This is a genomic window from Streptomyces sp. NPDC088124 (assembly GCF_040685895.1).
Classification (GTDB): Bacteria; Actinomycetota; Actinomycetes; order Streptomycetales; family Streptomycetaceae; genus Streptomyces.
This window is the reverse complement of the sequence record NZ_JBFBJB010000023.1, coordinates 1-57,671: the sequence shown is the minus strand read 5'-3', so window position 1 is coordinate 57,671 and position 57,671 is coordinate 1. Positions and strand designations below refer to the sequence as shown.

At 71.9% G+C, this 57,671-nt stretch carries 49 protein-coding genes and 2 pseudogenes (1 of these 51 running past the window's edge); 25 read left to right on the top strand and 26 right to left on the bottom strand.

The window, feature by feature from the left end; all coding sequences use genetic code 11:
• A protein-coding gene (locus AB0P17_RS20280) for a TerD family protein (RefSeq protein WP_365812800.1) crosses the window boundary here: on the top strand, window positions 1-674 show its 3' portion. Its footprint begins 226 nt before the window's first position; 674 of the gene's 900 nt are visible here — the last part of the coding sequence; its start codon lies beyond the left edge, outside the window; the stop codon is at window positions 672-674.
• Between the two features lie 69 nt (window positions 675-743).
• Here the strand turns inward: AB0P17_RS20280 and AB0P17_RS20275 are convergent, their stop codons facing one another.
• The 6 genes from AB0P17_RS20275 to AB0P17_RS20250 form a co-directional block, all read right to left on the bottom strand.
• The gene (locus AB0P17_RS20275) at window positions 744-1,481 is read right to left on the bottom strand and encodes a Tellurium resistance (RefSeq protein WP_365812799.1); all 738 of its coding nucleotides are present in this window, start codon (window positions 1,479-1,481) and stop codon (window positions 744-746) included.
• Between the two features lie 186 nt (window positions 1,482-1,667).
• A complete protein-coding gene (locus AB0P17_RS20270; protein WP_365812797.1) occupies window positions 1,668-2,807 on the bottom strand; it encodes a DUF475 domain-containing protein in 1,140 nt (379 codons plus the stop codon).
• Window positions 2,808-2,858: 51 nt separating this feature from the next.
• A complete protein-coding gene (locus AB0P17_RS20265) occupies window positions 2,859-3,434 on the bottom strand; it encodes a TerD family protein (protein ID WP_365812795.1) in 576 nt (191 codons plus the stop codon).
• Between the two features lie 230 nt (window positions 3,435-3,664).
• Window positions 3,665-4,240, bottom strand: coding sequence for a TerD family protein (locus AB0P17_RS20260; RefSeq protein ID WP_365812794.1), 576 nt, complete (start codon window positions 4,238-4,240; stop codon window positions 3,665-3,667).
• Between the two features lie 104 nt (window positions 4,241-4,344).
• Window positions 4,345-4,821: a peroxiredoxin gene (locus tag AB0P17_RS20255; protein ID WP_365812792.1), complete on the bottom strand. Its 477-nt coding sequence runs from the start codon at window positions 4,819-4,821 to the stop codon at window positions 4,345-4,347.
• A gap of 212 nt (window positions 4,822-5,033) precedes the next feature.
• Window positions 5,034-5,471, bottom strand: coding sequence for a DUF3052 domain-containing protein (locus AB0P17_RS20250; protein ID WP_365812790.1), 438 nt, complete (start codon window positions 5,469-5,471; stop codon window positions 5,034-5,036).
• A 500-nt stretch (window positions 5,472-5,971) separates the two neighbouring features.
• Here AB0P17_RS20250 and aceE point away from each other — a divergent pair, with 500 nt between their 5' ends.
• Window positions 5,972-8,704, top strand: coding sequence for a pyruvate dehydrogenase (acetyl-transferring), homodimeric type (gene aceE / locus AB0P17_RS20245; RefSeq protein ID WP_365812788.1), 2,733 nt, complete (start codon window positions 5,972-5,974; stop codon window positions 8,702-8,704).
• Between the two features lie 122 nt (window positions 8,705-8,826).
• On the opposite strand, the gene AB0P17_RS20240 is transcribed toward aceE, so the two are convergent.
• Window positions 8,827-9,306: a peptidase inhibitor family I36 protein gene (locus AB0P17_RS20240; protein ID WP_365812786.1), complete on the bottom strand. Its 480-nt coding sequence runs from the start codon at window positions 9,304-9,306 to the stop codon at window positions 8,827-8,829.
• A 251-nt stretch (window positions 9,307-9,557) separates the two neighbouring features.
• A complete protein-coding gene (locus tag AB0P17_RS20235) occupies window positions 9,558-11,165 on the bottom strand; it encodes an MFS transporter (RefSeq protein WP_365812784.1) in 1,608 nt (535 codons plus the stop codon).
• A 122-nt stretch (window positions 11,166-11,287) separates the two neighbouring features.
• Between AB0P17_RS20235 and AB0P17_RS20230 the strand changes: the two genes are divergently transcribed.
• The 7 genes from AB0P17_RS20230 (at window position 11,288) to AB0P17_RS20200 (ending at window position 19,424) form a co-directional block, all read left to right on the top strand.
• Entirely contained in the window at window positions 11,288-11,911 is a 624-nt protein-coding gene (locus AB0P17_RS20230; RefSeq protein ID WP_365812782.1) for a TetR family transcriptional regulator, read from the top strand.
• Window positions 11,912-12,272: 361 nt separating this feature from the next.
• Window positions 12,273-13,493 (top strand): alpha/beta hydrolase, encoded by a 1,221-nt coding sequence (locus AB0P17_RS20225; protein ID WP_365812780.1) that lies wholly within the window; start codon window positions 12,273-12,275, stop codon window positions 13,491-13,493.
• A 118-nt stretch (window positions 13,494-13,611) separates the two neighbouring features.
• Window positions 13,612-14,523, top strand: coding sequence for a DUF4429 domain-containing protein (locus AB0P17_RS20220; RefSeq protein WP_365812778.1), 912 nt, complete (start codon window positions 13,612-13,614; stop codon window positions 14,521-14,523).
• A 265-nt stretch (window positions 14,524-14,788) separates the two neighbouring features.
• A complete protein-coding gene (locus AB0P17_RS20215) occupies window positions 14,789-16,264 on the top strand; it encodes a sensor histidine kinase (protein WP_365812777.1) in 1,476 nt (491 codons plus the stop codon).
• Window positions 16,261-16,944: a response regulator transcription factor gene (locus AB0P17_RS20210; RefSeq protein WP_365812776.1), complete on the top strand. Its 684-nt coding sequence runs from the start codon at window positions 16,261-16,263 to the stop codon at window positions 16,942-16,944. Before AB0P17_RS20215 ends, AB0P17_RS20210 begins: the two co-directional genes overlap by 4 nt.
• A gap of 207 nt (window positions 16,945-17,151) precedes the next feature.
• Window positions 17,152-18,222, top strand: a complete 1,071-nt coding sequence (locus AB0P17_RS20205) for an alpha/beta hydrolase (protein ID WP_365812774.1) — start codon at window positions 17,152-17,154, stop codon at window positions 18,220-18,222.
• Window positions 18,219-19,424 (top strand): acyltransferase, encoded by a 1,206-nt coding sequence (locus tag AB0P17_RS20200; RefSeq protein WP_365812773.1) that lies wholly within the window; start codon window positions 18,219-18,221, stop codon window positions 19,422-19,424. Before AB0P17_RS20205 ends, AB0P17_RS20200 begins: the two co-directional genes overlap by 4 nt.
• An 11-nt stretch (window positions 19,425-19,435) precedes the next feature.
• Here the strand turns inward: AB0P17_RS20200 and AB0P17_RS20195 are convergent, their stop codons facing one another.
• A complete protein-coding gene (locus AB0P17_RS20195) occupies window positions 19,436-20,476 on the bottom strand; it encodes an aldo/keto reductase (RefSeq protein ID WP_365812772.1) in 1,041 nt (346 codons plus the stop codon).
• A complete protein-coding gene (locus AB0P17_RS20190; protein ID WP_365812770.1) occupies window positions 20,473-20,946 on the bottom strand; it encodes a MerR family transcriptional regulator in 474 nt (157 codons plus the stop codon). The genes AB0P17_RS20195 and AB0P17_RS20190 overlap by 4 nt, the downstream gene beginning before the upstream one ends.
• Window positions 20,947-21,032: 86 nt before the next feature.
• Between AB0P17_RS20190 and AB0P17_RS20185 the strand changes: the two genes are divergently transcribed.
• Together AB0P17_RS20185 and AB0P17_RS20180 are read left to right on the top strand one after the other, a co-directional pair.
• The gene (locus AB0P17_RS20185; RefSeq protein WP_365812768.1) at window positions 21,033-21,563 is read left to right on the top strand and encodes a GNAT family N-acetyltransferase; all 531 of its coding nucleotides are present in this window, start codon (window positions 21,033-21,035) and stop codon (window positions 21,561-21,563) included.
• 10 nt (window positions 21,564-21,573) lie between these two features.
• On the top strand, window positions 21,574-22,392 hold the full coding sequence (locus AB0P17_RS20180; protein ID WP_365812766.1) for a serine hydrolase domain-containing protein: 819 nt from the start codon (window positions 21,574-21,576) through the stop codon (window positions 22,390-22,392).
• Window positions 22,393-22,452: 60 nt separating this feature from the next.
• On the opposite strand, the gene AB0P17_RS20175 is transcribed toward AB0P17_RS20180, so the two are convergent.
• Window positions 22,453-23,160 carry a pirin family protein gene (locus AB0P17_RS20175; protein WP_365812764.1) on the bottom strand — a complete coding sequence of 236 codons (708 nt, stop codon included), beginning with the start codon at window positions 23,158-23,160 and terminating at the stop codon, window positions 22,453-22,455.
• A gap of 57 nt (window positions 23,161-23,217) precedes the next feature.
• Between AB0P17_RS20175 and AB0P17_RS20170 the strand changes: the two genes are divergently transcribed.
• From AB0P17_RS20170 to fabF, 5 genes are all read left to right on the top strand, one after another.
• Entirely contained in the window at window positions 23,218-24,399 is a 1,182-nt protein-coding gene (locus AB0P17_RS20170; protein ID WP_365812762.1) for a helix-turn-helix domain-containing protein, read from the top strand.
• Window positions 24,400-24,488: 89 nt separating this feature from the next.
• A complete protein-coding gene (locus AB0P17_RS20165; protein ID WP_365812934.1) occupies window positions 24,489-25,445 on the top strand; it encodes an ACP S-malonyltransferase in 957 nt (318 codons plus the stop codon).
• 12 nt (window positions 25,446-25,457) lie between these two features.
• Window positions 25,458-26,474, top strand: coding sequence for a ketoacyl-ACP synthase III (locus AB0P17_RS20160; RefSeq protein ID WP_365812760.1), 1,017 nt, complete (start codon window positions 25,458-25,460; stop codon window positions 26,472-26,474).
• Between the two features lie 87 nt (window positions 26,475-26,561).
• Window positions 26,562-26,813: an acyl carrier protein gene (locus AB0P17_RS20155; RefSeq protein WP_365812758.1), complete on the top strand. Its 252-nt coding sequence runs from the start codon at window positions 26,562-26,564 to the stop codon at window positions 26,811-26,813.
• A gap of 119 nt (window positions 26,814-26,932) precedes the next feature.
• Window positions 26,933-28,195 carry a beta-ketoacyl-ACP synthase II gene (gene fabF, locus AB0P17_RS20150; protein WP_365812756.1) on the top strand — a complete coding sequence of 421 codons (1,263 nt, stop codon included), beginning with the start codon at window positions 26,933-26,935 and terminating at the stop codon, window positions 28,193-28,195.
• 69 nt (window positions 28,196-28,264) lie between these two features.
• Here fabF and AB0P17_RS20145 read toward each other — a convergent pair whose 3' ends face one another.
• On the bottom strand, window positions 28,265-29,149 hold the full coding sequence (locus AB0P17_RS20145; protein WP_365812754.1) for an NAD(P)-dependent oxidoreductase: 885 nt from the start codon (window positions 29,147-29,149) through the stop codon (window positions 28,265-28,267).
• Window positions 29,150-29,194: 45 nt separating this feature from the next.
• Window positions 29,195-29,689, bottom strand: coding sequence for a DUF3145 domain-containing protein (locus tag AB0P17_RS20140; protein WP_365812752.1), 495 nt, complete (start codon window positions 29,687-29,689; stop codon window positions 29,195-29,197).
• A gap of 257 nt (window positions 29,690-29,946) precedes the next feature.
• On the opposite strand from AB0P17_RS20140, the gene AB0P17_RS20135 reads away from it, so the two are divergent.
• Entirely contained in the window at window positions 29,947-30,900 is a 954-nt protein-coding gene (locus AB0P17_RS20135) for an SGNH/GDSL hydrolase family protein (RefSeq protein ID WP_365812750.1), read from the top strand.
• Window positions 30,901-30,919: 19 nt separating this feature from the next.
• Entirely contained in the window at window positions 30,920-31,924 is a 1,005-nt protein-coding gene (locus tag AB0P17_RS20130; RefSeq protein WP_365812932.1) for an aldose epimerase family protein, read from the top strand.
• Between the two features lie 97 nt (window positions 31,925-32,021).
• Here AB0P17_RS20130 and AB0P17_RS20125 read toward each other — a convergent pair whose 3' ends face one another.
• The gene (locus AB0P17_RS20125) at window positions 32,022-34,502 is read right to left on the bottom strand and encodes a glycoside hydrolase family 3 C-terminal domain-containing protein (protein WP_365812748.1); all 2,481 of its coding nucleotides are present in this window, start codon (window positions 34,500-34,502) and stop codon (window positions 32,022-32,024) included.
• Between the two features lie 114 nt (window positions 34,503-34,616).
• Between AB0P17_RS20125 and AB0P17_RS20120 the strand changes: the two genes are divergently transcribed.
• Window positions 34,617-35,186: a TetR/AcrR family transcriptional regulator gene (locus AB0P17_RS20120; RefSeq protein WP_365812746.1), complete on the top strand. Its 570-nt coding sequence runs from the start codon at window positions 34,617-34,619 to the stop codon at window positions 35,184-35,186.
• A gap of 134 nt (window positions 35,187-35,320) precedes the next feature.
• Window positions 35,321-36,691, top strand: a complete 1,371-nt coding sequence (locus tag AB0P17_RS20115) for a pyroglutamyl peptidase (RefSeq protein ID WP_365812744.1) — start codon at window positions 35,321-35,323, stop codon at window positions 36,689-36,691.
• 37 nt (window positions 36,692-36,728) lie between these two features.
• Here the strand turns inward: AB0P17_RS20115 and AB0P17_RS20110 are convergent, their stop codons facing one another.
• Window positions 36,729-37,565, bottom strand: a complete 837-nt coding sequence (locus AB0P17_RS20110) for an EI24 domain-containing protein (protein WP_365812742.1) — start codon at window positions 37,563-37,565, stop codon at window positions 36,729-36,731.
• 120 nt (window positions 37,566-37,685) lie between these two features.
• Here AB0P17_RS20110 and AB0P17_RS20105 point away from each other — a divergent pair, with 120 nt between their 5' ends.
• Window positions 37,686-40,292, top strand: coding sequence for a M14 family zinc carboxypeptidase (locus AB0P17_RS20105; protein WP_365812740.1), 2,607 nt, complete (start codon window positions 37,686-37,688; stop codon window positions 40,290-40,292).
• A gap of 151 nt (window positions 40,293-40,443) precedes the next feature.
• Here AB0P17_RS20105 and AB0P17_RS20100 read toward each other — a convergent pair whose 3' ends face one another.
• From AB0P17_RS20100 to AB0P17_RS20075, 6 genes and pseudogenes are all read right to left on the bottom strand, one after another.
• On the bottom strand, window positions 40,444-41,931 hold the full coding sequence (locus AB0P17_RS20100; RefSeq protein WP_365812737.1) for a family 43 glycosylhydrolase: 1,488 nt from the start codon (window positions 41,929-41,931) through the stop codon (window positions 40,444-40,446).
• A gap of 14 nt (window positions 41,932-41,945) precedes the next feature.
• The gene (locus AB0P17_RS20095) at window positions 41,946-42,920 is read right to left on the bottom strand and encodes an arabinan endo-1,5-alpha-L-arabinosidase (RefSeq protein ID WP_365812930.1); all 975 of its coding nucleotides are present in this window, start codon (window positions 42,918-42,920) and stop codon (window positions 41,946-41,948) included.
• 309 nt (window positions 42,921-43,229) lie between these two features.
• Window positions 43,230-44,735, bottom strand: coding sequence for an alpha-N-arabinofuranosidase (locus tag AB0P17_RS20090; RefSeq protein WP_365812735.1), 1,506 nt, complete (start codon window positions 44,733-44,735; stop codon window positions 43,230-43,232).
• 207 nt (window positions 44,736-44,942) lie between these two features.
• Window positions 44,943-45,122, bottom strand: a pseudogene (locus tag AB0P17_RS20085) (carbohydrate ABC transporter permease); the annotation flags it as partial.
• 274 nt (window positions 45,123-45,396) lie between these two features.
• A pseudogene (locus AB0P17_RS20080) lies at window positions 45,397-45,570 on the bottom strand (ABC transporter substrate-binding protein); the annotation flags it as partial.
• Window positions 45,571-45,808: 238 nt separating this feature from the next.
• Window positions 45,809-46,831, bottom strand: coding sequence for an NADP-dependent oxidoreductase (locus AB0P17_RS20075; protein WP_365812929.1), 1,023 nt, complete (start codon window positions 46,829-46,831; stop codon window positions 45,809-45,811).
• Between the two features lie 139 nt (window positions 46,832-46,970).
• Here AB0P17_RS20075 and AB0P17_RS20070 point away from each other — a divergent pair, with 139 nt between their 5' ends.
• Window positions 46,971-47,408, top strand: coding sequence for a MarR family transcriptional regulator (locus tag AB0P17_RS20070; protein WP_365812733.1), 438 nt, complete (start codon window positions 46,971-46,973; stop codon window positions 47,406-47,408).
• Window positions 47,409-47,461: 53 nt separating this feature from the next.
• On the opposite strand, the gene AB0P17_RS20065 is transcribed toward AB0P17_RS20070, so the two are convergent.
• On the bottom strand, window positions 47,462-48,475 hold the full coding sequence (locus tag AB0P17_RS20065; RefSeq protein WP_365812731.1) for a hypothetical protein: 1,014 nt from the start codon (window positions 48,473-48,475) through the stop codon (window positions 47,462-47,464).
• 101 nt (window positions 48,476-48,576) lie between these two features.
• Here AB0P17_RS20065 and AB0P17_RS20060 point away from each other — a divergent pair, with 101 nt between their 5' ends.
• From AB0P17_RS20060 to AB0P17_RS20050, 3 genes are all read left to right on the top strand, one after another.
• Window positions 48,577-49,137, top strand: a complete 561-nt coding sequence (locus tag AB0P17_RS20060; protein ID WP_365812729.1) for a hypothetical protein — start codon at window positions 48,577-48,579, stop codon at window positions 49,135-49,137.
• 197 nt (window positions 49,138-49,334) lie between these two features.
• Window positions 49,335-50,378 (top strand): rod shape-determining protein, encoded by a 1,044-nt coding sequence (locus AB0P17_RS20055; protein ID WP_365812727.1) that lies wholly within the window; start codon window positions 49,335-49,337, stop codon window positions 50,376-50,378.
• Window positions 50,375-51,925 (top strand): GAF domain-containing protein, encoded by a 1,551-nt coding sequence (locus tag AB0P17_RS20050; RefSeq protein WP_365812927.1) that lies wholly within the window; start codon window positions 50,375-50,377, stop codon window positions 51,923-51,925. The genes AB0P17_RS20055 and AB0P17_RS20050 overlap by 4 nt, the downstream gene beginning before the upstream one ends.
• 106 nt (window positions 51,926-52,031) lie before the next feature.
• Here the strand turns inward: AB0P17_RS20050 and AB0P17_RS20045 are convergent, their stop codons facing one another.
• The 4 genes from AB0P17_RS20045 to AB0P17_RS20030 all read right to left on the bottom strand — a co-directional run.
• Window positions 52,032-52,847, bottom strand: a complete 816-nt coding sequence (locus tag AB0P17_RS20045) for an SAM-dependent methyltransferase (protein WP_365812725.1) — start codon at window positions 52,845-52,847, stop codon at window positions 52,032-52,034.
• 216 nt (window positions 52,848-53,063) lie between these two features.
• On the bottom strand, window positions 53,064-54,932 hold the full coding sequence (locus AB0P17_RS20040) for a right-handed parallel beta-helix repeat-containing protein (RefSeq protein ID WP_365812724.1): 1,869 nt from the start codon (window positions 54,930-54,932) through the stop codon (window positions 53,064-53,066).
• A 147-nt stretch (window positions 54,933-55,079) separates the two neighbouring features.
• Window positions 55,080-55,766 carry a hypothetical protein gene (locus AB0P17_RS20035; RefSeq protein ID WP_365812722.1) on the bottom strand — a complete coding sequence of 229 codons (687 nt, stop codon included), beginning with the start codon at window positions 55,764-55,766 and terminating at the stop codon, window positions 55,080-55,082.
• 54 nt (window positions 55,767-55,820) lie between these two features.
• Window positions 55,821-57,671: S8 family serine peptidase (locus tag AB0P17_RS20030; RefSeq protein ID WP_365812720.1), on the bottom strand; the 1,851-nt coding region annotated here is incomplete at its 5' end.

The following is a 57,671-nucleotide window of genomic DNA, read 5'->3' as shown; positions in this document are numbered from 1 at the left end:
GGCTGACCGACTCCGTCGAGGCGGATCTCGCCGCGCTCGACCCTTCGGTCGAGCAGGTCATGCTGGCCGCCTCCTCGGACGGCGCGAGCTTCCAGCACGTGAGCGATCTGCGGATCATGCTGTACGACGCGGGCGCGGCCGACGGGGAGCCGCTGGCCGTCTTCGACGTGCAGCCGGAGACCGGCGAGGAGACCGCGATCATCTGCGGCGAGCTGTACCGGCGCGGGGACGGCTGGAAGTTCCGTGCCGTGGGGCAGGGATATCCGACCGGGCTGATCGGGCTCGCCACCGCGTTCGGCATCTCCGTCGACGACACGGAGGAGGCCGCCGGGGCGGACGGTCCCGAGGAGGGCGCGGCCACCGCGGACGACGACGCCACGGTGTTCCACGGCGGTCCGGACGCCACGTCCCACCCCGGGGGCCGTCCGGTGGGCGGGACCGCGGTCACGCAGCCCGCTGCCCAGCTCCCGCCGCCCCCGGCGGGGCCTCCCGGGTACGGCTACCCGCAGCCCGCCCTGCCCACGACCCAGCCGCCGTACGGCTATCCGCAGCCCGTCGCGGCGCCGGGGCCCCAGCCCGCGTACGGCTATCCGCAGCCGGCCCCCGCCGCGGCGCCCGCCCCGGACCCGCACTTCCGGCTGCCCCCGATGGGCCCGCAGTTCGCCCGCCAGTAGCCCGCGCGCCGGTGGTGCGCCCCGGCGTACGGGGCCGCACCGGCCGTTGCGACCCCTCAAGGCCGGCTCTCAGGTCTTCGCCTTGTAGCCGCGGCCCCACTGGAGGCCCCAGCCGTACAGCCGGTCCAGCTCGGCCTGGAAGCCGTACACGTACTTCACCTCGCGGCGGACGACCAGGTCGCCCTTGACGTTCTGCAGCGAGAACACCGCGCAGGACCTCGCCTGCGGCTCGTCGTCGTCGAGGTCGATCTCGATCCGCGGGCCGTTGCTCGGGTAGAGCGTCACATGCGCGTGCGTTCGGTTGAACGCGGGCGTCTGGTCGTAGATGTACACGAAGAACAGCAGGCGCTTGATCTCGTCGCGGTTGTCGAGGTTGACGTACACGGTCTCCCCCGAGCCCGCGCCGAACCGGTCGTCGCCGCTGAGCTTCACGTACGGCGGGTCGTTCAGGTCCCCGAGGAAGTTGCCGAGGGGCTGTACGACGCCTTTGCTGCCGTCCTTCAGCTCGTACATGCAGCCGAGGTCCAGGTCGACGTTGACCACGCCCTGCGTGTGGGCCTGGACGACCTCGGGCTTGAAGAGCTTGAGCGGGTTGCCCAGGATCTTGCCGCTCTGGCGTGAGCGCCCCCCGATGTCGGAGGTGCGCATCTGCCAGGAGAGGTTGACCCGGAGGTTCCCGGTCGCCGCGCCCTGCTTGGAGAGCGAGATCGTCGGGCGCCGCTTGGTCAGTTCGATGGAGTTGGACGCGCTGCCCGAATCGAATTGCGATGCCCTTTGCCCTTGCCACAGGTTGTCCCAGAAGGCCATGCCCCCCACCCCGCTCCTGTCATCTGCTCGTCGTCTGCTTGCCAACGAATGGTCATATCGGCACGGAACAACGGGGCGGCCGGTAGGCTCCCGCCTTCTGGCCGCCCCGTTCACAGGGTTCCCTGGATCCGCTCCGTGTCACACCCCTGAGCACCGGCTCACGAGAGGGCTCACCGGAGCATGCGCTCAGACCTGGAGCGCCGTCTTGTCCCCGTCGGGGTCCTTGTCGCCGCCTTCCGCTTCGAGCGCCTTGTTACGGCGCACGGAGGACCAGAAGGAGGCGGCGATGAGAATCACGCCGACCAGACCCGTGACGATCTCGTTGATGGAGTGCTGGATGGTGATGAGCAGGATCGCGGCCAGCGCACCGATCGCATAGTGTGCGCCGTGCTCCAGGTAGACATAGTCGTCCAGCGTTCCCTGGCGGACCAGGTACACCGTCAGCGAGCGGACGTACATCGCGCCGATGCCGAGACCCAGCGCCATCCAGAAGATGTGGTTCGTGATGGCGAAGGCACCGATCACGCCGTCGAAGGAGAAGGACGCGTCCAGGACCTCCAGGTAGAGGAAGAGGAAGAACGCCGCCTTGCCGGCCAGGCCGACCGCGGAGACCTGCTTGCCCTCGGCCTTGGCCTTCTCCTCCTCTTCCTGCTCGCGCTCCTCCTCCTCTTCGAGCTTGTCCTCGAAGTAGCCCGAGAGACCGCCCACGACGAGGTACGTGATCAGACCGGCGATCCCCGCCAGCAGCACGGTGGCCGACTTGTCCGCGTACCCGGTGCTGGTGTGCGCGTTGGTCGCGAAGGTCATCGCCGTGACCAGCAGGACGATCAGCGCGACGCAGACCGACAGCATGTCGACCTTGCCGAGCTTGGCCAGCGGGCGCTCCAGCCAGCCGAGCCACTTGATGTCCCGGTCCTCGAAGATGAAGTCCAGGAAGATCATCAGCAGGAACATGCCACCGAAGGCGGCGATCGCCGGGTGGGCGTCGGTGACCAGGTCCTCGTAACGACCGGGGTCGTCCATCGCCAGTTGGACGGCCTCGATCGGCCCGACCTTGGCGCTGATGGCGACGATCACGACGGGGAAGACCAGTCGCATACCGAACACGGCGATGAGGATGCCGATGGTGAGGAAGATCTTCTGCCAGAAGGCATTCATCTTCTTCAGGATCCCGGCGTTGACGACCGCGTTGTCGAAGGAGAGCGAGATCTCAAGGATGGAGAGGATCAGTACGATCCCGAACGCCTCCCACCCCCACTGCCAGGCCGCGAAGGCCAGGCCGATCGCCGTGATGGCGAACGACCAGCCGAAGGTTTTCAGGATCACTGCCTACCCCATCTGGTGATTAACGGGTTTTCCCCCGCGCAGCGTACTGCTTTACGAAACGTTGACCCCAAAGTCTAGAGCGATGCCCCTGAGGCCCGACGCGTACCCCTGACCAACTGCACGGAACTTCCACTCACCGCCATAGCGGTACAGCTCGCCGAAGATCATCGCGGTCTCCGTGGAGGCGTCCTCGCTGAGGTCGTAGCGTGCGAGTTCCTGGCCGTCGGCCTGGTTGACGACCCGGATGAAGGCATTGGCGACCTGGCCGAAGGTCTGGCCCCGGTTGTCGGCGTCATGGATCGAGACCGGAAAAACGATCTTGTCGCAATGGGCCGGGACCTGGGAGAGATCGACGATCAGCGATTCGTCGTCGCCCTCGCCCTCACCCGTCAGATTGTCGCCGGTGTGCTGGACCGAGCCTTCGGGGCTCGTCAGGTTGTTGTAGAAGATGAAGAACTCGTCGCCGAGCACCCGTCCTGACTGGCAGAGCAGTGCGCTGGCGTCGAGGTCGAAATCGGCTCCGGTGGTGGAACGTGCGTCCCAGCCGAGCCCGACCAACACCTGGGTGAGGTTGGGTGCGGCTTTGGAGAGGGAGACATTGCCTCCCTTGGCGAGTGTGACGCCCATGATGGTGAGTCCTCCCCGAGGTGGTGTTCGTGCCGTCTGACAGGCGGGACGCGCCTGACGTCCTGCCCGCTCCGTTCCCGATACATGCGATTCGTACCCGTACCGAGATCATGCCGTTCCCGCCCGTGCTCGCGCACCTACTCCGCGGGACCGGTACGAACCCGGGACGCGTCCGGCGCCGCACAGAAATGTGCGGCGCCGGAGACGGGGCCTGGTGAACGACGAACGGCTCAGACGTTGACGCCGAAGTCCTGGGCGATGCCGCGCAGACCGGAGGCGTACCCCTGGCCGATGGCGCGGAACTTCCACTCCGCGCCGTTGCGGTACAGCTCGCCGAAGACCATCGCGGTCTCCGTCGAGGCGTCCTCGCTCAGGTCGTACCGCGCCAGCTCGTTGTTGTCGGCCTGGTTGACCACGCGGATGAACGCGTTGCGGACCTGGCCGAAGGACTGCTGGCGGCTCTCCGCCTCGTAGATCGAGACAGGGAAGACGATCTTCTCGACGTCGGCGGGGACCGTGGCCAGATTGACCTTGATCGCCTCGTCGTCGCCCTCGCCCTCGCCGGTGAGGTTGTCCCCGGTGTGCTCGACGGAGCCGTCGGGGCTCTTCAGGTTGTTGAAGAAGATGAAGTTGCCGTCGACGGCGACCTTGCCCTCGGCGTTCGTCAGCAGGGCGCTGGCGTCGAGGTCGAAGTCGGCTCCGGTGGTGGAACGTGCGTCCCAGCCCAGACCCACGGTGACCGCGGTCAGGTTGGGCGCGGCCTTGGTCAGCGAGACGTTTCCGCCCTTGCTGAGGCTGACTCCCACGAGTCCTCCCTATGTTTGAAGCGTTGGCATCCGATCAACGACTGGATCCTAGTGACCGGTTCCCGGCCATCGTGCGATTTCGACGGCCGGTATCGGATGTCGCGTCAGAGCGACGCGAGCGCCTTGACGTACTCGCCGAGGTCCCGGGCGTCGGGCAGCGCGTTGACGACGGTCCAGCGCACGATGCCCTCCTTGTCGATGATGAAGGTGCCGCGTACGGCGCACCCCTTCTCCTCGTCGAAGACGCCGTAGGCGCGCGAGACCTCGCCGTGCGGCCAGAAGTCCGACAGCAGCGGGTACTCCAGGCCCTCCTGCTCGGCGAAGACGCGCAGGGTGTGGGCGGAGTCGTTGGAGACGGCGAGCAGCTGGGTGTCGTCGTTGACGAACGTGGGCAGCTCGTCGCGCAGGGCGCAGAGCTCGCCCGTGCACACGCCGGTGAAGGCGAAGGGGTAGAAGAGCAGCACCACGTTCTTGGCGCCGCCGGCCGCGTCGGCCTTGCGGTAGTCGGACAGCCGCACGGTCCGCCCGTGGTTGTCCTTCAGCTCGAAGTCCGGGGCAGGGGTGCCGACCTCGATCGCCATGGATGCACGTCCTTTCGAAGGGCTCGGCGGATCGGTCCTGACGCCAGGGGCGGCGTCAGGACCACGCGCCTGTGTGCCCCCGAGCCTACGCAAGGGCCCCCCGCCGATGAGATCGGCGGGGGGCCTTCCACGCTGCTCCGCCGGGGCGGGCGGCTCCTCCGGGGGCCGCGTGCGCGCCCGGGCGGCGCCAAGGGGTGACGAGCGCCGGCTCGTCAGCGCTTGCTCTTGGCCGCCTTGGGCGTGACAAGCCGGCTGCCGGTCCAGTCCTTGCCCGCGTTGACGCTCCTGGTCTGGGACAGGCCCGCGGTCTGGGCCGCCTCGTTGACGTCGCTCGGTTCGACGTAGCCGTCACGGCCGGTCTTCGGCGTCAGCAGCCAGATCACGCCGCCGTCCTCGATCAGACCGATGGCGTCCACCAGCGCGTCCGTAAGGTCGCCGTCCTCGTCCCGGAACCACAGGACGACGGCGTCGGCCACGTCGTCGTAGTCCTCGTCGACAAGGTCCTGGCCGGTGATGGCCTCGATGGACTCGCGGAGATCCTGGTCGACGTCGTCGTCGTAGCCGATCTCCTGGACCACCTGTCCGGGCTCGAACCCAAGCCGTACGGCAAGGTTGGTCCGCTCCTCCGCGTGGTCCGCGGTCGCGCTCACGGATTGCCTCCTGATCATGTTTCGATTAAACGCTTCGGGCCGCGCGCGTACGCGGGGCATTGGCCGTAGTCCACACGGGCGGGGCGGATCGCGCAAGTACCCGGCCGCCGAGACCGCCGAAACGGTGACGTTCCGGGCGCCTTCGTCGCATCTCCCGTCACTTCGACCCCACCGTGCGTGACCCGGGCCACGCGTTTCCTCCTTCTTTGCCATGGTATGCCGTTTCGGTGCGCCAATCCGGCCCGAACGACCGAACGGAACGCTTGGACGGGATGGGCGTAAGGTTGCGATTTGATCGTCGCGGGAACCGGCCCCGAGCGGCCCCGCAGCCAGGAATTTCCTGGAGAATTGGGGTTACCGCTCGGTAGAGATGACGTTTCCGTCGTCGCGGTAGCACGATGGATGCGGCGTACGTACCCCCGCGCAGCAGTATCCCGACCGCGTGCACCGCATCGTCCGTGTGCAGGGCACGACACGACCGACCAAAGCGAAGGACAAGCGTGGCTTCCGGATCCGATCGCAATCCGATCATCATTGGCGGCCTTCCCAGCCAGGTCCCGGACTTCGATCCCGAAGAGACCCAGGAGTGGCTCGACTCACTCGACGCCGCCGTCGACGAGCGAGGCCGTGAGCGTGCCCGGTATCTGATGCTCCGGCTGATCGAGCGGGCGCGCGAGAAGCGCGTGGCCGTACCCGAGATGCGCAGTACGGACTACGTCAACACCATCGCCACCAAGGACGAGCCGTTCTTCCCCGGCAACGAGGAGATCGAGCGCAAGATCCTCAACGCGACCCGCTGGAACGCCGCGGTCATGGTCTCGCGCGCCCAGCGCCCGGGGATCGGGGTCGGCGGCCACATCGCCACCTTCGCCTCCTCCGCCTCCCTGTACGACGTGGGCTTCAACCACTTCTTCCGCGGCAAGGACGGCGGCGACGGCGGCGACCAGATCTTCTTCCAGGGCCATGCCTCCCCCGGCATCTACGCCCGCGCCTTCCTGCTGGACCGCCTCAGCGAGAGCCGGCTCGACGCGTTCCGCCAGGAGAAGTCGAAGGCGCCGTACGGGCTGTCCAGCTATCCGCACCCGCGTCTGATGCCGGACTTCTGGGAGTTCCCCACCGTCTCGATGGGGCTCGGCCCGCTCGGCGCGATCTACCAGGCCCGGATGAACCGCTATATGGCGGCGCGCGGGATCGCCGACACCTCCGCCTCCCATGTGTGGGCCTATCTCGGCGACGGCGAGATGGACGAGCCCGAATCGCTGGGCCAGCTCTCCATCGCCGCCCGTGAGGGCCTGGACAACCTGACCTTCGTCGTGAACTGCAACCTCCAGCGCCTGGACGGTCCGGTACGCGGCAACGGCAAGATCATCCAGGAGCTGGAGTCGCAGTTCCGCGGGGCCGGCTGGAACGTCATCAAGCTGGTCTGGGACCGCTCGTGGGACCCGCTGCTGGCGCAGGACCGCGACGGTGTGCTGGTCAACCGGCTGAACACCACACCGGACGGGCAGTTCCAGACGTACGCTACCGAGACCGGCGCGTACATCCGCGACCACTTCTTCGGCGACGACCAGCGGCTGCGCGCCATGGTCGAGAACATGACCGACGACCAGATCCTGCACCTCGGACGCGGCGGCCACGACCACCGGAAGGTGTACGCGGCGTACGCGGCGGCCAAGGCGCACCAGGGCCAGCCGACGGTGATCCTCGCGCAGACCGTCAAGGGCTGGACGCTCGGACCGAACTTCGAGGGCCGCAACGCGACCCACCAGATGAAGAAGCTCACCGTCGCGGACCTCAAGGGCTTCCGGGACCGGCTGCACCTGCCGATCACGGACCGGCAACTGGAGGACGGGCTGCCGCCCTACTACCACCCGGGCAGGGACTCGGAGGAGATCCAGTACATGCACGACCGGCGCAAGTCGCTGGGCGGGTACGTACCGACCCGGGTCGTCCGGGCGAAGCCGCTGACGCTCCCCGGCGACAAGACCTACGCGGCGGTGCGGAAGGGCTCCGGACAGCAGTCGATCGCCACCACCATGGCGTTCGTCCGGCTGCTCAAGGACCTGATGCGGGACAAGGAGATCGGCAGGCGCTTCGTGCTGATCGCGCCCGACGAGTACCGCACGTTCGGGATGGACTCGTTCTTCCCGAGCGCCAAGATCTACAACCCGATGGGCCAGCAGTACGAGTCCGTCGACCGTGAGCTGCTGCTCGCGTACAAGGAGTCGCCGACCGGGCAGCTGCTGCACGACGGTATCTCCGAGGCGGGGTGCACGGCGTCGCTGATCGCGGCGGGCTCCGCGTACGCCACGCACGGCGAGCCGCTGATCCCGGTGTACGTCTTCTACTCGATGTTCGGTTTCCAGCGGACCGGTGACCAGTTCTGGCAGATGGCCGACCAGCTCGCACGCGGTTTCGTACTGGGCGCGACCGCCGGCCGTACGACGCTGACCGGCGAGGGGCTCCAGCACGCCGACGGCCACTCGCATCTGCTGGCCTCGACCAACCCGGGCTGTGTCGCCTACGACCCGGCGTTCGGCTTCGAGATCGCGCACATCGTGCGGGACGGTCTGCGCAGGATGTACGGGCCCGAGAGCGAGGACATCTTCTACTACCTCACGGTCTACAACGAGCCGGTCCGGCACCCCGCCGAGCCCGCCGACGTGGACGTCGACGGCATCCTCAAGGGCATCCACCGCTACCGGCCGGCCGAGCGGGGCGAGATCCCGGCGCAGATCATGGCGTCCGGTGTGGCCGTGCCGTGGGCGGTCGAGGCACAGCGGATCCTCGCCGAGGAGTGGAACGTCAGGGCGGACGTCTGGTCGGCGACGTCCTGGAACGAGCTGCGCCGTGAGGCCGTCGAGGTGGAGCGGCACAACCTGCTGCACCCGGAGGAGGAGCAGCGCGTCCCGTACGTGACGCGGAAGCTCTCCGGCGCGCGGGGCCCGTTCGTGGCGGTCTCGGACTGGATGCGCTCCGTGCCGGACCAGATCGCGCGCTGGGTGCCCGGTACGTACCAGTCGCTGGGCGCGGACGGTTTCGGCTTCGCGGACACGCGCGGCGCGGCCCGTCGTTTCTTCCACATCGACGCGGAGTCGATCGTGCTCGGGGTGCTGACCGAGCTGGCCAGGGAGGGCAAGGTGGACCGGTCCGCGCTGAAGCAGGCGGTGGACCGCTACCAGCTCCTGGACGCGTCGGCGGCGGACCCGGGGGCGGCGGGCGGCGACGCCTGACCGCGGGGAGTACCGCGGGCGCTGCCGCGGAGGATCAACAGGCCGCGGAAGATCAGCAGTACGTCGTGAGGGCGGCGGTGCCGGAACGGTGCCGCCGCCCTCCGGCGTACGGTGCCGGCCGGTCATCGCTCCCAGATCTTGAAGGCCCTCACCCGGTACGGGGAGCTGGGCAGCCAGGTGCCGGTGCCGGGGTACGTCTCGAACTCGCCGGTTTCCCCGCAGGTGGCGGACTGGTACGTGGTCACGGGGCGGCCGGTGCGGTTGGCCAGGGAGTGGGCGGTGGTGCCGGCGGGGAGCGGCACACAGCTGTCGATGTCGGTCCCGGAGAGTTCATGGGTCTGCCGGGCGCCCTTGAAGTCGTCCTTCTCCCAGAGGCACAGCTCGCCCGCCGCGCACGTCCCGAGGCGCGGCGGAACGGCCCGCTCCGCCGCCGGCGCGGCGGTGCCGGTCCCGGGGAGCAGGGCGGCGAGGGTGAGCGCCCCGACGGCGGCGCCGACGGTCCCGGCCGTACGGCGGAAGGCCGCCGTACGGGGAGCGGTGCTGCGGATGGTGGTCGTGGTGGTGGTGCGCTGCTCGGTCATCTCGTTCGGCCCCCGTGTCATGTGTCGTGCGGTCTCGTGTCGCGCGGTCAGTGCCCGCGCGGTCACATGTCGTATGTCGTCCGTGTGTCGCGTGTCGTGTGCTGCCGGGACCGCGTGCCGCGCTCTCGGCCGTCACCACTCTGACCTGCGACTGAGCACCGCCGGAAGGGGGCGGGGCCGCCCTCCACCCGGATAGGCGACAGCCCCGCCGGAACCTTCCGGCGGGGCTGTCATGGGCGTGATGTTGACGTCGGGTCACCCGGAGGCTGACGTCAGATGTGAACTCCTCCGCCCGCGGCGTCCGCGTTGTCGCCGCGCTTCGTCAGCAGGGCGACGAAGACCGCCACGACGGCGACACCGGCCGCGACGAGGCAGGCCAGCCCCATGCCGGACATGAAGGTGTCGTGGGCGACGGCCGTGATCTGCTGGGCGACCGCGGGCGGCATGTCGGGGGTCACCGGCGCCATCCCGACCTGGACGGCCTCGGTCGCCTGGCCGGACTGGGCGGCGGTGAGCGGGGGCAGCCCGGCCTCCGTCCAGTTGCCCGGCAGGTCGTTGGAGACCTTCGAGGCCATCACGGCGCCGAGCACGGCCGTACCGAGGCTGCCGCCGATCTGCATGGCGGACTGCTGGATGCCGCCGGCCACCCCGGAGAGCTCCAGCGGCGCGTTGCCGACGATGACCTCGGTCGCGCCGACCATCACGGGGGCGAGACCGAAGCCGAGCATCGCGAACCAGACGGACATGGTGAGACCGCTGGTGTCCGTGCCCAGGGTGGACATGCCGAACATGGCCGCGGCGGTGAACGCCATACCGCCGGCCAGCGGGATCCGCGGCCCCACCTTGGTGATGAGCACCCCGGCCAGCGGCGATCCCACGATCATCATCCCGGTGAGCGGCAGGAGATGGAGACCGGCGTCGATCGGGCTCATGCCGTGCACGTTCTGAAGGTAGAAGGTGACGAAGAAAAGCCCGCCCAGGAAGGCGATGGCCATCAGCACCATCAGCACCACACCGGCGGAGAGCGGTACGGAGCGGAAGAGCGCCAGCGGGACCAGCGGCTCCGCGACCCTCGTCTCCCAGTAGGCGAAGCCGCCGAAGCAGGCCAGCGCCCCGACGATGAACAGCCAGGTCGTGCCGGACCCCCAGCCCCACTCGGGAGCCTTGATGATCGCCCACACCAGGGCGAACATGGCGGCGGAGAGCAGCACGATGCCGAGGATGTCGAAGGACCTCGGGGCGTTCTCCGCGCGGTGGTCCAGCAGGATCAGCATGCCGAGGACGAGGGCGGCCACCCCCACCGGCACGTTGATGAAGAAGACGGACTGCCAGCTCACGTGCTCGACCAGCACACCGCCGAGGATCGGCCCTCCGGCGGTCGAGGCACCGATGACCATGCCCCAGATGCCGATGGCCATGTTGAGCTTCTCGGCCGGGAAGGTGGCCCGCAGCAGACCGAGCGCGGCCGGCATCAGCAGCGCACCGAAGAGCCCCTGGAGCACCCGGAAGGTGATCACGAGGGAGATGCTGTGGGAGAGCCCGATGGCCCCGGAGGCTGCGGCGAAGCCGGTGACACCGATGAGGAAGGTCTGCCGGTGACCGAAGCGGTCACCCAGCTTGCCCGCGGTGATCAGCGCCACGGCGAGCGCCAGGAAGTAGCCGTTGGTGATCCACTGGACATCGGCGAAGGACGCGCCGAGGTCGGTTTTGATGGCCGGATTGGCGATGGCGACAATGGTGCCGTCGAGCGCCACCATCATGACGCCTATCGCCACGGAGAAGAGAGTCAGCCAAGGGTGGCCGCGTCGCCCCTTGGACGGCGTCTTTTCCGGGGGTTCCGGGGTCGGAGGCGCCTTGTCGACAGTGGTCTGACTAGTCATACCGGGAACGGTAGTGTCAGTCACTGACAGTTGACAAACCAATTCACACGTCAGTAACTGTCATTTTGCTCCCCAGTAAGGAAAGCGGTGAGAGTGAGGTTTCCGAAGGTGAGGTTTCCGCGGTGACCGGACTGCGCGCGCGCAAGAAGCAGCGCACCCGGGAGTGCCTGCTCCGGGTGGCACTCGAACTGTTCACCACCCAGGGGTACGAGCGGACCACCGTCGACGAGATCGCGGACGCGGTGGAGGTCTCCCAGCGGACGTTCTTCCGCTACTTCGCCAGCAAGGAGGAGGCCGCCTTCGCCATGGTCGATCTGGTGGAGTCGAAGTTCGTCGAGGCGCTGCGCGCCCGGCCCGCCGCGGAGGGCCCGTTCGAGGCGATGCGCCACGCCGTGTCGTCCGTCTGGGAGAGCGTGGGCGACACGATCGAGTCCGTCGTGACGGTGGAGCTGTACATGGACTCGTACCGGATGATCGAGTCGACCCCGGTCCTGCTCGCCGCCCATCTGCGCCGCTCCTCCGATCTGGAGGAAGGGGTCGCCCGGCTCATCGCGGACCGCGAGAGCCTCGACGTCGACACCGACCCGAGACCCCGGGTGGCGGTCGCCGCGTTCACGGGTGTGATGCGGGCGTCCGGCCGGATGTGGGGCCGCGGCGAGGATTCCGGCGTGGCGGGTCTCGGCCGGCTGACCGAGGCGTATCTCGACCAGCTCACCCCGCGGCTCCTGGTGGACGACTGGGACTGACGGCCGACACCTCGGACCGACGCCTCCCCTGCCGCCCCGCCGTCCCGACACCCCCTGCCGTCCCGGCCGCACCGGCGCGCTCACATCGCCGCGCGTCACGTCAGGGCCATTCGGGGGAAAATGCGGAGAAATGACAGAGAAGCCGCGCGGGAGGGCCGGAGATTTCCCGCAGGAACGGCGCCCGCCGCTCACCGCCGCGCGGAACTCACTCCCCGCGCACTCCCCTACGCGCTCCTATGCGCCGGAGCGTGCACTCCCGCTGCACGTTCGGTGAGGTTACCGATGGTTCAATCCTCCGCCGCCGGTGACGTGTCTCACGCTCGTCGCGAGGCCCCCCGCGCGCGCTCTATGGTGAGAAGCAGTGACTTCCTTCGACTCCACCCCCACCCTGAGCGTGTGGCGCGCCCTGCTCGCCCTCGCCGTCGTCTTCCTGATGCTGGCGACCACCGGATGGACCGCCGTGCAGCATCAGCGCGGCCCCGGCGAGCCCCTGACCGCCGCCTTCAACGCCTGGGAGCGGGGCCGGATCGGCGCTCGTCACCTGCCTGACCCGACCGGGCCCGCCAAGACCCTGTCCGCGTTCTTCGCCTCCCTCGACACCGCTCAGCAGTCCCGGCTCGCGGACAGATATCCGCTCGCCGTCGGCAATCTCAACGGTGCCCCGGCCGCCCTGCGCTACCGGGCCAACCGGATCGCGCTGGCGCAGGCGCGGACGGTCGAGGAACACCGGATGCACGACAGCAGGCTCTCCGGCGACGGCCGTCAACTCGCGGGCCGCCGCATGCACCGGTACGAGTCACTCCTTGGCGGCGACCGGCAGATCCTCGCCTTCGATCCGTCGGGCCCGGGCCGGGTGGCCGAGGTCCTGGGCGATCTCGACCGGGCCCAGCGCGTCTCGGTCGTGGTGCCCGGAGTCGACACCAACCTCCTGACCTTCGAGCGCGAGAACCGCAGGTACGCGGCGCCCGTGGGCATGGCCGAGTCCCTCTACTCCGCCGAACGCCGGGCCGCCCCCGGCACCCGTACCGCCGTCATCGCCTGGGCCGACTACACCTCCCCCGCCGGCCTCGGCGTGGACGCGGCCATCGGGAAGCTCGCGGAGGACGGCGCCGTACGGCTCACCGCGCTCACCGCCGCGCTGCCCGGGCGGTCGAAGGTCTCGCTCTTCTGCCACAGCTACGGCTCCGTGGTGTGCGGGGTCGCCGCGCGCACCCTGCCCGCCCGGGTCACGGACGTCGCCGTCGCGGGCAGCCCCGGCATGCGCGTGGAGAACGCGGCGCAGCTCAGCACCGGCGCGCGGGTGTGGGCGATGCGGGACCGCGACGACTGGATCCAGGACGTGCCGTATCTCGCCGTCGGCGGGCTCGGCCACGGCGCCGACCCGGTGACGCGGGCGTTCGGCGCCCGGGTGCTCTCGGCCGCGGGCGCGCTCGGGCACGCCGGTTACTTCGAGCCGGGTACGGAGAGCCTGCACAACTTCGCGGACATCGGAGTCGGCTCGTACCGCGCCGTGACATGCGCGGACGGCGCCGGGTCGTGCCGGAGCGGCATCGTCTACGACGGCGAGACGATGGCCGGATAGGCAGCGGCCGTAGGCCACCCGCTCCCGGGAGCACGAGGGCCCCGCGCGGCCTGACGCGCGTAGAATTCCCCCTCTTCGGCAGGCGACGCCGGAGCGCGCGACGCCTACGATGAGGCACATGGGTGATGTGCTTGCGGGGATTCATGCCACCTGGGAGTTCGACAGCGACAGCGTGCACATCCGCTTCGAACGGGGGATACGGACGCCGAAGCTCCTCTCGGCGCTGGGCGAACGCCGTATCCCTCACGAGGCGTTGTCATCGGTGACGCTCGCTCCGGGCAAGCGGGGGACGGTCGTCCTGCGCGCCGTGCCGAGACCGGGCGCCGACCCGCTCACGGAGGCCGCGGCCGGCCAGCTCAGGGAGAGCGGCGATCCGTACCGGCTGGTGCTGCCCGCCGAGTCCGAGACCCTCGCCGAGTACTACGCCGACGAGCTGCGCGCCGCGCTCACCGCCGCGCGGCTGCGGCGCGGGGACCGGGGAGAGGCGCCCGACGAGCCCGCGGAACGCTATCTGGTGGCCGCGCCCGCGGCGCCGCTGCACTTCAAGGCGTACGACGGCAAGGCGTCTTTCGACGGTACGACGGTCTCGTTCCGGTGGTTCTGGACGGGCGCCTCCTCCACGAAGTGGAAGGCGGGTGACCAGCGCCTGGCCGTCGCGGAGCTGGAGGGCGTCGAGTGGCGCTCCCCCGAGCTCTTCGACGGATACCTGCGCCTGCTCCCGCGCGACGGACACGGCACGGCGGGCTCCGGATCGGGCGAGGCCGACCACGACCCGGCCGCGGTCGTCTTCGGGCTCGGCTACGGCCCGGTGCACGAGTCGCTGCCGTTCGCGGCGGCCGTCCTCGCCGCGGTCCGCGGCGCGGCGGCGAAGCGGGTGCCGGCCCCGGCCCTCGCGATGGCCCCGGCGGGCCGCCGCGACCCGGCGGACGTCGCGGACCGGATCAGGCACCTCGGGGAGCTGCACCAGGCGGGCCTGGTGACGGACGAGGAGTTCACGGCGAAGAAGACGGAGCTGCTGGCGGAGCTGTGAGCGTACGGGGAGCGGAGGGCGGACGGATGGCCGGGCGGAGGGGCGGACGGATGTCCGGGCGGACCAGTGGCCGGGCGGACCAGTGGCCGGGCGGAGCAGTGGCCGGGCGGACGAGCCGATGAGCCGACGGGTCGACAGCGGAGGGGCTGTGGCCGACGTGTGCCGTGGGGTGTCTCCGCGCCCCGGGTCATACCTGGGTATGAGGCACGGACCGGCTCTCCGGTATGACGCGGGCCGTCCGGCCGCTACCTAGGCTGACCAGGTCATGAGTACCGTTCCCCCGCCTCCGCCGGCCGCGCCGCCCCCGCCTTCCTCGCCCCCGCCGTCCCCCGCGCGCCCCGCCCCGCCGCGCGGGAGCCTGCGGGCGACCGCGCGGTCGCTCGCCGACGCGCTGCGGACCCCCTCGGACTCCACCGAACCGCTTCTCTCCACCGCGCCCAGGCGGTGGCAGCGGCGCGCCCCGTACGTGCTCGTCCTCGGCTTCACCGTCTCCCTGCTGCCCGTCACCACCACCGTCCTCAGCCAGGACTACCGGCTCGGCGGCGGCTGGTCGGGGGCGCTGGCCACCGCGCAGACCGCGCCGCTGCTGCTCGCCGTGACCCGGCCGCTCCAGGCGTGGTGGATCATCTTCGCCGCCGATGTCGTCGGCGGGATCCTGCTCCAGAGCGCCGACGGCGCCGGCGGGCGGCCATGGCCCTGGACACCCATGGTGATCGTGGGCTACCTGGTGCTGATGATCTGCCTGGGGCTGCGCGAGTCGCGCCGTACCCTGCTCGCCGTCTGGCTGGCCACCGGCCTCGCCGGGCTCTTCTTCGAGCTGATCTCGCAGAGCAGCAGCGACGGCACCCATCTGCTGCTGTTCGTCCTCAGCGGGCTCTTCCTGGTCCTCAGCGCCGCGCTGCGCGAACGCGGCGACGCGCAGCGCCGACTGGTCGAGCAGGAGACGATCAGCGAGGCGGAACGGGCCCGCAGGACCCTGCTGGAGGAGCGCGCCCGGATCGCCCGTGAGCTGCACGACGTGGTGGCCCACCACATGTCGGTGATCACCGTGCAGGCGGACTCGGCGCCGTACCGGATCGAGGGGCTGCCGGACGCCGCGCGCGAGGAGTTCTCCACGATCGCCACCGGGGCCCGGGAGTCCCTGGCGGAGATGCGGCGACTGCTCTCGGTGCTCCGCAGCGACGGCACGGAGGGCGAGCGGGCGCCGCAGCCGGGGCTCGACCGGGTGCAGCAGCTCGTGGAGGCGACCGTACGGGCGGGGGTCCCCGCCGAGCTGTCGCTGCCCGCGGGGGTCGGGACCGTGCCGCCCGCCGTGGACCTCTCCGCGTACCGCATCGTGCAGGAGGCACTGGCCAACGTCGTGCGCCACGCGCCCGGCGCCCGGACGCAGGTCTCGGTGGTCGCCCACGGGGACCGGCTGACCGTCCTGGTGGTCAACGGCCCGGCGGCCGGGCGGACTTCGCCGCTGGAGACCACCGGCACGGGTCACGGACTGGTCGGCATGCGCGAACGCGTACGGTTGACCGGCGGCACGCTGGACACCGGGCCGCTGCCGGACGGCGGCTTCCGGGTCGCGGCCCGTCTCCCCCTGGCCGCCGGCCCGGGCGGCGACCCGGCCGACGACGCGGGCGCCGCACCGACCGCCGACCGGACCACCGCACCGACCGCCGCACCGACCGCCGACCGGACCGACCGTCCGACGCACGTCCCGAAGAACCCGGCCCCCGAGGACACCCCTTGACCATCCGCGTGATCATCGTCGACGACCAGGCCATGGTGCGCGCGGGGTTCGCCGCCCTGCTCTCCGCGCAGTCCGACATCGACGTGGTCGGCGAGGCGCCGGACGGCCGCAAGGGCGTGGAGGTCAGCCGCACCGTCCACCCGGACGTGGTGCTGATGGACGTCCGCATGCCGGAGATGGACGGACTGGCCGCCGCCCGCGAGCTGTTGAACCCGCCGGCCGGCGTGATCCACCTCCCGAAGGTGCTGATGCTGACCACCTTCGACGTGGACGACTACGTGTACGAGGCGCTGCGCGCCGGCGCCTCCGGCTTCCTCCTCAAGGACGCGCCCCCGGCCGATCTGATCGCGGCCGTACGGATCGTCGCGTCCGGCGAGGCGCTGCTCGCGCCCTCCGTGACCCGCCGGCTGATCGCGGACTTCGCCCAGCAGCGGCCCGCCCCGCGCCGGGACCGCGCCCAGCGGCTGCGGGGGCTGACGCCCCGGGAGACCGAGGTGCTCGAACTGATCGCGCGCGGGCTCTCCAATCCGGAGATCGCCGAACGGCTGGTGGTGGCCGAGCAGACGGTGAAGACCCATATCGGCCGGGTGCTCTCCAAGCTCGGGCTGCGGGACCGCGCGCAAGCCGTGATCTTCGCGTACGAGTCGGGCCTGGTCACCCCGGGCGACACCCCCGCCTGAGCCGCGCGCCGCCCCGCCGCCCCGCCGCCCCGATACGCCACACCACCGGACCACCGCACCGGACCCTTACGGGACCGACCCCCAGTACCCCCACTACCCAGGTATGACCTGGTAGTTGGCTCCCGGGTGTGATGTCCGCCCATACACCTTCTTCCTACTTTCCCCCTCGCCACCTCGATGGACGAGAGCGGGAAGAGGGAGACGTACATGCGCCGCTACAAGAGGACTCTGGTCGCCGCCGCGCTGGCGACGACCATGGTCGGGGGCACGGCGGGCTGGGCCTCCGGCAGTGCGCAGCAGGCCGTGACCGGGCCGCCGCCCGGGAGCGCGGCCTGGCGGGCCGACGGTTCGCTGGGGCGGGCGCTGCCCGACCCGGGGTCGGCGAGCCCGTACGAAGTCGCCTCGTTCTTCCGGGCGCTGACGCCCGGACAGCGCGCGGACCTCACCCGCCGCCACCCCTCGGTCGTCGGCAATCTCGACGGGGTGCCCGTGGCGCTGCGCTACGAGGCCAACGCGCTCACGATCCGGGCCGCGCACGACCCCCGCTACGGGCGTCTCGCGGCGCCCGGCCGGCGGATCCTCGCCTTCGACCCGCGGGGCCGGGGCCTGGTGGCCGAGGTGTACGGGGATCTCACGGCGGCCCGCCATGTCGCCGTCGTGGTGCCGGGCTCGGACATCGACGCGGGGAGCTTCGACCGGGCGGAGGACCCGTACGGCACGCCCGCCGGGATGGCGGCGTCCCTGCGGAGGGCGACGCGGGACCGTACCGCCGTCGTCGCGTGGGCGGGCTACACCACCCCCGTGGGGGTCGGGCTCGACGCGGCCACCGGCGACCTCGCCGAGGCGGGGGCCCGGCGGCTGGCGCGGTTCACCCAGGGGCTGGCGGCGGCCGGGACTGCGAAGCCATCGCTCTTCTGCCACAGCTACGGCTCGGTGGTGTGCGGGCTCGCCGCCCATGAGGTGAACGCCACCGACATCGTGGTGCTCGGCTCGCCCGGGATGCGCGCCGACGACGTCGCGGACCTCCGTACGGAGGCGCGCGTCTGGGCGGCGAAGGATCCGTCCGACTGGATCTCCAAGGTTCCGAACGTCGAGTTCGCCGGGCTCGGCCACGGCCCCGACCCGGCCGCCGCGGAGTTCGGCGCCCGCCGGGTGCCGGCCGCCACGGCCGAGGGCCACACCGGCTACTTCGTCCCCGGCACGGACTCGCTCCGCGCCTTCGCCGCCATCGCGCAGGGCAGCGCCACGCAGGGCCGTACGACGGGAGAGGGCCGATGATCGCCGGGACCGTGGCGAAGATCGAGGCGCGCACCCCCGCCTCCCGCGACCGCGCGATCGACGGGCTCCGCGCCCTCGCGCTGCTCGCCGTGCCGACCGGGCACTGGCTGCTCGGCGGCTTCACCCTCGACTCCGGGGGCGCGCTGCACAACGCGAGCCCGCTCAGCACCTTCGGCGGTTTCGCGCCGGTGAGCTGGGTGCTCCAGATGCTGGGCATCTTCTTCCTGGTCGGCGGGTACGCGTCGGTCCTCTCGTACCGGAGGCGGCCCGGCACGACGGCCGCCTGGCTGCGCGGCCGTGTGGTGCGTCTGGGCCGGCCGGTCCTCGGGGTGACGGCCGTCTGGGCGGTGCTGCTGCCGGTGCTGTACGGGCTCGGCGTGCCCGGCACGACGCTGCGGACCGCGTCGACGCTGGTGATCCAGCCGCTCTGGTTCGTGGGGATCTACGTGATCGTCACCGCGCTGACCCCGTACTGCGTCGCCGCCGCGCGCCGGCTCGGCGGCTGGGCCGCCGCCCCGCTGCTGGTCTCCGTCGCCGCCGTCGACCTGCTGCGGTACGGGCCGTACGCGGACGCCGTGCCGTCCTGGCTGAGCGTGCTCAACATCCTGCCCGGCTGGCTCTTCGCGTACCAGCTCGGTGTGGCGTGGGGCGAGGGGCGGATCGGGCGGCGCGGGGCGCGGTTCCTGCTCGCCGGGGGCGTGCTGCTCTTCGCCGCGCTGCTGCTGGTCTTCGACTACCCGGCGTCGATGGTCGGGGTCCCCGGCGAGGTCCGCACCAACTCGCATCCGCCGTCGCTGCTGGTGCTCGCCCTCGCCGCCGCGCAGAGCGGCGCCGCGATCCTGGTCAGGGACCGGCTGGGGCGGCTGCTGGCGCGGCCCGCGCTGTGGGCCCCGGTGGTGATCGTGAACCTCTCCGCGATGACGATCCTGTGCTGGCACCAGACGGCGATGCTCGCGGTCGCCGTACCCGGTTCCTTCGCCGGTCCGCTGACCGGTCTGACGACCTCGCCGGACACGCTCGGGTGGATCGTGGCCCGGCTGACCTGGCTGCCGCTCTTCGCGACGCTGCTGGTGGTCATCGGCCGGTACGCGCGCGGCTTCGACGCGCCGTGGGAGACCGGGACACGGGGCGCGAAGGCCCGCCGCGCGGCGGCGGGGCTCCTCGCGGCGGGCTTCGCGGTGTTCGCGCTGGGGCTGGCGTGAGCCGGGAGAAGCTACTCCCGGGCGGCCGACGTGAAGGTCATGTCGGCGTACCGGCCGCCCGCCACCCGCGCCGCGATCGGCTCCAGCAGGCTCAGCTCGCTCTCGGTGAGGATGAGATGCGTCGCGGCGGTGTTCTCCTCGATCCGGCCGCGCCTGCGGGTGCCGGGGATCGGCACGACGGCCAGGCCGTGCAGCGGCGCCCGCTGCTGCACCCAGGCGAGGGCGACCTGGCCGGGGGTGGCGCCCCGCCCCTCGGCGATCTTGCGGACCGGCTCCAGCAGCGCGGCGTTCGCGGCGGCGTTGTCCCCGGTGAAACGCGGCTGCTGGCGGCGGAAGTCGTCGGCGCTCAGCTCGTGCTCGGCGTGGACGAACGAGCCGGTCAGGAAGCCGCGGCCGAGCGGGGAGTACGGCACGAGCCCGACACCCAGTTCGGCGGCGGCCGGCACGGCGGTCTTCTCGATGTCGCGGCTGAAGAGCGACCACTCCGACTGGAGCGCGGTGATGGGATGCACGGCGTGGGCCGCGCGCAGCTCCGCGCCGGTGACCTCGCTCAGCCCGAGGTAGCTGACCTTGCCCTCGTCGACCAGCTCGGCCATGGCGCCGACCGTCTCCTCGATGGGGACGTTCACATCGCGCCGGTGCATGTAGTAGAGGTCGATCCGCTCCACGCCGAGCCGCCGCAGGCTGCCCTCCACACAGTGCCGCAGATAGGCCCGGTCGTTGCGGATGGTCCGGCGGCCGGGGTCGGCGGGATCGATCCCGAGGGCGAACTTGGTGGCCAGGACGATCTCGTCGCGGTGCGCCCGGACGAACGGCGCGAGGAACTTCTCGTTCTCGCCGTCGCCGTACACGTCCGCCGTGTCGTACAGCGTCACCCCCAGCTCCAGGGCGCGCTCCAGCGTGGCGCGCGCCTCGTCGGCGTCCGTGGGCCCGTACGCGAAGCTCATGCCCATGCAGCCGAGCCCCTGGGAGCCCACCTCCGGGCCGCCGGTGCCCAGGCGTACCTTCTCGATCCTGCCGTCGTGCGCGCTCCGGCTCTTCTTGTCGCTCATCGGGGGTCGAACCTCTCCGACGCCGTGCGGGCGTCCGCGTAGAAGCTGATCTTGTGGTCGAGCACGGACACCGTGTCCTGAAGCTCCGTGATCCTGCGGAGCACGTCGCGGCGGGTCCGTTCCAGCAGCTCCTGCCGCTCCTCGAACGTCTCGTCTCCTACCCGGATGAGCTCGGCGTACCGGACCATGTCCGCGACGGGCATCCCGGTCAGCCGCAGCTTGGTGACGAAGACGAGCCAGTCCAGGTCCTTGTTGCGGAAGCGCCGCTGCCCGGTGTGCGACCGGTCGATGTGCGGCATGAGGCCGATCCGTTCGTACCAGCGCAGGGTGTGCGCGGTGAGCCCGGTGAAGGCGGCGACCTCGCTGATCGTGTAGCGGTCCTCGCCGTGGGGCCGCGGATGGGCCGACGGCGCGGTGGCGCAGATGTCGACGGGGGCCGTCCGTACGGGGCTGCTCTGGATCAGCGTCATACCGTCAACGCTAGAACCTTCGAGTGCACTCGAAGCAAGTGGAAAAGGAGATGATTCTGCCGAACGGAGTGACAGAATCGCACTCCATGAGCCTCGCACGCCGCGCGACCCCGGCGGACGCCGGAGAGCTGGTCCGTCTCCGCGCGATCATGCTCGACTCGGTTCACGGGCCGGATCCGGACGCGGACTGGCAGCCGCCCGCGACCGAGACACTGCGCATCAGGCTCGCGGACCCGGACGGCGATCTCGCCGCCTTCGTCGTGGACCGGCCGGGGGACGGAACGCCGGGGAACGGAACGGCTACCGGTACGGGCCTGGCGGCCTGCGCGATCGGGGTCATCGAGCAACGCCTCGGCAGCCCCGGCAACCCGCTGGGGCTCGTCGGCCATGTCTTCAGCGTCGCCACCGACATCGACATGCGGCGCCGCGGCTACTCGCGGGCCTGCATGGAGGCGCTGCTCGACTGGTACCGGAGCCGCGGCGTCCGGAAGATCGGTCTGCACGCGTCGGAGGAGGGCGAGCCGCTCTACGCCTCGCTGGGCTTCGTCCGTAACCCCGCCCCCGCCATGCGGCTGACCCATCAGGGCCGCGCACGGGGTGTCACCCCTGCCCAGTAGGCTCATCCGCATGCAGAGCCTGGCGATGATCGAGAACTGGCCCGTGCCGCACGCCGCGGCCGTCGTGGTGCGCGCCGACGGGAGTGTCGCCGGGTCGTACGGACCCACCGCGCGGCGGTTCCCGCTCGCCTCCGTGACCAAGCCGCTCGCCGCGTACGCGGTGCTCGTGGCGTACGAGGAGGGTGCCGTCGAGCTGGACGAGCCGGCCGGGCCCGACGGGGCCACCGTGCGCCATCTGCTCGCGCACACCAGCGGGCTCGCCTTCGACGAGCACCGGGCGGCCGCCGCGCCCGGCACCCGCCGGCTCTACTCCAACGCGGGCTTCGAGGTGCTGGGCGACCATGTCGCCAAGGCCACCGACATCCCCTTCGCCGACTACCTCCGCGAGGCCGTGCTCGAACCGCTCGGCATGGCCGACACCTCCCTGCCGGCCGGCGGTTCACCGGCGCGGGACGGCGTGTCGACCGCCGACGACCTGGCGCGCTTCGCCGCCGAGGTGCAGGCGCCCCGGCTGCTCGACCCGCGTACGGTGCTGGAGGCGACGGGCGTCGTCCACCCGGGGCTCTCCGGGGTGCTGCCCGGCTACGGCAACCAGAAGAACAACGACTGGGGGCTCGGCTTCGAGATCCGTGACGGCAAGTCCCCGCACTGGACGGGGAGTTCGTCGTCGCCGCGCACTTTCGGCCACTTCGGGCAGTCCGGTACGTTCCTGTGGGTCGACCCGGACGCGGGGGCGGCCTGTGTGGCGCTGGCGGACCGGGACTTCGGGCCGTGGGCGATATCGGCGTGGCCGCCCTTCACGGACGCGGTGCTGGCGGAGCTGGGGTAGGGCCCTCGCCCGGATCGGCCCGGCATCTCCCACCGGATCGGCCCGGCATCTCCCAGAGGATCAGCCCGGCATCTCCCAGAGGAGCACTTCCGCCGCCGCTCCCCCGCCCGCGGTCCCGGGCCCGGCGACCAGTTCCAGCCCCCGCGCGTCGGTGATCCGCGCCGAGTCGCCGGGGGCGAGTTCACCCGTACCGCCGGCGCCCTCGGTCCGTTCGGGCCCCTCCAGCCGTACCGCGCCCCGCACCACGTGCGCGTAGACCGCGGGCGCGTCCGGCACGGCGGAGCGCTCGCCGGCCCGCAGGCGGCGCACGTGCAGCAGCGCGCCCGCCCGGGGCAGGGCGTACGGGGTGGCGTCGGCGATGCCCCGTACGACCTCGTACGCGGGCTCGCCGCCCGGCTCCAGCGGTGTCAGCCACATCTGGACGAAGACCAGCGGGTCCGGTCCGTCGTTGCGCTCCACATGGCGCACCCCGCCCGCGGAACTGAGCCGCTGGAGGTCGCCGGGGCGGACGACCGTGGCGTGCCCGGCCGAGTCGCGGTGGGTCAGCTCGCCCTCGACGACCCAGGTGACGATCTCCGTGTCGCGGTGGGGGTGTTCGCCGAAGCCCGCGCCGGGCGCCAGCCGTTCCTCGTTGCAGGCGAGGAGCGCGCCGAAGCGGAGGTTGTCCGGGTCGTAGAAAGGTCCGAAGGAGAAGGCGTGCAGCGACTCGATGCCCACCGTGGCGTCGCCGCCCGCGTAACGCTCCGCTGCGTACCGTACGAGAATCACGTCACCACCGTAGCCCCGGCACCACGAGCACCCGAGCCGATAAGGCAGTCTTGTCCCGTGCCTGAACCATCGAACGAACCCCATCCGCATCCCGCGACGCTGCGGCGGTTGGAGCAGTCCTCGGGACGGCTCGCCGCGAACGCCATCGCCCGCATGGACGAGACGCTGCCGTGGTACCGCGCGATGCCCCCGGAGAACCGTTCGTGGATCGGGCTGGTGGCACAGGCGGGCATCGCGGCGTTCACCGAGTGGTTCCGTCACCCGGAGACCCCGCAGGCCATCTCCACCGATGTCTTCGGCACGGCGCCGCGGGAGCTGACCCGGGCGATCACCCTGCGCCAGACCGTCGAGATGGTGCGGACCACGATCGAGGTCATGGAGGCGGCGATCGGAGAGGTCGCCGCTCCCGGCGACGAGTCCGCGCTGCGCGAGGCGCTGCTCGTCTACGCGCGGGAGATCGCCTTCGCCACCGCGCAGGTGTACGCCCAGGCCGCCGAGGCGCGCGGCGCGTGGGACGCGCGGCTGGAGTCGCTCGTCGTCAACGCGGTGCTCTCGGGCGAGGCCGACGAGGGCGCCATCTCGCGGGCGGCGGCGCTGGGCTGGAACTCCCCCGAGCATGTCTGTGTGCTCCTCGGTACCGCCCCGGACGAGGACAGCGAGCTGACCGTGGAGGCGATCCGGCGGGCCGCGCGCCACGCCAAGCTCCAGGTGCTGACCGGGGTGCTCGGCGACCGGCTCGTGGTGATCGCGGGCGGCAGCGACGATCCGCTGAAGGTGGCGAAGGCGCTGATCGGCCCGTACGCGGCGGGCGCGGTCGTCGCGGGCCCGGTGGTGCCCGATCTGCTGGCCGCCACGAAGTCCGCGCAGGCGGCCGCGGCCGGGCTCAAGGCGTGTTTCGCCTGGCAGGACGCCCCGCGCCCGGTGCTGGCGGACGATCTGCTGCCGGAGCGCGCGATCGCCTCCGATCCGGCGGCCCGCGAGCAGTTGGTGGAGGAGATCTACAGACCGCTCGAAGAGGCGGGCTCGGCGCTGCTGGAGACTCTGAGTGTCTATCTGGAGCAGGCGAGCAGTCTGGAGGGCGCCGCGCGGATGCTCTTCGTCCACCCCAACACCGTGCGCTACCGGCTGCGACGTGTGACTGACGTCACCGGATGGTCACCCTCCGACGTCAGGTCGGCGTTTACGCTGCGGATTGCGCTGATCCTCGGGCGTCTGGCCGACGGGGATCCCCAGTCCTAGGCTTTTGTCGTACTCCAACAATTCCCCTCACGGTTCTTCGTTCCTGTCCTCACGGGCGGTGAGGACCGTACACAAGAGAGAGTGTGAGTGTGCTCGTACTCGTCGCTCCCGGCCAAGGCGCTCAGACGCCCGGCTTCCTGACTCCCTGGCTCGATCTCCCCGGCGCCGAAGACCGGCTGCGGGCCTGGTCGGCCGCCATCGACCTGGATCTGGTCCACTACGGCACGAAGGCCGACGCGGACGAGATCCGCGACACCGCCGTCGCGCAGCCGCTGCTGGTGGCCGCGGCGCTGCTCTCGGCCCGGCAGCTCTTCCCCACCACCGCCGACCTGGTGCCGCGTGTCGGCGCGGTCGCGGGCCACAGCGTCGGTGAGCTGGCCGCCTCGGCGCTCGCCGGGGTCTTCGCGGACGACGTCGCCATGAGCCTCGTACGGGCCCGCGGGCTGGCGATGGCCGAGGCCGCCGCCGTCACCGAGACCGGCATGTCCGCACTGCTCGGCGGCGACCCGGAGACCACGCTCGCCCACCTCGACCGGCTCGGCCTGACGCCGGCGAACGTGAACGGCGCCGGCCAGATCGTGGCCGCGGGCACGGCCGAGCAGCTCGCCGCGCTGGCGGAGGACAAGCCCGAGGGCGTACGGCGCGTGGTGCCGCTGAAGGTCGCCGGGGCGTTCCACACGCACCACATGGCGCCCGCCGTCGAGAAGCTGTCGGCCGCCGCCGCCTCCGTCGACGCCGCCGACCCGGCCGTTCCGTACGTCTCGAACAGCGACGGCGGCGCCGTCGCCACCGGCTCCGAGGTGGTGGCGCGGCTGATCGGTCAGGTCGCCAACCCGGTGCGCTGGGACCTGTGCATGGAGACGTTCCAGGAGCGGGGCGTGACCGCGCTGATCGAGCTGTGCCCCGGCGGCACCCTGACCGGGATCGCGAAGCGCGCCCTGCCCGGTGTGCGGACCCTGCCGCTGAAGACCCCCGACGACCTGGACGCGGCCCGCGAACTCATCGCCGGGTCCGCGCCGTCCTCGCACTCCTCCGCGGCTGAATAAGGAGCAGAGAGCATGTCGAAGATCAAGCCCAGCAAGGGCGCCCCGTACGCGCGGATCATGGGCGTGGGCGGTTACCGCCCGGTCCGGGTCGTGCCGAACGAGGTGATCCTCGAAACGATCGACTCGTCCGACGAGTGGATCCGCTCCCGCTCCGGTATCGCCACCCGCCACTGGGCCTCGCCCGAGGAGACCGTCGCCGCGATGTCCGTCGAGGCGGCGGGCAAGGCCATCGCCGACGCCGGGATCACCCCCGAGCAGATCGACGCCGTGGTCGTCTCCACCGTCTCGCACTTCAAGCAGACCCCGGCCATCGCGACGGAGATCGCGGACCGGATCGGCGCGGGCCGGCCCGCCGCCTTCGACATCTCGGCGGCGTGCGCCGGCTTCGTGTACGGACTGACCCTGGCCAAGGGCATGGTCGTCGAGGGCTCGGCCGGACATGTGCTGGTCATCGGCGTGGAGCGGCTCTCGGACCTGACCGACCTGGAGGACCGCGCGACGGCCTTCCTCTTCGGTGACGGCGCGGGCGCCGTCGTCGTCGGCCCCGCGCAGGAGCCGATGATCGGCGCGACGGTGTGGGGCTCCGAGGGCGACAAGTCCGACACCATCCGGCAGACCGTGCCGTGGGACGATTTCCACGCCGGTGTCACGCGGGCCGGTGCCACGGACAAGTTCCCGGCCATCACCCAGGAGGGCCAGGCGGTCTTCCGCTGGGCCGTCTTCGAGATGGCGAAGGTCGCCCAGCAGGCGCTGGACGCCGCGGGCATCACCGCGGATGATTTGGACGTCTTCATTCCGCATCAGGCCAACATGCGGATCATCGACTCGATGGTGAAGACTCTGAAACTGCCGGAGAGCGTCACGGTCGCGCGTGACGTCGAAACCACCGGCAACACCTCGGCCGCCTCGATCCCGCTCGCGATGGAGCGGATCCTGGCGACCGGTCAGGCGAAGAGCGGCGACACCGCGCTCGTCATCGGATTCGGGGCGGGTCTCGTGTACGCGGCGACGGTCGTTACCCTCCCCTAGGCACTCCGGATCTTTCCGGAGCGTCTTCCGTAAATCCTCAGCTCAAATCCGCTCAATATTGCTCAACATCGAAGGAGATCGCCCACCATGGCCTTCACCCAGGAAGAGATCGTCAAGGGTCTCGCCGAGATCGTGAACGAGATCGCCGGGATCCCGGAGGAGGACGTCCAGCTGGACAAGTCCTTCACCGACGACCTGGACGTCGACTCGCTGTCCATGGTCGAGGTCGTCGTCGCCGCCGAAGAGCGCTTCGACGTGAAGATCCCGGACGACGACGTCAAGAACCTGAAGACGGTCGGCGACGCCGCCGACTACATCACGAAGCACCAGGCCGCCTGACCACTCGGAGCCTGACCGCTCAGGGCCTGACCGCCTGACCCGTAACATCGCGCGGCAAACGCCACCCGGTGGTGGCGCCGTAACAATTCAGCACCCTCTACACGTGGAGAAGAATTCCAGTGAGCCAGACCAATCGCACCGTGGTCGTCACCGGTATCGGCGCAACCACACCACTGGGTGGCGACAGCGCATCGACCTGGGATGGTCTGCTCGCCGGCCGCTCGGGAGTACGGCCCCTTGAGGGCGAGCGCTTCGCCGACCTGCCGGTCCGGATCGCCGCGACCGCCGCCGTCGACCCGGGCGACGTCCTGCCCCGGCCGCTCGCCCGCAAGCTGGACCGCTCGGCGCAGTTCGCGCTGATCGCGGCCAGGGAGGCGTGGGCGGACGCCGGTTACACCGACAAGGCGGGGGACGACCCCCAGGTCGACCCCGACCGGCTCGGCACCGTGATCGCCTCCGGCATCGGCGGCGTCACGACCCTGCTCGACCAGTACGACGTGCTCAAGGAGCGCGGCGTACGCCGGGTCTCCCCGCACACCGTGCCGATGCTGATGCCCAACAGCCCGTCCGCCAACGTCAGCCTGGAGGTGGGCGCCCGCGCGGGCGTGCACACCCCGGTCTCCGCCTGCGCCTCGGGCGCCGAGGCCGTCGGCTACGCGGTGGAGATGATCCGCACGGGCCGGGCCGACGTGGTCGTGGCCGGCGGTACGGAAGCGGCCATCCACCCGCTGCCCATCGCGGCGTTCGCCAACATGATGGCGATGTCCAAGAACAACGACGAGCCCACCAGGGCCTCCCGCCCGTACGACACGGCCCGGGACGGCTTCGTCCTCGGCGAGGGCGCGGGCGTCGTCGTCCTGGAGTCGGCCGAGCACGCGGCCCGGCGTGGCGCGCGCGTCTACTGCGAGGTGCTGGGCCAGGGCCTCTCCTCGGACGCCCACCACATCGCGCAGCCCGAGCCGACCGGCCGTGGCATCGCCAAGGCCATGCACAACCTGCTCGACAACTCGGACCTGAAGCCGTCCGAGATCGCGCACCTCAACGCACACGCCACGTCCACCCCGCAGGGTGACATCGCCGAGATCAAGGCGCTGCGCCAGGTCCTCGGCGACGACCTGGACCATGTCGCGATCTCCGCGACGAAGTCGATGACCGGCCACCTGCTGGGTGGCGCGGGCGGTATCGAGACGGTGGCCACGGCCCTCGCGCTGTACCACCGCACGGCCCCGCCGACGATCAACATCGACACCCTCGACGAGGAGGTCGACGCGGACGTGGTGCGCGGGGAGCCCCGCCCCCTGCCGAGCGGCACGATCGCGGCGATCAACAACTCGTTCGGCTTCGGCGGCCACAACGTGGTGCTGGCGCTCCGTACGGTCTGACGACCGGTACGGTCCGTCACCCGGTGCGGTCCGGCGTGCCCGGCTCCGGGTCCCGGCCGTCCCCGGGGCTCAGCCGCCCGATCCGCCGAAGCTGGCGAAGTACGTCGCCGCCATGTCGTCGTCGCCGTGGCCCTGCTCCGCGGCGCGGCGGAAACGTTCCGCTCCCGCCGCGGCGAGGTCCAGCCGTACACCTTCCGCCGCGCCCGCCGCGACGATGAGGCGCGCGTCCTTGGCAGCGGTGGTGACGGAGAAGTTCGGGGTGTAGTCGTCGGCCAGGATCGCCTGGGACTTGGCCCGGAGGTAGCCGCAGTCCAGCGGACCGCCGCCGACGGCCTCCAGGAAACCGGCCGGGTCCACGCCGAGCCCCTTGGCCAGGGAGAGCGCCTCGGCCGTGGCGTGGGTGAGGGCCAGGACCCAGCTGTTGCAGACGAGCTTGAGACGGGTGGCGGCGGCCGTGCCGCCCTCGTCGCCCAGCCAGACCGTACGGCTGCCCACCGCGTCCAGGACCGGTGCGAGCGGCTCCCTGGCCCGGGGCGGACCCGCGGCGAGCACCAGGAGCTGTCCGCTCTCCGCGGGGGCCCGGGTGCCGAGGACCGGGCCGTCGACGAAGACCAGCCCCCGCTCCGCCGCGAATTCCGCCAGCGGGGTGACGGCCTCGACCCCCACCGTCGTCGACTGGAGCCAGACGGTGCCGGGGCGCAGGCCCGGCGCCGCGGCCTCCATCGCCGCCACCACCGCGGGCCCGTCGTACAGCATGGTGAGGACGACATCCGCGCCGCCCACCGCCTCGGCGGGGGTCGCGGCGACGCGCGCACCGTCCGCGGCCAGTGCCTCGGCCTTGGCGGGGGTGCGGTTCCAGACCCGGACGTCGAGTCCGGCGCGGCAGAGGTTACGGGCCATCCCGGCGCCCATGATGCCGGTGCCGAGGACGGCTACTGCGAGTGTGTCAGCCATACGGCCACCGTAGGTCCTCCCGTTCGGATCACGGCGGAGCGCCGCTCAGACCACCTGGTGCAGCCAGCGCACCGGGGCGCCCTCGCCCGCGTGGCGGAACGGCTCCAGCTCGTCGTCCCACGGCTTGCCCAGCAGGGTGGCGAGCTCCACCGCCAACTGGGTCTCGCCCCGCTGCGCGCGGGCGAGGGCGGCCCGCAGCCGGTCCTCAGGGACCAGGATGTCGCCGTGCAGACCGGTGACCGCGTGGAAGATGCCCAGGTCGGGGGTGGCGCTGTAGCGCTCGCCCTCCGCCGTGGGACAGGGTTCAGCGGTGACCTCGAAGCGGAGCATCTGCCAGCCGCGCAGCGCGGAGGCGAGTTTGGACGCGGTGCCCGCGCGGCCCTTCCAGGAGACCTCGGCCCGCCAGGTACCGGGCGAGGCCGGCTGCCTGATCCAGTCGAGCTGGACCCGTACCCCCAGTACTCCGGCCACCGCCCATTCGACATGCGGGCACATCGCGCGGGGTGCGGAGTGAACGTACAGAACTCCACGTGTCGTCACCGGGACCTCCAGTGTGGGACGAGGTTCGCCTTTCCCAGCGGCCTCAGTAAACAGCATCGGGAGTGAAACTCCGCAAAAGGGACAGCTTGTGACGTGATGTAATTTACCGGAGCCAAGCGATCAGGCGCCTCTGTTTCGACGTGGGAAAAGCTATCGTGCGGTGAGGGGCCCGGGGTGACGTACCGTCGGTCCCAGGACGGATATACGCGAAGCTTTCACCGGCGGACGCCCGCAGCGGACGCCGATCGGGAGGACTCATGCGAGGAGAGAGCCCGCGGAGCCGCCGCGGGCCCGGCCGGGTCCGTACCGCGTCCGCCGCCGTGGCCGCCGCCGTCCTCGCCGGGACCGGGGCGCTCGCCGGATGCACCTCCTCCGACTCCGCCTCCCCCGGCTCCGCCACCAAGGCCGCCGGCCCCTCCCCGCGCCCCACTCCGGTCTGGGACCGCAGCCCGGGCTCCGTCGCCGCCGTCGGTGACTCGATAACGCGTGGCTTCGACGCCTGCGGGGTGCTCGTGGACTGCCCCGAGGTGTCCTGGTCGACCGGCACGGACAGCGGCGTGCGGAGCCTCGCCTACCGGCTGCTCGGCGGGCCGGCGGCCGAGGGACCGCCGGCCGCGCGGCTGGCGGAGAACTCCTGGAACCTCGCCGAGACCGGCGCCCGGATGGCCGATCTGCCGGACCAGATGGCGCGGGCGGCGCGGTACGGGCCCGAGCTGGTCACGGTCATGGTGGGCGCCAACGACGCGTGCCGGCGCTCGGCCGCGCAGATGACCCCGGTCGCCGCCTTCAAGGCATCCTTCGAGGAGTCGCTGCGGCTGCTCCGCGCGGGCGCGCCCAAGGCGCAGGTGTACGTGTCGAGCGTGCCGGACCTCAAGCGCCTCTGGTCGACCGGACGCGGCAATCCGCTGGGCCGGCAGGTCTGGAAGCTGGGCATCTGCGCCACGATGCTGGGCGACGCGCAGGACGACAGCAAGGGCGCCCAGAAGCGGCGGAACATGGTGTACGACCGGGTCGTGGCGTACAACGACACGCTGAAGGGCGTGTGCGCGAAGGACGTGCGCTGCCGGTACGACGGCGGCGAGGTCTTCGACTTCCGGTTCACCGGCAAACAGCTCAGCCACTGGGACTGGTTCCACCCCAGCAAGAACGGGCAGAGCAGGCTGGCGGAGATCGCGTACCGCAATGTCACGGCGGCGGAGCCACCCGCGTAGGGTCGTGATCGTGACTGTCATGAACACGGAGCGCGTCGGCGCCACGCCCGAGGGTACGCCGGTCGACCGCTGGACCCTGGAGCGGGCCGGTACCCGGATACGGCTGCTGACGTACGGCGGCATCCTGCAGTCGGTGGAGGTTCCCGACCGGAACGGGAGCGTCGCCGACGTCGTCCTCGGCTTCCCCGGCCTCCCCGGCTATCTGGAGCACCGGGGGCCGTACTTCGGGGCGCTCGTCGGCCGGTACGCGAACCGTATCGCGGGCGCCGCCTTCACCCTGGACGGGGTGACGCACCGGGTCACGCCCAACGAGGGGCCGAACTGTCTGCACGGCGGGGCGCACGGCTTCGACCGGCGGGTGTGGGACGCGGAGCCCGTCGGCCCGGGCGGGGAGGGGGCGGGACCGTCGGGGGTCCGGCTGTCGCGGGTCAGCCCGGACGGCGAGGAGGGGTTCCCCGGCCGTCTGGAGGTCTCGGCGTCGTACACGCTGGACGGGGACGGGGCGCTGCGGATCGCGTACCGCGCGGTGACGGACGCGCCGACGCATGTCACGCTGACCAATCACACGTACTGGAATCTGGGTGGCGCGGACGGCGGCCCGGCGACGTCCGGGCACGAGCTGCGGATCGCGGGCGGCCGGATCACGCCGGTGGACGGGTCGATGCTGCCGACCGGGGAGCTGGCGCCGGTGGACGGCACGCGCTTCGACTTCCGCGCGTCCCGCCCGGTGGGCCCCGGCTACGACCACAACTACGTCCTGGACGGCGGGCCGGAGGGCGCCCCCGCCGCCGAGCTGTACGACCCCGTGTCCGGCCGGGCGCTCACGATCACCACCACGGAGCCGGGGCTCCAGCTCTACACCGGTGACCACTTCGACGGGAAGCCGTTCGGTCCCGGCGCCGGCATCGCGCTGGAGACGCAGCACTTCCCGGACTCACCGAACCGGCCGGCCTTCCCGAGCACGGTGCTGCGGCCGGGTGAGGTGTACGAGTCGGCCACGGTCTACCGGTTCACGACGCGCTGACGCCACCGGTCCGCGACGCGCCGACGGCTGTCCGTCCGGACGGGTGCGGCCCCGGGGCGGTGTCAGGTTCCGCCCCGGGGCCGCACGTCTTCAGACCCTATCCCGTCGCCTCCACCAGCGCGGACAGTCGGCGGTCGCTGACGGAGCGGCCCGCCTGGATCTCATAGGAACCGGCCACGTACGACCAGGAGTTGGCCGCCTCGTCCCAGATCTCGAACGCCCGGCGGCGCAGCGGGACCGTCACCTCGACGCTCTCGCCGGGGGCCGCCTCGACGGAGGCGAAGCCGGCCAGCCAGCGCGCGGGGCGCTCCACCGCGCCGGCGTCCGCGCCGGGGACCGGGGCGAGGTAGACCTGGACGACCTCGCGGCCCGTACGGGTACCGGAGTTGCGCACCCGCACCCGCGCCCCGGCCGGGGTGGCCTCGATCGACTCGTACTCCCAGTCGGTGTAGCCGAGGCCGTGGCCGAAGGGGTACGCGGGGGTCGCGCCTGCCCGTTCCCAGGCCCGGTAGCCGATGAACACGCCTTCGGTGTAGGGGAGTTCTCCGTTGTCCGGGGCGGTCTTCGAGACGGGCGCGTCCGCGAGGGCGGCGGGCCAGGTGGTGGGGAGCCGCCCGGCCGGCTCCGCGCCGCCGAGCAGGACGTCGGCGAGCGCGGCGCCGCCCTCCTGGCCGGGGAACCAGGTGAGCAGCACCGCCGCCACGTCCTCGCGCCAGGGCAGCTCCACCGGGGAGCCGGTGTTGACGACCACGACCGTGCGGGGGTTGACGGCGGCGACCGCGCGCACGAGGTCGTCCTGGCGGCCGGGGAGCCGCAGGTCCGCGCGGTCGAAGCCCTCGGACTCGACGCGCTCGGTCGTGGCGACCACGACGACGGCGGTGGCGGCGGTACGGGCGGCCTCGACGGCCTCGGCGATCAGCTCGTCGGGGTCGTGGCGCGGGCCGAGGTGAAGCAGGGAGACGGCGACGGCGTTGAGCGGGGCGTCCGGCAGCTTGAACACGGTGTGCAGGAGGGAGACTTCGACCTGCTCCCCCTCGGTGAGGACGGCGCGGGCGCGCTCCACGGGCTCGCCGAAGAACGCCTCGAAGGGGTCGGAGGCGGAGCCGAGGTCCTGGCTGCCGTCGAAGAGGACCTCCCCGCCGACGGTCAGCGTGAAGCCGCCGAGGCCGCGGGTGCCGAAGGCGTGCTCGCCGCTCTCCCGGGGCGTGAAGGTGCCGGTCAGCTCGACGGAGTGGAGCGTCTCGTGGGTGACCCCGTCGGGCAGGTCGGCGCCCAGCCACTGCAACCGGCCGCCCGGGACGGAGCCGGTGCCGAGGATCCGCCCGGAGTCGTCCCGGCAGACGGCGGTCAGCTCGAACCCCTGGTCGGCGTCCTGGAGTTCGTCGCTGGGGTCGGCGCCGATCGCGTAGCTGAGGCGGCCCGGCGGGAGCGCGGCGGTGAGGCCGTCCAGCGGGGAGACGACGTGGTCGGGGAAGACGGTGGCGGAGCCGCCGCCGAGGACCCGGGCGTCGCGGGCGGCGGCGCCGCTGAGCGCGATCGTCCCGTCCGCGGGGTCGAGCGGCAGCGCGGGACGGCCGGATCGCTCCTCGTTCCGTACGAGGACGAAGGAGCGGCGGGCGATCTCGCGGGCCAGCGCCTCGCCGTCGAGCGGCGCGGGCGGGGTGGTGACGGCGGCGGGCGCGCCGTCGAGGGCCCCGGTCCTGGCGGCGAGCAGCAGGACCCGGCGCACGGCGTCGTCGACGGCGGACTCGGGCACCTCCCCGGCCCGTACGGCGGCGGCCAGCGCCTCGCCGTAGACCGTGCGGGGCCCCGGCATCGCGACGTCCAGACCGCCGAGAAGCGCGCCGACGGTGGAGCGCGCGGCCAGCCAGTCGGAGACGATGTAGCCGTCGAAGCCCCATTCGCCGCGCAGCACATCGTTCTGGAGGTAGCGGTGCTCGGTCATCGTGGAGCCGTTGACCTGGTTGTACGCGGCCATGATGCCCCACGGGTGGGCGCCCGCCACGATGGCCTCGAAGGGCGCGAGATACAGCTCGCGCAGGGCGCGGGGGGCGACGAGGTTGTCGACGGTGAAGCGGTCGGTCTCGGCGTCGTTGGCGACGAAGTGCTTGACCGTCGTGCCGACGCCGCCGTCCTGGACGCCGAGCACATAGCCGGTGCCGATCTCGCCGGTGAGGTACGGGTCCTCGCTGTACGCCTCGAAGTGCCGGCCGCCGAGGGGCGAGCGGTGCAGGTTGACGGTCGGCGCGAGCAGGACGTGCACGCCCTTGCGGCGGGCCTCCTGGGCGAGCAGCCGCCCCGCCCGGCGGGCCAGCTCCGGGTCCCAGGAGGCGGCGAGGGCGGTCGGGGACGGGAGGGCCACGGACGGGTCGTCGGCGGTCCAGCGGACGCCGCGGACGCCGATGGGCCCGTCGGACATGACGAGCGACGCGAGACCGATCCCGGGCAGTTCGGGCAGGGACCACATGTCCTGGCCGGCCAGGAGCCGGGCCTTGTCGTCCAGGTCGAGCTTGCCGAGCGCCGCGGCGACCGCGGCGTCACGTGCCTGATCGGCCCGGGTGGTGGGTGCGTCGGCCACGGCCGTACCTCCTCGTCGACGTACTGACGGTCGAATGGTTACATGGTGAAGGCCAAATCTGTAGAGCGGTAAGTTTGGTTATTCTTTCGTTATCTCCGAGGGAGGGGACGGCCGATGACGAGGGCCAGGACCGAGGAGCGGCGCGCGGACATCCTCCGCGCCGCCCTCGAAGTGATCGCGGAGCGCGGCTACCGGGGCGCGACCCTGGGCGCGGTCGCCGAGCGCGCCGGTCTGACCCAGCAGGGGCTGCTGCACTACTTCCCCTCCAAGGAGGCGCTGCTCGTCGCCGTCCTGGAGGAGCGGGACCAGTGGGACACCGGCGGGCGCCGCGACGGCCGCCGCGGCTGGCGGCTCGATCTGCTGGACTCCCTGGTGGAGTACAACGCGATGCGCCCCGGGATCGTCCAGACCTTCTCGGCGCTGCTCGGCGAGAGCGTCACGGAGGCCCATCCGGCCAGGGAGTTCTTCACCCGCCGCTACACGCAGGTGCGGGGCGAGATGGCGGAGGTCCTGCGCGCCGAGTTCGGCGACCGCCTCCCGGGCGGGCTGACACCGGAACAGGCGGCGCCGCTGCTGACGGCGGTGCTGGACGGGCTCCAGTACCAGTGGCTGCTGGACCCGGAGGCGGTGGACATGACGGCGGCGTTCCGCGACTTCCTGACGCTGCTGCGGGCGGGGGCCTAGGGTCTGTGCGTCCGCGTCCGTCCGCGTCCGTCCGCCTTCGTCCGCCGCTGTTCGGACCGGGCCTGCCCCCGGGTGCCCATGGTCAACAGGGCGGTCCGGAGGCGATACTTCCGCCACCCGACGGAAGGACTCCCGTGAGACTCACGCCTGTACGTCCGCCACGCGTTCGCCCGCGCGTACGGCCCGATCGGCTCGGGCTCGTACTGCTCACCACCGCCGCGCTCGCCCTCGCCGTACCGCCGCCGGCCGCCGGCGCGGCGGCCCCCGTTCCGACGACCTCCGCGCCCACCGTCGAGGAGCAGCGGCTCGACCGGGCCGTGCCGCAGGAGATCCTGCGGCTCAGCGGGTTCGACCAGGTGGCGCCCGGGTTCGTACGGGCGCTGAACGGCGCGGGGTCCTACCGGGCGGCCGAGCGGACCGTCGAGCGGCAGGGCGCGCGGCTGTGGCAGCGGGCCGTGGACCGGGCGCAGGGCCGGGGCCCGGCGCGCGGCGATCTGAGCCGGGACGACGACCGGCCGCTGTACTGGGCGCGGCTGGCGATGAGCCGGGAACTGCGGCAGTGGCAGCCGGAGTTCGGACTCTCGGAGGCAGCGCGTGCCCGGCTGCTCGGGGCGCTGGAACGCACCTCGCGGGGGCAGGACTCCATGACGTTCCCCGGCAAGAACGGCAAGGACGACAAGGACCGCAAGGACGGCGCGGGCACCAAGGCGGGCACGAGCACCGCGGCGGGCAAGGGCGTCAAGCGGATCGTCGTGACCGGGTTCGACCCGTTCACCCTCGACCGTGACATCCGGATCAGCAACCCCTCGGGGGCGACCGCGCTCGCCCTTGACGGCACGGTCGTCGAGACCGCCCGGGGACCGGCCAGGATCGAGGCCGCCGTCTTCCCCGTCCGCTGGCAGGACTTCGCCGACGGCACGGTGGAGCGGGCGCTGCGCAAGCCGCTGGCGCGGGCCGACCTCTTCACCACGGTCAGCCAGGGCCGGGTCGGCCGGATCGACGTCGAGCGCTTCAACGGCGCCTGGCGGGGCGGGTTCGGGGACAACCAGAACGTCTCCGAGACCGGCCTCGTCCCGGTCCGCGACCCGGCCTCGCAGCCGCAGTGGACGGCGACCAGCCTGCCGTACCCCGCGATCGTCGCGGCGGACACCGGCCGCTTCCCGGTGTACGACAACACGTCCGTGACCGAGATACCGGCGGGCTCCACCGCCGCGGTGGTGCGCCCCGACGGACCGACCCCCGGCTCGGCGGCCCGCGCCGGGGGCGGCGGGGACTATCTCTCCAACGAGATCGCCTACCGGGCGACCCTGCTGCGCGACCGGCTCGGCCTGGACGTCCCCGGCGGCCATGTGCACACGCCGGTGCTCCAGTTCGGGGCGGGCAACACGAACCCGGCGACGGGGACCGTGACCGACCCGGAGTTCGTGCGGAACCGGCTGGACATCATCGCGCAGCTCCGGTCGATCATCACCGTGGCCGCCGACGCCTCTCCCGACCGGCTCTGAGCCACCGCCGCCCGCGCGGACGCCGCGGCGCGCCCGGCTACTTCTCCAGGGTGAGCGGTACGCCGGGCCGCCCGGCCCCCGCGCCGTCCCCGGGGGCGGTCGCCGGGCCGGCCGCCGTGTCGTCCGTCTCCGGCTCGCGCTCGGCCGTCAGATCGCGGACCAGCAGCGTCGCCCCGGCCACCGCCCCCGGCATCAGGAAGACCGCCACCACCGGGACGAGGAAGGCGAGCCCGATCGGGACGCCGAAGCCGAGCGTGAGCATCCGCCGGCCGCGCAGCAGCGCGAGGCGCTCCTTCAGCTCGACGCCCCGGCGCTGGAGCGCCACCGCCGTCAGCTCCTCCGCCAGGAAATAGCCGGTGACGCAGAAGCCGAGCACCGGCACGACGGTCTGCCCGACGACCGGGACGAAGCCGAGCGCGAAGAGCAGGATCCCGTAGAGCGTCACCCGGACCAGGATGCGGGCGCTGTCCCGGGCGGAGACCCACAGGTCGCGCCAGAACGGCAGCCCCGACTGCGGGACCTCGCCGCCCTCCGCGCGGTCGACCTCCTCGGACAGCGACTCGTAGAAGGGCTGTCCGACCAGGAGCGTCACCGCGGTGAAGGTGATCACCGCGAGAAAGAGCCCGAAAACGAAGAGGAGCACGGTCAGGAAACCGCGGAAGAGCCCGGCCCAGGTCGCGGACCAGTCGTCGGCGAACGGCGTCGCCCAGGCGATCACGTCATCGGCCCCGTAGGCGAGTCCGACGAGCGCGCCCGCGTACAGCACCAGGGTGACCAGACCGGGCAGCAGCCCGAACCCCAGCCACCGGCCATGACCGGCGACCCAGCGCTGGCCCTTCATCACATAGCCGAAACCCGACCCCAGATCACGCATGGGGCCAGCCTACCGGCGGGGCGGGGGCCCTTGCCGTGACGGGGACACAGCCTGTAGACCGCTGCGTACCGATCAGCGTCGATCACCTCCCCCGTCCACCTCACTGGAGGAACCCACCGCATGGGGATACCCCGACCGCTCCTGCTGACCACCGCCGTCACGGCCGGTGCCCTGCTGCTCGCGCCGCTGCCCGCCTCCGCCGCCCCCGTACGGGAGGACGCGCCGCGGCCCCATCCCGTACGGGAGAGCGGGCCGCGCGAGAGCGGCCCGCGGGTGAGCGCCGCCTCCGGCGCCCGTACGGACCCGGCGGCCACCGGCAGGGACACCGCCGCGCTCCCGGACGGCCGGGGCTATCCGCGCCGTACCGTCCTGGACACCCCGCCCGAGAACCCGGCCGACAAGTCGGTCAAGCTGGGCCTCGCCCCGTACCACTCGCTCGCGCCCCGGCTCAACGCCCTCCAGAAGCTGGGCGACCGGGTGAGCGTGGAGGTGGCGGGGCGCTCGGCCGGCGGGCACGAGCTGTATCTCGTCACCGTCACCGCGCCCGAGAGCGCCCGGCAGGCGCGTGAGCAGCGACAGATGCGTGAACTGATCGAGAGCGCCCCGGCGGTCGCCGCCAAGGACCGCCGTATCAAGTCCTCCTACAAGACGCCGGTGTTCATCAACAACAACATCCATGGCAACGAGTGGGAGGGCACGGACGCCGCCCTCGATCTCATCGAGGAGCTGGCGAAGGCCAAGGACGGCGCGACGGCCGGGCTGCTCTCCTCGAACCGTATCTATCTCAACGTCACCGCCAACCCGGACGGCCGGATCGCCGGGACCCGCGCCAACTCCAACGGCTTCGACCTGAACCGGGACTTCATCACCGGCTCGCAGCCGGAGTCCCGCGCGGTGCGGCGGATCGCCGTCGCCAAGCAGCCCGCCGTCATGCTCGATCTGCACGGCTACGTCAACGGCACACTGATCGAGCCGACGACGCCGCCGCACGGCGAGAACTACGAGTACGACCTCTTCCTGAAGAACGCCTACGCCAACGCCCTCGGCATGGAGAAGGCGGTGAACGGGCTCGGTTACACGCCGGAGAAGGACGGCGTGGAGCCGGCCGTCATCCCCTTCCGCGACCAGCAGGAGGGCTGGGACGACTGGCCGCCGATCTTCACCCCGCAGTACATGGCGTTCCAGGGCGCGGTGGCCTCGCACACCGTCGAGTTCCCGATGCGGGTCAACAACAGCTCGTACGACTCCCTCCCGGTCGCCGAGCTGCGCCGGCGCTCCGCGATCAACACGGACATCGCCGGGGCGGTGATGCGCGCCACGCTCGAATGGACCGTCCGGAACCGGACGTCGATCGTCGCGGACCAGATAGAAACGTTTCGGCGGGGCGCCGCCGGTGAGGCGCAGCGCCCGGTGTCCGAGGAGACCGTGCCGGGGGTGCCGGGCATCGGTCCCGAGGACGTCTACACCACCGACTTCCCCCGCGCGTATGTGATCCCGGCGGGCGCCGGGCAGCGCTCGGCGACGGCGGCGGCCCGGCTGGTCGACCATCTCGTGGCGAACGACGTACGGGTGCGGCGCGCGAGCACCGGCTTCCGGCTGGCGGGGACGTGGTATCCGGCGGGTTCGTACGTGGTCGACATGCACCAGGCCAAGCGCGGTCTCGCCAATGTGATCCTGGACGCGGGCCGGGACATCAGCGCGGACGTCTCCACGATGTACGACATATCGGGGTGGAGCCTCGGGCTGCTGTGGGGCGCGAGCGTCGACAAGGTGCAGCGGCTCGGGGGCGGTTCGGCCGCCCTGGCCCAGGTACGGGGGCGTACGGTCGAGGCCGCCCCGCCCGCCGGGTCGGTGAGCCCGCGGGGTGATCTGCGGCTGGCGCTGGACGACCCGCGGGAGCTGGCGGCGGTCAACTCCCTGCTCGCGCAGGGCGTACGGGTCCAGCGGGCGGCGGACGGCGCGGCGATCGTGCCGTCGTCGGCCCGGCAGCGGGCGGCCGTTCTCGCGGACCGTCACGGGGTGGCCTTCACGGCGACGAAGGAGAAGGGCACGGGGGCGCTGCACCGGGCGCGGGTGGCCGCGGCGGTGACGCCGGGTGAGCTGTTCGCGCTGCGGGAGATGGGCTTCGACGTGGTGCCGGTGTCGACGGCGACGCTGAACGCGGGCTTCGACTGGTCGGCGGTGGACGTGCTGTACGTCTCGACCGGCCTGCGGTACGAGGCGCTGGACGCGGCGGCCCGTACCGCCCTGGACGCGTTCCTCGGTGCGGAGGCGCGCGGCGGCTCGGGGGCGCGCGGCGGTCTGGTCGCTCTCGGCGCGGGCGGCGCCGCCTTCAACGCCGCCGCCGGGCTGCTGCCCGCCACCGCGGTCGCGGGCAACGGCGACGCCAACGGGGTGGTCCGGGTGGTGAACGCGGGCGGTACGGTCACGGGCGGCGCCCCGGCGCACTCGTTCGTCTACTCGCCGCTGTGGTTCACGGGCCTCGGCGCCGGGGTGCGCGTCGACCAGTCGTACGGGACCGGCAACCCGCTGGTGTCGGGCCACTGGCGCGCGAAGGAGGACGGCACGGGGGCCCCGCGCGACGCGGCGGGCCGGGCGTCGGTGGTCAGCGGGACATCGGCGGCGGGCGCGCGGGTGACGCTGTTCGGTACGGAGCCGCTCTTCCGCGACCACCCGAAGGGCCTGTTCTCCCAGGTGGGCCGCGCGCTGCTGGCGGCGGCGGGGTGACAGGGCCGGGATCCTGAGGGACCCGACGGACCCGACGGACCGATGGACCCGACGGACCGATGGACCCGACGGACCGATGGACCAGGGGCTGTTCCTCCCCGGCTCGCGCGGAGGAACAGCCCCCTGCCGTACGCGTATCCGATGTCGCCCGTCAGGCGGGTCCGATCTGCCACTGCTGGCAGGTGTTGCTCAGCCAGGACCACTGGCGTACGTCCGCCCCGTCGGCCGTGGAGCAGTTGGCGACGTCCGCGACCTTGCCGCTGCGCGCGTTCACGATCCGTACCCAGCCGCCCTGTTCGGTGACGACGAGCCGGAACGCCTGGCACAGGTTGTTCAGCCAGGACCACTGGCGCAGATCGGCGCCGTCGGCGACGGAGCAGTCCGCCGTGTCCAGGACCTTGCCGGTGGCGGCGTTGACGAGTCTGCTGGTGTCGTTGCCGAGGTCCTCGAACCGCCAGCGCTGCTGGGCGCCGCCGTTGCAGGTCCACTGCCGTACATTGGCGCCGTCCGCCGTCGAACCGCCTTCCACCTCAAGGCACTTGCCGCTGTTGCGGTTGACGACGGTGTACGCCCCGGGGGTGGCCGCGCTCTCCCCTGAGGGTCCGGCGAGGGTGGTACCGAGCGCGACGGGGGTGCCGAGGTTCGGGGTGCCGTCGGCGTTCCAGGTGAACTTCTGGGCGCGGGTGGTGCGGCCGTTGTCGCAGCCGTCGCCCGCCGCGTCGTTGGCGTGGTAGACGATCCAGCTCTCGGTGCCGTCGGGTGAGTTGAAGAACCCGTTGTGGCCGGGGCCGTACACCCCAGCCTGGTCGTTGCGGCTGAAGACGGGTGTCGGCTTCTTCGTCCAGGACGAGGCGCTGAGCGGATCGGTCCCGGTGTAGGTGAGCTGGCCGAGCTTGTAGTCGGCCGTCCAGCAGCCGCTCGCCGAGTAGACGATGAAGGTCTTCCCGCCGCGCTGGAGCACCTCGGGCCCCTCGTTGACCGTACCGCCGGACCGCTCCCAGGCGAGGGTCGGCGTGGAGATGGTCGAGAAGGGGCCGCTCAGCGTGTACGGGTTGCTCATCGGGGCGATGACGAGGTTCTGCGTGCCGCCGCCCTGCGCACTGCCCAGCAGGTACAGCGAGCCGCCCAGGGTGAGCAGGCTGGCGTCGAGCATCCAGCCGGAGCCGAGCTGGTTGCGGTAGGTGTACGGGCCCATGGGGTCGGCGCCCGCGCTCTCCAGGACGTGGACGCGCTGGGTGGGGTTGTAGTCGGCGATGCCCTGGCCGGCCACGTAGTACAGGTACCAGCGGCCGTTCCGGAAGTGCATCTCGGGCGCCCACATGTTGCAGCAGCGCGAGGCGGTGGAGTCCGACCACACCTGGACGCTGGGCGCGGTGGAGAGCCCCGCCAGGGTGGGCGACCTGCGCATGGTCAGTTCGGACGTCCAGGACGTCGTGACGAGGTAGTAGTTGCCGTCGTGGTACTGGATCCAGGGGTCGGCGCCCTTCTGCGACTTGACCGGGTTGGTGTACGGGCGGCCCTCGGCGGCGCCGGCGGCCCCGGAGAGCTGGGCGGCGAGCGCGGCGAGGAGCAGGGCCAGGAGGAGGACCAGGGCGCGGTGGGCTCCTCTGGTGCCCGTGGCGCGGGCGGCGTGTGTCATGTGACCGGCCCCCGTCAGTACGCCGTCGGCCAGCCGCCGGACCAGCTCAGCAGGTTGACGCCGAGCTTGGGTGTGCCGTTGTCCTGGCCGTCGTAGTAGTGGTAGACGAGCAGGTCGCCGTCGCTGTCCGGCATGATCGACTGGCCGCCGGGGCCGATGTGGCGGCCGTGGCTCTCCAGCACGAGCGAGCCGCCGTTGTTCATCATGTTCACGCCGTTCTTGTCGACGTAGGGCCCGGTGACGCTGGTGGCCCGGCCGACCTTGATCCTGTACGTGGAGCCGGTCCCGGCGCAGCACGTGTCGTACGAGGCGAACAGGTAGTAGTAGCCGTTCCGCTTGACCACGACGGGCGCCTCGACCGCCTTGGTGCCGGTCGGCCGCGAGGCCAGCGAGCGGCGCGCGGTGTCGCCCGCGTACTGCTTGCCGGTGGCGGGGTCGATCCTGATCATCTTGATGCCGGTCCACCAGGAGCCGAAGGAGAGCCACCACGTGCCGTCGTCGTCGACGAAGAGGTTGGGGTCGATGGCGTTGTAGTCGCTGTTGGCGTTGGAGGTGTAGACGATGCCGTAGTCGCTCCAGCTCCCGGGCTGCCCGGTGGTGGAACCGGCCAGCCCGATGGCGGAGGTGCTGGAGCCGAAGGACGAGACGGCGTAGTACATCAGGTACTTCCCGCCGTGGTACGAGATGTCGGGTGCCCAGGGGTCCTTGGCCGGGGAGTACGTGGACCACCAGCTCGGCGGGGTGGTGAAGGCGGAGCGGTTGCGGCTGAAGGCGATCCGGTCGGTGGAGGTACGGGCCTGGAGGCCGTCGCCGGTGGAGTAGAGCAGGTACTGGCCCGACGAGGTGCGCAGCATGGTCGGGTCGTGGACGACGATGTCGCCGGTGACCCGGCCGGGGTTGGGGTAGGCGGCGGCGCTGCCCGGGACGAGGGCGAGAAGGACGGCGGCGGGCAGCGCGAGGAGCGTGGCCCTGCGCGACGTACGGGATATACGGGATGTACGGGACCTGCGTGGGGTGTGGGGGGTGCGGGGGTCCCTGGGGGTACCGGGGATACGGAAGGTGCGGCTCACGCGAATTCTCCTTACGGCGTGCGGGGAAACCGTTCGGACCGTTCGGCATCTCGAACTTCGCTCGGAACTTCGGACGGGAAGCTAGAGTCGAAGCGCTTCCGCGTCAACGGTTCGCGCAGACTTCGTCACGCGCCCCACGGTGCGCGGCCGCCACCCGCACAGCACGCGGCCCCCGGTGGAGCGCCAGGGGTCGACGCTCCACCGGGGGCCGGGGTCGGGCGCCGGCGGTCAGCGCAGCCGGATCACGTTCCAGGACAGCGGCTCCAGCGTCGCGGTCAGCGCGCCGTCGGCGAGCGCGGTGCCCTCCCCGGCGTGCGGGGTGACCCGCTCCTGGTCCGCCAGTGTGTTCCTGGCCTCGGGGTCGGCGTCGGCGAGCACGGAGTGCTCCACCACCTCGGTGAGGCCGAGGCCGGCCAGCGCGACCTCCAGCGGCAGCGGCTCCGTCTGGCCGCGGTTGACCGCGAAGACGGTGACGGAGCCGTCGTCGGCCCGTACGGCGGTGGCGTGGAGCAGATCCGTCTCGCCGTACTTCTTCGTCTTGTGCGAGGGCGAGTCGACCCGTACGTCGAGGACCGTGCCCCGGCCGTACTTCGCCGCCTGCGCGAACGGGAAGAAGGTGGTCTGCCGCCAGGCGGGCCCGCCCGGCTCGGTCATGATCGGCGCGATCACGTTGACCAGCTGGGCGAGGCAGGCCACGGTGACCCGGTCCGCGTGGCGGAGCAGGGCGATGAGCAGGGAGCCGAAGACGACGGCGTCCGTCACCGAGTAGACGTCCTCCAGGAGGCGGGGGGCCTCCTCCCACTCCGCGACCTCGTGCGGGTTGGGGGTGTCCATGTACCAGACGTTCCACTCGTCGAAGGAGAGGTTGATCTTCTTCTCCGACTTGAGCTTGGCCCCGACGTGGTCGCAGGTCGCGACGACCTTCTCGATGAAGGTCTCCATGTCGACCGCGGAGGCCAGGAAGGAGTCGCGGTCGCCCTCCTTCTCCCAGTAGTAGGCGTGCACGGAGACGTAGTCGACGAGGTCGTACGTCTCGGCGAGTACGGTCGCCTCCCACTCCGCGAAGGTGTCCATGCCGGAACCGGAGGAGCCGCAGGCGACCAGCTCGATGTCCGGGTCGATCTGGCGCATCGCCCGCGCGGTCTCGGCGGCGAGCCGCCCGTACTCCTCCGCGGTCTTGTGGCCGGTCTGCCAGGGCCCGTCCATCTCGTTGCCGAGGCACCAGAGCTTGATGCCGTACGGGTCCTTGTCGCCGTGCGCCCGGCGCCGCTCGGCGAGCTCCGTGCCGGCCGGGTGGTTGGCGTACTCCTGGAGCTCGATGGCCTCGGCGACGCCGCGCGTACCGAGGTTGACGGCCATCATCGGCTCGGCCTCGGGGCCCGCCTTGCGGACGAAGTCGATGAACTCGGAGAGCCCGAAGCGGTTGGACTCGGTGCTCTTCCAGGCCAGGTCGAGCCGGCGGGGCCGCTCGTCCACCGGGCCGACGCTGTCCTCCCAGCGGAAGCCGGAGACGAAGTTGCCGCCGGGGTAGCGGATCGCCGTCGGGCCCAGCTCCCTGACCAGGTCGAGGACGTCCCCGCGGAGCCCCGCCTCGTCGGCGGTCGGGTGGCCCGGCTCGTGGAGACCGGTGTAGACGCAGCGGCCCAGGTGCTCGACGAAGGAGCCGAAGAGACGGGGGTTCACCTCACCGACGGTGAAGTCGGGGTGCAGGGTGAAGCGTGCGGAACGGGTCATGACTTCCTCAACTGACGATGGAACGGCGGGATCTGTGGAGGTGGCTGTGTCACTACGTGAGTACACGTACGAGAGAACGGGGCCTCGGGGCAACAGGGGGTAACGCACGTAACAGCGGGACGCGGGGCGGCACGGAAGCGCTTCGACAGGTGCTTCGACCGGCGGTTCGACTCATGCTCCGACCGGCGCTTCGGCCGGTACGTGGCCTCACTGGCCCGCCAGTCCGGTGTGCGCCACGCCGCTGACGATCCGCCGCTGGAAGAAGACGAAGACGATCACGAGGGGCAGGCCCGCCATCAGCCCGCCGGCCATCAGCTGCGCCCACTGGATGCCGCAGGAGTTCATGACGGTGGCGATGCCGTTCGGCATGGTCATCAGATCGGGGTTCGCTACTGCGGAACGTGTAGGACGATTTAGCCCCGGTTGGCACGATAGGGTGAATGATCCGGCAGTGGGCGTAGTGGTCGAGTCGAGGGTGCGTAGTGTGAGCCGTGCGATCTGGGATGCCGGATGTGGTGTCAGCGCGCGGGGCCCCCGCTCCACCAGCGAGATGGTTCGGGGCCTCCCCGTCGCCTCTGGCCACACCCACATGACCAGGTCGTACAGGGAACTGGCCTCCCGGGACCGGACCACGTGCAGGATGCGTGTCACCGCCCCGGGGTATGTTGGCGCCGTCGCCGCCGCTGAAGAGATTCCAGTAGCGGACGCGGGCGTCCGTGGTCGAGGTGAGCGCGGAGGCGCCCGTCCCGCCGGCGGCCGGACCGAAGCTGCCGGCGACGGCGAGTGCGCCCAGTCCGCCGAGCACGCCGCGGCGGCTCGGTAGCGAGGGAGGCATGACGGCTCGATTCTGTCGTCCCCACGGCCCCGCCCCGTATCGTCCGAAATACCGAACAGCAGCCGTAACTTCGAACCGGAAACTATGGTCGAAGAGCGAACGAGTCAATCCCTCGCGCAGGAAAAGCCCCCGCGCGGGAAACCCTCCGCACTGGAAACCTCCGCGCCGGAAAAGACCGAGGACCGCACCCTGGCGGGGATGCGGCCCTCGGTGGCACGGGGCGCGGGAGCCCGGCCGGTCAGTCGCCGAGCGAGACGATCATCTTGCCGGTGTTGTCGCCGCGCAGCACGCCGAGGAAGGCGTCGAAACCGTTCTCGATGCCTTCCACGACGGTCTCGTTGTACTTCAGCTCGCCGGAGGCGAGCCAGCCCGCGACATCCTTCACGAACCGCGGCTGGAGCCCGAGGTGGTCGGAGACGAGCATGCCCTGGATCCGCAGCCGCTTGCCGATCACGAGGGCGAGGTTGCGCGGCGCGGGCGTCGGCTCGGTGCTGTTGTACTGCGCGATCATGCCGCAGACGGTGATGCGGCCGTGCAGGTTGAGCGAGCTGATGGCGGCTTCGAGGTGCTCGCCGCCGACGTTGTCGAAGTAGACGTCGATCCCGTCGGGCGCCGCCTCCTTGAGCAGGTCCCTGACCGGCCCGCTCTTGTAGTTGAAGGCCGCGTCGAAGCCGTACTCCTCCAGGAGGAGCTTGACCTTCTCGTCGGAGCCGGCGGAACCGATGACCCGCGAGGCGCCCTTGAGCCGGGCGAACTGGCCGACCTGGCTGCCGACGGCGCCGGCCGCGCCGGAGACGAAGACGGTGTCGCCCTCCTTGAAGGAGGCGCTCTCGAACAGGCCCGCGTACGCGGTCAGACCCGTCGTCCCGAGCACGCCCAGGTAGGCGGAGAGCGGGGCGACCGACGGGTCGACCTTGACGGCCTTGTCCGCCGGGAACTCGGCGTACTCCCGCCAGCCCAGACCGTGCAGCACGTGGTCGCCGACCGCGAACCCTTCGGCGCGCGAGGCGATGACCTCGCCGATCGCGCCGCCGTCCATCGGACGGTCGAGCTCGAACGGGGCCACGTACGACTTCACGTCGTTCATCCGGCCCCGCATGTAGGGGTCGACCGAGAAGTACCGGTTACGGACGAGGATCCGGCCCTCGCCCGGCTCGGTCACCGGGACATCGCGCAGGGCGACGTCGCCGGGCTCGGGCCAGCCGTGGGGGCGGGCGACGAGATGCCAGGCGCGGCCGGACGCGGGAAGTGCGGTCATGATGCGGGTCCTCCTCGGGGAATTCTGCGGTGGTGAGCCGGGCGGTCCGGATGAGCCGGACGCCACGGAAAAGATTCACCACCTGAAACAACCATGCTCCTTAATATTTCATGTTGTCAAACAAATGGGTACCCTGGTGCGCATGGCCACCACCGCGCGCAGAGACCCGCTGACCGTCGAAGTCGTCGAACTCATCGGCAGCGTCGTCGCGCGCTACTACGAGGAGTACGACCAGGCCGCCGCCGAGCACTCCCTCACGGGGGCGCAGGCACGCGTCCTGGGACTCCTCTCCTCGGAACCTATGCCCATGCGCCGGATCGCGCAGAAGTTGAAGTGCGAGCCGTCCAACGTCACCGGCATCGTGGACCGGCTGGAAGCCCGGGGCCTGGTGGAGCGCCGCCCGGACCCGGACGACCGGCGGGTGAAGCTCGCCGCGCCGACGGAGAAGGGAAGGGCGACGGCCGCGCGGCTGCGGGACTCACTGGACTTCGCCCGCGAGCCGCTCGCCGGGCTCTCCGAGGAGGAGCGGACGACGCTGCGCGACCTGCTGAAGCGGATGCTGGGCCAGGGCGCGGTCTGACACCGCCCGCCCCGGAAGGCCCCGGAAGCGCCGACCTTTCCCGGCCCACGCGCTCAGGAGCACCACCACAGGAACCACGTACAGGTCTCGGACGGCTCGGGCTCCGGTTCGGGCGCGGGCGGCGGCGGGGCCGCCGAGGTCGACGCGCCCCCGGTGGGCCTGCCCGTGGGGTCACCCGCCGGGTCACCGGGACCCGTCGTGCCCGTCGCGCCGGACGGGCCCGGCTCGGGGGCGCCGGAGCCCGGCGCCTCCGGGTCCGTACCGTCGTCGCCCGGCGCGCCGGAGGCGGGGCCGGACGCGTCGGACGACGCGCCGGACGCCTCGCCCGGGGACCGGTCCGTACCCGGTTCGCCGCTGCCGCGCGGGGCGGCCGATCCGTCGACGGTCTTCCCCGTACCCGGGCCGGTGGCGGACGCGGCGCCCGGGGACGCGGGCGGCCCCGGGTCGTCGGGCGCGGCCGGACGGTCGGTGTCGAGGGAGCCGCCGTCCGGGACGACGGACGTGTCCTCCCTGACCGAGGACGCGTGGTCCCGGCCGGGCGTCTCGAACGCGAGCTGCGCCAGGCTGAGGATGCCGGCCGCGAGCACCACGCCGACCACGCCGATCAGCACCCGGCGCCCGCGCCGGTCACGGCCGCGCCGGCCCTGTGAAGGCGCCTTGCGCGGGCCCCGGCGGGACGTCCTGGCGGCGGGGTCCCGGCCGGAGGGGCCGGCGTCGCGCTCCGGCGCGGCACGGTTCGCGGCCTCACGGCTCGGCGTCGCGCGACTCGGCGTCTCAGCGCTCGATGTCTCACCGCTCGATGTCTTACGGCTCGATGTCTTACGGCTCGGCGCTTTACGGCGGGAAGCCGCGCGGGAGGCGGAACGCGGAGCAGGACGGGGATCATGGCCGATCAGACCTATATCACCGTCGATCACGGGTTCGAACTCTCCGTGACCGTCCGCGCCCTGGCCGCCTGAGCCGTCCCGCTCCGGGTGTCCGTACCGCAGCTCCTCGGCGGGGGTGCCGCATCCGGCGCAGGTCAGTGCGCCGTTGAGGTGCCGTCGGCACTGATGGCAGTAGTCCATGGCGACCCGAAGATTATGCGGCGCCAGGGCAGCGCTGATGTCGGGTCTGTGAGGGTCCTGTGTGGAACGGCGGTTCCGCTGGTGTGCCAGGATCGGGCTCCATGACGTCCAACGGGCCGTTCGGGCCGCTCGACTTCCAGCTCGTACTGCTGCGCAGGATGGCCGACCACCAGCCCGAACTGGTCGACGACGCCCGCCGCGAGCTGGGCGTCTCCCTGGCCGGGATGCGCGAGGCCAACCGCCGCTGGCAGGCCATGGTGCGCTCGCCGCGCTCCCGCTCGGCGGTGGCCCGCTACCGCTCCGTGCTCGGCGAGCCGGAGAGCGTCATCCGGCGCCGGGTCGGCGATCTGGAGTGCGACGCGCTGCTCTGGCCGGTGCCGCTCTGGCCCGGTCTGCGCTTCGAGGTGATGACCGCGCCGGGCGGCGCGGTGTGGAACGAGTGGCTGGTTCGCGCGCCGGGCGAGGCCGGACCTGAGCTGCGTACGGCGGCGGACCTGCGGCCCTGGTCGTGCACGGTGGACGAGGTGGCGCGGGCGTTCCCGCCGGCCCGGCCACTGCCGGGGACGGCGCCGACCAGGACGGGACTGCGTTTCACGCTCCCCGACGGCGGCGTCCGGGTCGCGGAGTTCACCTGGGGCCTGTTGCAGCGCATGACGGACTGACGCACCGACAGGCACGTCACCGGCGCCCCGCCGGCGCCCGGGTCGCCGCCCGGCCGGCGACCCGCCGATGTCGTACGCCGCCCGGGTGACGCCCGACCGGAGCAGCCCGGCGGGCGCGGCGCGCCCCGGGGCAGCACGATGCCAACAAGGGCCGGCGCCGCCGGTGCTCCACCCCCGCGCTCCCGGGAGAACCTGCCGTGACCGTCAGCCTTGAGCAGTTGCGCCGTTGCCACATCGCCGTCGACCTGGGGGCCGCGAGAACGAGGGTGTTCGTGAAGGGGGCCGGGCTCGTCGTCGACGAGCCGAGCGTCGCCGCCGTGAACACCCGTACGGGCGCGCTCATCGCCGTCGGCACGCTCGCCGAGCGGATGACGGGCCGCACCCCCGACTACATCCGGGTCGCCCGGCCCGTCACCGGCGGCACGGTCGTCGACATCGAGATGGCCCAGCGGATGCTGCGCCACCTCATCGGCGACAAGCTCCGCAGGCAGTTGCGGCGCAAGCCCCGGCTGCGCGCCGCCGCGTCCACCCCGCACGACGCCGACCCGCTGGCCCAGCGCGCCGCCGTGGAGACCCTGGTCGGCCTCGGCGCCCGCCGCGTCGAGCTGGTCGACACGCTGATCGCGGCGGCCGTGGGCTGCGGGCTTCCCGTGGAGCAGCCGACCGCGACCATGATCATGGTGTGCGGGGCGGCGACCACCCAGGTCGCGGTGCTCTCGCTCGGCTCGATCGTGACCGCGCAGCGGATCCCGGTCGGCGGCAACGCGATCGACCACGCGGTGATCCAGCACCTGCGCCACCAGCACGCGCTGATGCTGCCGAGCCAGTCCGTACGCCCGCTGCAACTGGCGCTCAGCGGCAACGGCCTGACCCCGGACGGGCCGACGAAGACCGAGATCCACGGCCGGGACGTGGCCACCGGCGTCGCCCGTTCCGTGCTGGTCGACACCGCCGCCGTACGCGAGGCGATCTACACACCGCTGACCGGGGTCCTCGACGGCATCGGCAAGGTGCTGCGCGACTGCCCGCCGGACCTGGTGGCCGATCTCGCGGACCGCGGGATCATGATGGTCGGCGGAAGCGCGCTGCTGCCGGGGCTCGACGAGATGCTGCGCAAGGCGACGGGGATGCCGGTGGCCATCGCGGAGCGCCCGGACGTCTGCGCCGTGCTCGGCCTCGGGGCGATGCTGGAGGGCAAGATCCAGCCGATGGTCCTGAACCCGCTGGCCGGCGCCCGCTGAGTGCCCCGCGGTCCGGGCCGCCCACGCCGCTGGAGGACGTCCTCGGCATCGGCGACGACCTCGAACTGCGCGCCACGCTCCAGCACATCGTGGACAGCGCCACCGAACTCGCGGGCGCGCGGTACGGCGCCCTCGGGGTGGTCGATCCCGAACGGGGCGGGCTGACCGAGCTGTTCACCGCCGGGATGAGCGACGCGGACCGGCAGCGCGTCGGCCGGCTTCCCGACGGCCGCGGCGGAGTGCTCGGGCTGCTCCTGAGGGACCCCCGGCCGGTGCGGCTGGACGATCTGACGGCCGACCCCCGGTCGGTGGGGGTGCCGCCGGGCCATCCCCCGATGCGCTCCTTCGTCGGGGTGCCGCTCCAGCTCGACCGGGAGATCCTCGGCAACCTCTATCTGACGGAGAAGCGGGCGGGCTCCTTCACCGAGCAGGACCAGAACCTGCTGCGGGTGCTGGCCTCGCAGGCGGCCATCGCGATCGGCAACGCCCGGCTGTACGGCACGGCACGGCAGCGCGAGCGGTGGATCACCGGGGCCGCCGCCGTGACCAACGCGCTGCTGACCGGCGTGAACGCGACGGACGCGCTGATGACGGTGGCCGAGTCGGCCCGCGCCCTCGCCGACGCCTTCGCGGGGGTGGTGCTCCAGCCGACCGAGGAGGGCGGGATGGAGATCGTCGCCGCGTCCACGTCCGAGGACCCGGGGGACATCGTCGGCACCACCATCGCCCCCGGCTCCCCGGTGCTGGTCCAACTGCTGGGCGGGGAGCCGGTGTTCATCGAGGACTCGTCGACCGATCCCCGGATGACCACGCATGTACGGGCGCGCTTCGGGCCGAGCATGATGCTGCCGCTGCAGAGCGGCGGCAAGCTGATCGGGACGCTGGCCCTGCCGCGCCGGCGCGGTGGCAGGCCGTACCGCGCGGTCGACCGGCTGCTGGCCACGCAGTTCGCCTCGCAGGCGGCGCTGGCGCTGGTACTGGCGGACTCCCAGCACGACCGGGAGCGGCTGGCGGTGTACGAGGACCGCGACCGGATCGCCCGCGATCTGCACGATCTGGTCGTGCAGCGGCTGTTCGCCACGGAGATGATGCTGGAGTCGACCCGGCGGCGGGTGGCCGAACCGTCCCTGGACGGGCTGCTGGGACGCGCGGTGGACGAGCTGGACTCGACCATCCAGGAGGTGCGGACCACGATCTTCGCGCTCCAGCAGCCGCCCGCCGACGGGCCGACGGGCGTCCGGGGCACGGTTCTGCGCGAGACGGGCGGCGCGGCGGTCCTGCTGGGCTTCCGGCCGTCCGTACGGTTCAGTGGCGCCGTGGACACGCTGGTGAGCCCGCGGGTCGCCCGGGAGCTGCTGGCCGCGCTGCGCGACGCGCTGGCCGCCGCGCACCGGCGCGGCGGGGCGACGGCGGTCGAGGTGGAGGTCGACGCCACGGCCAGCTCGGCGGACGGCACGGGCGTGGTCCGGCTGACGGTGACGGACAACGGGCGGCGCGAGGACGGCGGTACCGGGGGCACGACAGTGACCTGGGAGGCCCCCCGGTGACCGCCGCACCCGTCGTCCCCGTACCGGAACGTCCCGTACCGAAGCGCCCCGTGCCACGGCGTCCCGTACCGAGGCGCCCTGTACCGAAGCGCTCCGTTCCGCGGCGCTACGGCTTGCGGCCCACGGCGCCGTACGCGTCGACCTCCAGCGGCGTGGTGTCCGCCTCCGGGCGCCACCGCGTGACCTGCTCGACGCCGGGCTCCACCAGGTCGAGGCCGTCGAAGAAGCCGCCGATCTCCTCGACACTGCGCACGTAGTAGGGGACGGCCCCGCTCTTGTTGTACGCGTCCGACGCGGCGATCATGCCCGCGCTGGTGGCGGTGGAGTCGCTGATGACCAGGTAGCTGCCCGAGGGCAGGCCCGCCATCAGCCGCGCGACGAGCGAACGGGCCTCCTCGTACTCGGCGACATGCCCGAGCGTGTTGAGGATCATCAGCGCGACCGGCTGCGAGAGGTCCAGCGTGCCCCCGGCCGCCTTGAGGATCTCCGCAGGCTCGTGGAGATTGGCGTCGAGGTAGTCGGTCCTCCCCTCGGGCGTGCTGGTCAGCAGGGCGCGCGCGTGGGCCAGCACCAGCGGGTCGTTGTCGACGTAGACGATCCGGGCGTCCGGGGCGACGCGCTGGGCGACCTGGTGGGTGTTGTCGGCGGTCGGCAGGCCGGTCCCGATGTCGAGGAACTGGCGTACGCCCTGCTCCACCGCGAGGTGCCGGACGGCACGGCCGAGGAAGTGACGGCTCGTCCGGGCCACGTCGACCAGGCCGGGGAAGATCTCCTTGATGTGATCGCCCACCGCGCGGTCGACCTCGTAGTTGTCCTTACCGCCCACGAAGTAGTTCCAGAAGCGCGCGGAGTGCGGCGTGCCGGTGTCGATCCGCGCCCGGACGGCGGCGGTGGACTCGAAGCGGGGATCACGGTCGGACACGGGAGAAGCGCCTCCTCGGCGGGCACTGCAGCGGGTCAGGGAGCACCAACCTAGACGAACGCGCACCCGAGCGGCACCTTTCGATCACCCCAACTCCACATGACCGCCGCCTGTTTGGCACCTGCGGGGCCGCGGCATCCCCGGACGGCGGGCCACCCGCCGCCTGCCGACCGCCGCCTGCCGACCGCCGCCCGCCGTGCCGCCCGCTCGGACGCGTCAGACGAGGTTGTGTCCGGGGCTGACCGTGGAGCCGCTCCAGTCGAGCACCGGGGCGCCGTCGGTCACGGCGAGGGCGGCGGCGGCCGTCCACCCGTTGCCCGTCAGGTCGTTGCCCGCGATGACGCAGCCGGTGGCGGTCGCGGCGGCCGAGACCCCGTTGACGGTGGTGCCGCCGTCCCTCCTGACCTGGTTGGCGGTGACGAGGCAGCCCGGGGAGGTCAGCCGGATGCCGGCCGACGAGGCGGCGCGGATCGTGTTGCCGGACACGGTGGCGTTCCCGCCGGGCGCGGTGGCGGCGCCGACCATGATCCCGTGGTTGGCGGCGGTGCCGTCGACCAGGTTGTTCGCCACGACGGCGCCCGCGCACCCCGCGATGTTGATCCCGTTCGAACCGGCCGCCGTGACCGAGTTGCCGGTGACGGTGACACGGTCGCCGCGCTGCGCGAGGATGCCGCCCCCGCCGGTGCCGGTGGTGCGGTTGCCCTCGATGACGGTGCCGGTGGCGTAGTCGGTCCGTACGCCGTAACCGCCGCCCCCGCGGACCGTGTTGCCCCGGACGATCACATCGCTCCAGAGGGCGTTGGCCAGGCCCGCGACCCGGATCCCGGCGTCGCTGCCGGGCCCGTCGACGATGTTGTCGCTGATGGTGAGGGCGCCGCAGCGCTGCGGCGGGGCGGCGGCGGTGGCCGCGCGGATGCCCGCCCCGCCGGTGCCGGAGACCCGGTTGCCGGAGATGACGGAGTCCCGCCAGTACAGGGCGAGGATCCCCGTGTCGTAGGCGCCGGTGATCTCGCAGTCCCGGACGGTGATCCGGTCGAAGTACGAGCCGGCCACGGCGGCGTGCGTACCGACGGCGCGCCCCCAGTCGCCGAGCCGGGCGGACGGGCCGAACCAGCAGCCGGTGATCTGGATGTCCCGGCAGGCCGTGCCGTCGAACTCGCCGATGGCGCTGGACCCGCTCTTGGCGATGTCGAGCTGGACGGCCTCCGAGGTCCGTCTGCTCCCGTCCGGGGTGTTGTCGACGAACCCCTCGAAGCGGCAGTCCACGATCCGGCACCCGCTAACGGCGTTGACCTCGATGCCGTGCGCGCCCGAACAGTCGCGGAAGACGGCGTCCTTGACGAGGATGTCCGAGCAGTGGATGAACGTCATGATGTTGGTGGTGCCGGTGACGATGCCACTGCCGTCGGCGGCCCGGTAGGCGTTGCCGTCCCAGGTGCCGCCGTACACACGGATGTGCGAGTGCCCGCCGTACGCGGGGAAGGAGTCGTCCCCGTAGAAGTTGCGGAAGCAGCCGGTCGTGGCGTGGATGGAGCGGATGGTCGCGCCGTGGGCGACGACCGTGGTGTTCGCCCGGCAGACGACGAACGTGAACACGTTGTACGTGCCGCCGGGCGGGAAGAGGACGATTCCGCCGCCGGCCTCGTAGGCGGCGTCCAGGGCCGCCTGGACGGCCGCGGTGTCATCGGCGACGCCGTCCCCGAGGGCGCCGAACTGCATCGGGTTGAAGACCCGCTGCCCGGACAGGTCGACCGGTGTGCTCAGCGACGGGACGGCCCGCTCGACCGCGGCCTCCCTCGCGGTGCGGTACCGCCGTACGAGACGGCCGGCGGCGTCGGGGTACTCGTACTCGATGGCCGGGACGTCCGCCACCAGGAACGTGCGCAGGGCCCCGGGGGCCGCGGTGCCCGCGCCGTTGCTGAGCAGCACGTCGATCGGTGTCGTGCCGTCGGCCTCGAAGACGCCGCCGGTCACCTCACCGCCCCCGCCGGCGACACGGAGGGTGACCGGGCAGTCGGGCAGAGCCTCGCCGCCCGCTGTGGTGAGGATGTCGGAAGACGTCCCGCCGTAGGTGTAGAGCGCCATCGGATCGGCCCTTCTTCGCCGCGGATCCAGTAACTCCTTCTGCTGTTTACCCAGATACGGCCGGCGGCTCTACGGTTCCGATTCCCTTGTTGTCGTGATGATATGACGAACAGTCAGTCGAACAGTCGGCCCCGTGCTCGGCAGCGACTAGCCGAGCAGATACGCCTTCACGATGGTGACGTCGAACGTGTTGCCGTTCTTGTCCGTGAGCTTCGCCTTGAACGAGACGGAGGTGGCGTTCTTCGGGTGGCTCAGGGAGAGTGTCCGCTCCCCCTTCTTGGTGGTGACCGGCGCCTTGGACCACTTCTTGCCGCCGTCGTAGGACACCTGCACGGAGAGGGACTTGAAGCCCTTCGCCGCCGGGCCCTGGACGGTCAGCGGCACCGTGGACTTCCTGCCCGCCGGGGCGGTGCTCGCCGGGCTGAGCTTCGGCGCGAAGCGGACTGTGGAGAGCGGAAGCGTCGAGACGTCGTCACCGGAGGGCTTCTTGGAGGTGACGCTCCAGGCGGCGGCGAGGCGGGTGGTGACGCCCGCGACCTTGGTGGAACGGGTGGCCTCGGTGCTGATCCGGTAGACGGCGGACTTCGCGGGCAGCCCGTCGATCTCCTCGCAGAGCGGAGCCTTGGCGTCGACGAGCTTCTTGCCGCCGGCGGAGATCACCATGCGCTGCTTCGTCGTCACCGAATTGCCGGTGTGCCCGGCACCGTCCGTGAACTCCGGTACGCAGAAGTTCAGTTCGTTCCCCTGTCGCCAAGCCCCGTTGGAGGAGTCGACCTTCGGACTGAACACACCGACGTTGAAGGTCCGTTCGTACGACTTCTTCGGCAGGTACAAGCGGGGAGCGCTCTCCTCAAGGAGGACATCCAGGTCCGGTCCGCCGCCGCTGCTCTACCCGACGTTGAACCACCACGCGACCCCCTTGGGCGCGGAGAGGTATGTCTTCGCCGTGGCGGGCAGGGCGAACGGCCTGGTGACCGTCTGGTACCCGTCTCCCGACTCCATCTCCCAGGTCGGGCTGATCAGGCCCTTGCGGTTCTTGGCGGAGGCGCCGATCTTCAGGTTCACCTGGGCCAGTTCGCCCTTGACGACCTTGTGGGTGAAGCCGGTGTGGAGCGAACCGGTGCGCGCGTAGAGGAGGTTGTAGCTGGTGCTGCCCTTCTGCCAGGTGCCGCCCACCTGTGAGCCGAACTGCCCCGCCGGCAGCGCGGGGCCGACCTGGCCGATGCGGAAGCCCTCGAAGGAACCGAGCGTCAGGGCGTTGGCGTAGAGGTGGTCCGGCGTGTTCAGGTGGTAGCGCGCGTACACCTCGGTGCTCGTGGCCGACTCCGGCACGGTGATCTTCACCGGCTTCGCCTTACGGGCGTCGAAAGTCACCGTGGAGTTCTTGGTCACCGAGATCTTCGGCCGCACCATCAGCGCGACGTCGGGATCGGCCTTCGTCCCCTTGGGGGTCTCGACCGGAGCCTCGATCAGATACGTGCCCTTCGGCACCCGCTTCCTGATGACGCCGTCGCCGTCGGTGTCGTACCCGTCCTCCCAGAAGTCGAGGTCGTGGCCGAAGACCGTGGCACCCGACTGCGAGGGCCTGCCCTTGGTGTCGAGGAACCTCAGGGTCAGGTCGTACGCCTCCGCCTCGCGCAGGACGGCGAAGGTGGTACGGACGCGCTGTCCGCCCGAGGTGGCCTTGGCGACCAGGACGCCCGTGTACGTGCCGTTCAGGCTCCCGCCGATCCGGGTGTCCGCGGTGAGGCCGACGCGCGCGGTGCCGCCCGCGGGGACGGTGACCCGGCCGGTGCCCGTGGTGAAGAAGCCGGCGGGGGCGGGCTTGCCCCGGGGGCCGGTGGTCTCCAGCGACAGGTCGAGGGTGACCGCCTTGGTACCGGTGTTGCGGTAGGTGACCTGCCTGGTCACCGGCTTGTCGTCGGCATGCGGCCACTGCTGGAGACCGAAGTTCACCGACGTCTGCTCGCTCACCACACTCTGCGTGATCGCCTTGGCGACATCCGCGCGGCCGGTGCCCTGCTGGAACGGCGTCAGGCCGGTGCCCGGCTTCGCGGAGGCGGTCAGCGCCTGCTTGATCCGCTGCCCGCTCCAGTCGGGGTGCTGCTGCGCGAGGATCGCGGCGGCCCCCGCCACATGCGGGGTCGCCATCGACGTACCCGACATCGACACGTATCCGTCGGCGGCCGGATCACCGAACTGGCCCTGCGCCGCCTTTGCCGCCACGATGTCCACACCGGGGGCCGTGATGTCGGGCTTGAGCGACCCGTCGGCCGTCGGCCCCACACTGGAGAAGTCGGCGATCGCGTCCGTGCGGTCGACCGCCCCGACCGTGAGCGCGGAGGCCGCGCTGCCCGGCGAGCCGATGGTCTCGTCCAGCGGGCCCTCGTTGCCCGCGGCGACGACGAAGAGGATGTTCTTCTCGGCGGAGAGCCGGTCGACCGCCGCCTCCAGCGGATCGTGCTCCACCGTGTCCGGGCCGCCGAGGCTGAGGTTGGCGATCCTCGCACCCTGGTCGGCGGCCCACTCCATGCCCGCGATGATGCCGGAGTCCTCGCCGGACCCCTCGTCGTCGAGCACCTTGGCATCGAGGATCTTCGCGCCGGGCGCCACGCCCTTGTACTTCCCGCCGGACTTGGCTCCCGAGCCCGCGGCGGTCGACGCCACGTGCGTGCCGTGCCCGACGTGGTCGACGGTGTTGCCCGACCCGGAGAAGTCCTTCTGCGCGACCTCGACACC

Bases quoted from the DNA above. Each gene is read 5' to 3' on its own strand.
- AB0P17_RS20220 (WP_365812778.1), top strand. From the start codon at position 13,612: ATGGGTGATGTGCTTGCGGGGATTCATGCCACCTGGGAGTTCGACAGC.
- AB0P17_RS20100 (WP_365812737.1), bottom strand. From the start codon at position 41,931: ATGACACACGCCGCCCGCGCCACGGGCACCAGAGGAGCCCACCGCGCC.
- AB0P17_RS20275 (WP_365812799.1), bottom strand. From the start codon at position 1,481: ATGGCCTTCTGGGACAACCTGTGGCAAGGGCAAAGGGCATCGCAATTC.
- AB0P17_RS20130 (WP_365812932.1), top strand. From the start codon at position 30,920: ATGAACACGGAGCGCGTCGGCGCCACGCCCGAGGGTACGCCGGTCGAC.
- AB0P17_RS20155 (WP_365812758.1), top strand. From the start codon at position 26,562: ATGGCCTTCACCCAGGAAGAGATCGTCAAGGGTCTCGCCGAGATCGTG.
- AB0P17_RS20120 (WP_365812746.1), top strand. From the start codon at position 34,617: ATGACGAGGGCCAGGACCGAGGAGCGGCGCGCGGACATCCTCCGCGCC.
- AB0P17_RS20185 (WP_365812768.1), top strand. From the start codon at position 21,033: ATGAGCCTCGCACGCCGCGCGACCCCGGCGGACGCCGGAGAGCTGGTC.
- AB0P17_RS20235 (WP_365812784.1), bottom strand. From the start codon at position 11,165: ATGACTAGTCAGACCACTGTCGACAAGGCGCCTCCGACCCCGGAACCC.
- AB0P17_RS20090 (WP_365812735.1), bottom strand. From the start codon at position 44,735: ATGACCCGTTCCGCACGCTTCACCCTGCACCCCGACTTCACCGTCGGT.
- AB0P17_RS20205 (WP_365812774.1), top strand. From the start codon at position 17,152: ATGCGCCGCTACAAGAGGACTCTGGTCGCCGCCGCGCTGGCGACGACC.
- AB0P17_RS20040 (WP_365812724.1), bottom strand. From the start codon at position 54,932: ATGGCGCTCTACACCTACGGCGGGACGTCTTCCGACATCCTCACCACA.
- AB0P17_RS20060 (WP_365812729.1), top strand. From the start codon at position 48,577: ATGACGTCCAACGGGCCGTTCGGGCCGCTCGACTTCCAGCTCGTACTG.
- AB0P17_RS20215 (WP_365812777.1), top strand. From the start codon at position 14,789: ATGAGTACCGTTCCCCCGCCTCCGCCGGCCGCGCCGCCCCCGCCTTCC.
- AB0P17_RS20240 (WP_365812786.1), bottom strand. From the start codon at position 9,306: ATGACACGGGGGCCGAACGAGATGACCGAGCAGCGCACCACCACCACG.
- AB0P17_RS20255 (WP_365812792.1), bottom strand. From the start codon at position 4,821: ATGGCGATCGAGGTCGGCACCCCTGCCCCGGACTTCGAGCTGAAGGAC.
- AB0P17_RS20105 (WP_365812740.1), top strand. From the start codon at position 37,686: ATGGGGATACCCCGACCGCTCCTGCTGACCACCGCCGTCACGGCCGGT.
- AB0P17_RS20190 (WP_365812770.1), bottom strand. From the start codon at position 20,946: ATGACGCTGATCCAGAGCAGCCCCGTACGGACGGCCCCCGTCGACATC.
- AB0P17_RS20135 (WP_365812750.1), top strand. From the start codon at position 29,947: ATGCGAGGAGAGAGCCCGCGGAGCCGCCGCGGGCCCGGCCGGGTCCGT.
- AB0P17_RS20265 (WP_365812795.1), bottom strand. From the start codon at position 3,434: ATGGGCGTCACACTCGCCAAGGGAGGCAATGTCTCCCTCTCCAAAGCC.
- AB0P17_RS20070 (WP_365812733.1), top strand. From the start codon at position 46,971: ATGGCCACCACCGCGCGCAGAGACCCGCTGACCGTCGAAGTCGTCGAA.
- AB0P17_RS20145 (WP_365812754.1), bottom strand. From the start codon at position 29,149: ATGGCTGACACACTCGCAGTAGCCGTCCTCGGCACCGGCATCATGGGC.
- AB0P17_RS20160 (WP_365812760.1), top strand. From the start codon at position 25,458: ATGTCGAAGATCAAGCCCAGCAAGGGCGCCCCGTACGCGCGGATCATG.
- AB0P17_RS20200 (WP_365812773.1), top strand. From the start codon at position 18,219: ATGATCGCCGGGACCGTGGCGAAGATCGAGGCGCGCACCCCCGCCTCC.
- AB0P17_RS20110 (WP_365812742.1), bottom strand. From the start codon at position 37,565: ATGCGTGATCTGGGGTCGGGTTTCGGCTATGTGATGAAGGGCCAGCGC.
- AB0P17_RS20180 (WP_365812766.1), top strand. From the start codon at position 21,574: ATGCAGAGCCTGGCGATGATCGAGAACTGGCCCGTGCCGCACGCCGCG.
- AB0P17_RS20065 (WP_365812731.1), bottom strand. From the start codon at position 48,475: ATGGACTACTGCCATCAGTGCCGACGGCACCTCAACGGCGCACTGACC.
- AB0P17_RS20195 (WP_365812772.1), bottom strand. From the start codon at position 20,476: ATGAGCGACAAGAAGAGCCGGAGCGCGCACGACGGCAGGATCGAGAAG.